Source organism: Streptomyces sp. NPDC034670 (genome assembly GCF_055574875.1).
In genome coordinates this window covers 1-43,707 of sequence record NZ_JBVITR010000040.1, presented here as the reverse complement: position 1 = coordinate 43,707, position 43,707 = coordinate 1, and the positions used below count along the sequence as shown (strand labels likewise).

Annotated in this window: 38 protein-coding genes, 4 tRNA genes and 2 pseudogenes; 9 read left to right on the top strand and 35 right to left on the bottom strand. The window is 71.0% G+C overall.

Annotated features, from left to right (window positions below; all coding sequences use genetic code 11):
• Positions 1–85: 85 nt before the first annotated feature.
• Entirely contained in the window at positions 86–421 is a 336-nt protein-coding gene (locus ACZ56B_RS23815; RefSeq protein ID WP_468794082.1) for a cupin domain-containing protein, read from the bottom strand.
• 115 nt (positions 422–536) lie between these two features.
• Here ACZ56B_RS23815 and ACZ56B_RS23810 point away from each other — a divergent pair, with 115 nt between their 5' ends.
• A complete protein-coding gene (locus tag ACZ56B_RS23810; protein WP_468794079.1) occupies positions 537–1,307 on the top strand; it encodes a YqjF family protein in 771 nt (256 codons plus the stop codon).
• A gap of 67 nt (positions 1,308–1,374) precedes the next feature.
• On the opposite strand, the gene gdhA is transcribed toward ACZ56B_RS23810, so the two are convergent.
• Together gdhA and ACZ56B_RS23800 are read right to left on the bottom strand one after the other, a co-directional pair.
• On the bottom strand, positions 1,375–2,733 hold the full coding sequence (gene gdhA, locus ACZ56B_RS23805) for an NADP-specific glutamate dehydrogenase (RefSeq protein WP_468794076.1): 1,359 nt from the start codon (positions 2,731–2,733) through the stop codon (positions 1,375–1,377).
• A 434-nt stretch (positions 2,734–3,167) separates the two neighbouring features.
• Entirely contained in the window at positions 3,168–4,340 is a 1,173-nt protein-coding gene (locus tag ACZ56B_RS23800) for an endo-1,4-beta-xylanase (RefSeq protein ID WP_468794073.1), read from the bottom strand.
• Positions 4,341–4,505: 165 nt separating this feature from the next.
• On the opposite strand from ACZ56B_RS23800, the pseudogene ACZ56B_RS23795 reads away from it, so the two are divergent.
• Positions 4,506–4,616: pseudogene (locus ACZ56B_RS23795) on the top strand (SAM-dependent methyltransferase); the annotation flags it as partial.
• Positions 4,617–5,045: 429 nt separating this feature from the next.
• Here the strand turns inward: ACZ56B_RS23795 and ACZ56B_RS23790 are convergent.
• A pseudogene (locus tag ACZ56B_RS23790) lies at positions 5,046–5,321 on the bottom strand (aldo/keto reductase); the annotation flags it as partial.
• 373 nt (positions 5,322–5,694) lie between these two features.
• On the opposite strand from ACZ56B_RS23790, the gene ACZ56B_RS23785 reads away from it, so the two are divergent.
• Complete coding sequence (locus ACZ56B_RS23785; protein WP_468794070.1) at positions 5,695–6,654, top strand: IS481 family transposase; 960 nt, start codon at positions 5,695–5,697, stop codon at positions 6,652–6,654.
• Here the strand turns inward: ACZ56B_RS23785 and ACZ56B_RS23780 are convergent.
• From ACZ56B_RS23780 to ACZ56B_RS23710, 15 genes are all read right to left on the bottom strand, one after another.
• Entirely contained in the window at positions 6,651–7,523 is an 873-nt protein-coding gene (locus ACZ56B_RS23780) for a hypothetical protein (RefSeq protein WP_468794067.1), read from the bottom strand. The genes ACZ56B_RS23785 and ACZ56B_RS23780 overlap by 4 nt on opposite strands.
• Before the next feature lie 177 nt (positions 7,524–7,700).
• Positions 7,701–8,894, bottom strand: coding sequence for an elongation factor Tu (gene tuf, locus ACZ56B_RS23775; RefSeq protein WP_468794064.1), 1,194 nt, complete (start codon positions 8,892–8,894; stop codon positions 7,701–7,703).
• 169 nt (positions 8,895–9,063) lie between these two features.
• Positions 9,064–11,190 carry an elongation factor G gene (gene fusA / locus ACZ56B_RS23770; protein ID WP_468794061.1) on the bottom strand — a complete coding sequence of 709 codons (2,127 nt, stop codon included), beginning with the start codon at positions 11,188–11,190 and terminating at the stop codon, positions 9,064–9,066.
• Between the two features lie 39 nt (positions 11,191–11,229).
• Positions 11,230–11,700 carry a 30S ribosomal protein S7 gene (gene rpsG, locus ACZ56B_RS23765; protein ID WP_029386961.1) on the bottom strand — a complete coding sequence of 157 codons (471 nt, stop codon included), beginning with the start codon at positions 11,698–11,700 and terminating at the stop codon, positions 11,230–11,232.
• A 2-nt stretch (positions 11,701–11,702) separates the two neighbouring features.
• Positions 11,703–12,074 carry a 30S ribosomal protein S12 gene (gene rpsL / locus ACZ56B_RS23760; protein WP_003948652.1) on the bottom strand — a complete coding sequence of 124 codons (372 nt, stop codon included), beginning with the start codon at positions 12,072–12,074 and terminating at the stop codon, positions 11,703–11,705.
• A gap of 249 nt (positions 12,075–12,323) precedes the next feature.
• Entirely contained in the window at positions 12,324–12,887 is a 564-nt protein-coding gene (locus tag ACZ56B_RS23755) for a DUF1707 and DUF4190 domain-containing protein (protein ID WP_468794058.1), read from the bottom strand.
• A 159-nt stretch (positions 12,888–13,046) separates the two neighbouring features.
• Positions 13,047–16,946, bottom strand: coding sequence for a DNA-directed RNA polymerase subunit beta' (locus tag ACZ56B_RS23750; protein WP_468794055.1), 3,900 nt, complete (start codon positions 16,944–16,946; stop codon positions 13,047–13,049).
• Between the two features lie 97 nt (positions 16,947–17,043).
• On the bottom strand, positions 17,044–20,529 hold the full coding sequence (gene rpoB / locus ACZ56B_RS23745; RefSeq protein ID WP_468794052.1) for a DNA-directed RNA polymerase subunit beta: 3,486 nt from the start codon (positions 20,527–20,529) through the stop codon (positions 17,044–17,046).
• 579 nt (positions 20,530–21,108) lie between these two features.
• Positions 21,109–21,498: a 50S ribosomal protein L7/L12 gene (rplL, locus tag ACZ56B_RS23740; protein ID WP_354761998.1), complete on the bottom strand. Its 390-nt coding sequence runs from the start codon at positions 21,496–21,498 to the stop codon at positions 21,109–21,111.
• A gap of 115 nt (positions 21,499–21,613) precedes the next feature.
• Positions 21,614–22,144, bottom strand: coding sequence for a 50S ribosomal protein L10 (rplJ, locus tag ACZ56B_RS23735; protein WP_468794049.1), 531 nt, complete (start codon positions 22,142–22,144; stop codon positions 21,614–21,616).
• 931 nt (positions 22,145–23,075) lie between these two features.
• The gene (gene rplA, locus ACZ56B_RS23730) at positions 23,076–23,801 is read right to left on the bottom strand and encodes a 50S ribosomal protein L1 (protein ID WP_468794047.1); all 726 of its coding nucleotides are present in this window, start codon (positions 23,799–23,801) and stop codon (positions 23,076–23,078) included.
• 80 nt (positions 23,802–23,881) lie between these two features.
• Entirely contained in the window at positions 23,882–24,316 is a 435-nt protein-coding gene (rplK, locus tag ACZ56B_RS23725; protein WP_468794044.1) for a 50S ribosomal protein L11, read from the bottom strand.
• Between the two features lie 180 nt (positions 24,317–24,496).
• The gene (gene nusG / locus ACZ56B_RS23720) at positions 24,497–25,318 is read right to left on the bottom strand and encodes a transcription termination/antitermination protein NusG (RefSeq protein WP_468794041.1); all 822 of its coding nucleotides are present in this window, start codon (positions 25,316–25,318) and stop codon (positions 24,497–24,499) included.
• Between the two features lie 80 nt (positions 25,319–25,398).
• Positions 25,399–25,686 (bottom strand): preprotein translocase subunit SecE, encoded by a 288-nt coding sequence (gene secE / locus ACZ56B_RS23715; RefSeq protein WP_468794039.1) that lies wholly within the window; start codon positions 25,684–25,686, stop codon positions 25,399–25,401.
• A 108-nt stretch (positions 25,687–25,794) separates the two neighbouring features.
• Positions 25,795–25,867, bottom strand: a tRNA-Trp gene (locus ACZ56B_RS23710).
• A gap of 283 nt (positions 25,868–26,150) precedes the next feature.
• Here ACZ56B_RS23710 and ACZ56B_RS23705 point away from each other — a divergent pair.
• Positions 26,151–27,377: a pyridoxal phosphate-dependent aminotransferase gene (locus tag ACZ56B_RS23705; protein WP_468794036.1), complete on the top strand. Its 1,227-nt coding sequence runs from the start codon at positions 26,151–26,153 to the stop codon at positions 27,375–27,377.
• Positions 27,378–27,507: 130 nt separating this feature from the next.
• Complete coding sequence (locus ACZ56B_RS23700; protein WP_468794033.1) at positions 27,508–28,548, top strand: adenosine deaminase; 1,041 nt, start codon at positions 27,508–27,510, stop codon at positions 28,546–28,548.
• A gap of 6 nt (positions 28,549–28,554) precedes the next feature.
• On the opposite strand, the gene ACZ56B_RS23695 is transcribed toward ACZ56B_RS23700, so the two are convergent.
• From ACZ56B_RS23695 to ACZ56B_RS23655, 9 genes are all read right to left on the bottom strand, one after another.
• Positions 28,555–29,610: a UDP-N-acetylmuramate dehydrogenase gene (locus ACZ56B_RS23695; protein ID WP_468794030.1), complete on the bottom strand. Its 1,056-nt coding sequence runs from the start codon at positions 29,608–29,610 to the stop codon at positions 28,555–28,557.
• Positions 29,611–29,679: 69 nt separating this feature from the next.
• Positions 29,680–30,060: a DUF3291 domain-containing protein gene (locus ACZ56B_RS23690; protein WP_468794027.1), complete on the bottom strand. Its 381-nt coding sequence runs from the start codon at positions 30,058–30,060 to the stop codon at positions 29,680–29,682.
• Positions 30,061–30,107: 47 nt separating this feature from the next.
• Complete coding sequence (locus ACZ56B_RS23685) at positions 30,108–31,547, bottom strand: DHA2 family efflux MFS transporter permease subunit (RefSeq protein WP_468794024.1); 1,440 nt, start codon at positions 31,545–31,547, stop codon at positions 30,108–30,110.
• A 116-nt stretch (positions 31,548–31,663) separates the two neighbouring features.
• The gene (locus tag ACZ56B_RS23680; protein WP_468794021.1) at positions 31,664–32,233 is read right to left on the bottom strand and encodes a TetR/AcrR family transcriptional regulator; all 570 of its coding nucleotides are present in this window, start codon (positions 32,231–32,233) and stop codon (positions 31,664–31,666) included.
• Positions 32,234–32,360: 127 nt separating this feature from the next.
• Positions 32,361–32,789 (bottom strand): MaoC family dehydratase, encoded by a 429-nt coding sequence (locus ACZ56B_RS23675; protein WP_468794134.1) that lies wholly within the window; start codon positions 32,787–32,789, stop codon positions 32,361–32,363.
• 8 nt (positions 32,790–32,797) lie between these two features.
• The gene (locus ACZ56B_RS23670; RefSeq protein WP_468794017.1) at positions 32,798–33,250 is read right to left on the bottom strand and encodes an FAS1-like dehydratase domain-containing protein; all 453 of its coding nucleotides are present in this window, start codon (positions 33,248–33,250) and stop codon (positions 32,798–32,800) included.
• A 128-nt stretch (positions 33,251–33,378) separates the two neighbouring features.
• Positions 33,379–33,543, bottom strand: a complete 165-nt coding sequence (gene rpmG, locus ACZ56B_RS23665) for a 50S ribosomal protein L33 (protein WP_003948671.1) — start codon at positions 33,541–33,543, stop codon at positions 33,379–33,381.
• 87 nt (positions 33,544–33,630) lie between these two features.
• Positions 33,631–33,703: transfer RNA gene (locus ACZ56B_RS23660), tRNA-Met, on the bottom strand.
• A gap of 46 nt (positions 33,704–33,749) precedes the next feature.
• Positions 33,750–33,822 (bottom strand) — tRNA-Thr (locus tag ACZ56B_RS23655).
• 357 nt (positions 33,823–34,179) lie between these two features.
• Here ACZ56B_RS23655 and ACZ56B_RS23650 point away from each other — a divergent pair.
• Positions 34,180–35,442 (top strand): amidohydrolase family protein, encoded by a 1,263-nt coding sequence (locus tag ACZ56B_RS23650; RefSeq protein WP_468794015.1) that lies wholly within the window; start codon positions 34,180–34,182, stop codon positions 35,440–35,442.
• A 216-nt stretch (positions 35,443–35,658) separates the two neighbouring features.
• On the top strand, positions 35,659–36,315 hold the full coding sequence (locus ACZ56B_RS23645) for an NAD(P)H-binding protein (RefSeq protein ID WP_468794012.1): 657 nt from the start codon (positions 35,659–35,661) through the stop codon (positions 36,313–36,315).
• Positions 36,316–36,365: 50 nt separating this feature from the next.
• Here ACZ56B_RS23645 and ACZ56B_RS23640 read toward each other — a convergent pair whose 3' ends face one another.
• Both ACZ56B_RS23640 and ACZ56B_RS23635 read right to left on the bottom strand, forming a co-directional pair.
• The gene (locus tag ACZ56B_RS23640) at positions 36,366–36,578 is read right to left on the bottom strand and encodes a hypothetical protein (protein ID WP_468794008.1); all 213 of its coding nucleotides are present in this window, start codon (positions 36,576–36,578) and stop codon (positions 36,366–36,368) included.
• 118 nt (positions 36,579–36,696) lie between these two features.
• Positions 36,697–36,778 (bottom strand) — tRNA-Tyr (locus ACZ56B_RS23635).
• A gap of 236 nt (positions 36,779–37,014) precedes the next feature.
• Between ACZ56B_RS23635 and ACZ56B_RS23630 the strand changes: the two genes are divergently transcribed.
• A complete protein-coding gene (locus tag ACZ56B_RS23630; RefSeq protein ID WP_067282299.1) occupies positions 37,015–37,503 on the top strand; it encodes a YajQ family cyclic di-GMP-binding protein in 489 nt (162 codons plus the stop codon).
• A 108-nt stretch (positions 37,504–37,611) separates the two neighbouring features.
• On the opposite strand, the gene ACZ56B_RS23625 is transcribed toward ACZ56B_RS23630, so the two are convergent.
• Positions 37,612–37,878, bottom strand: a complete 267-nt coding sequence (locus ACZ56B_RS23625; protein WP_468794005.1) for a GlsB/YeaQ/YmgE family stress response membrane protein — start codon at positions 37,876–37,878, stop codon at positions 37,612–37,614.
• A 155-nt stretch (positions 37,879–38,033) separates the two neighbouring features.
• Between ACZ56B_RS23625 and ACZ56B_RS23620 the strand changes: the two genes are divergently transcribed.
• Positions 38,034–39,281 carry an APC family permease gene (locus ACZ56B_RS23620; protein WP_468794002.1) on the top strand — a complete coding sequence of 416 codons (1,248 nt, stop codon included), beginning with the start codon at positions 38,034–38,036 and terminating at the stop codon, positions 39,279–39,281.
• 267 nt (positions 39,282–39,548) lie between these two features.
• On the opposite strand, the gene ACZ56B_RS23615 is transcribed toward ACZ56B_RS23620, so the two are convergent.
• From ACZ56B_RS23615 to ACZ56B_RS23600, 4 genes are all read right to left on the bottom strand, one after another.
• The gene (locus ACZ56B_RS23615; protein WP_468793999.1) at positions 39,549–39,944 is read right to left on the bottom strand and encodes a YccF domain-containing protein; all 396 of its coding nucleotides are present in this window, start codon (positions 39,942–39,944) and stop codon (positions 39,549–39,551) included.
• Positions 39,941–40,804, bottom strand: a complete 864-nt coding sequence (htpX, locus tag ACZ56B_RS23610) for a zinc metalloprotease HtpX (protein WP_468793995.1) — start codon at positions 40,802–40,804, stop codon at positions 39,941–39,943. The genes ACZ56B_RS23615 and htpX overlap by 4 nt, the downstream gene beginning before the upstream one ends.
• Before the next feature lie 249 nt (positions 40,805–41,053).
• Complete coding sequence (locus tag ACZ56B_RS23605) at positions 41,054–42,553, bottom strand: NADH-quinone oxidoreductase subunit N (RefSeq protein WP_468793992.1); 1,500 nt, start codon at positions 42,551–42,553, stop codon at positions 41,054–41,056.
• The coding region (locus tag ACZ56B_RS23600) for a complex I subunit 4 family protein (protein WP_468793989.1) at positions 42,550–43,707 on the bottom strand (1,158 nt) is incomplete at its 5' end. The genes ACZ56B_RS23605 and ACZ56B_RS23600, both read right to left, overlap by 4 nt.

Genomic DNA, 43,707 nt, shown 5'->3' with positions numbered 1-43,707 from the left:
CCACCACGGACACCAGCATCAGTGGCGTAGGGGCGGGTCGCCAGCATACGAACCCCCCCCCCCCCCCCCCCCCCCCGCCCGTCTCTCAGTCCCGCTTGGCGACCGTGAGGAGCACCGCCGCGTCCTCCAGGGCCTCCAGGGCGTGGCGGGCCGGGGGGATCACGATCAGGTCGCCGGCGCGGCCCTCCCAGGAGGTCTCGCCGCTGGTGAGCCGGACGCGCCCGCGCAGCACCTGCAGGGTCGCCTCGCCGGGGTTGTCGTGCTCGGCGAGGACGGTGCCGGCGGTCAGCGCGAGGAGGGTCTGGCGCAGGGCGTGCTCGTGGCCGCCGTGGACCGTGGCGGCGCTGCGGCCGTTGGACGCGGCGGCGGCGGCGTGTTCGAGCTGTTCGCGGGCGAGGGCGTCGAGGGAGAGCTTCTGCATGCCGCCAGTCTTCCGCCGGCGCCGTGCGGTCGCCAGGGCCGTGCGGGGTACGCCGGGGCGCCCGCCACGTTCACCCGGAGGGGCGCACCGCGGCCGCCGCGGGGATACTGGCGCCGTGCCACCGACACCGCGGCCGCGGCCCCCGGACCCCGTCACCGCCGACGCGCCCGAGGCCATCGCGCGCCCGCTGCTCACCCAGTCCTGGCTCGACCTGACCTTCGTCCACTGGGCGGCGGACCCGGCCGACGTGGCCGGCCTGCTGCCGCCGGGCACCGTGCCCGACACGCTGGACGGCGTCACGTACGTCGGGCTCGTCGCGTTCCGGATGCACCGCGTGGGATGGCTCCGCCTGCCGGGCGTGCCCTACCTCGGCACCTTTCCCGAGACCAACGTCCGCCTCTACTCCGTGGACGCGCGCGGGAGGCGCGGCGTCGTCTTCCTGTCCCTCGACGCGTCCCGGCTGATTCCCGTCGCGGTCGGCCGCCTCGGGTTCCGGATGCCGTACCTGTGGTCCCGCATGGACATCCGCCACGACGGTGACACCGTGACGTACACCAGCTCCCGGCGCCGGCCCGGTCCGCGCGGCGCCCGGAGCCGCATCACCGTGCGCAGGGGCGAGCGGATCGGGGAGCCCACCGGGCTGGAGCACTTCCTGACCGCCCGCTGGGGCATGCACGGCACCTTCTTCGGCCGGCCGACGTACCTGTCCAACGCCCATCCGCGGTGGCCCCTGCACCGCGCCGAGCTGATCGAGTGCGAGGAGGACCTGGTGGCGGCGGCGGGGCTGCCCGGGCCCGCCGGGGATCCGGTGAGCGTGCTGTACTCGCCGGGCGTTCCGGCCCGCTTCGGCCTCCCGGCCCGACCGGGCGGCCTGCGCACCCCCTGACCGGCCGGGGGAGGCCGGGAGGGACCCCGCTCGGCGGGCCCTCCCGGCCTCCCCCGGCCGGTTTCCGTCAGATGATGCCCTGGGCCAGCATCGCGTCCGCCACCCGCTCGAAACCGGCGATGTTCGCGCCGGTCACGTAGTCGCCGGGGGCGCCGTAGCGCTCGGCGGTCTCGGCGCAGGTGGTGTGGATGTCGGTCATGATGCGGGCCAGCTCGCTCTCGACCTGCTCGGCCTTCCACGACGTGCGCGAGGCGTTCTGCGTCATCTCCAGGGCGCTGACCGCGACCCCGCCCGCGTTGGCCGCCTTGCCGGGACCGAAGGCGACGCCGGCCTGCTGGAGCAGTTGCACGGCCTCCGGCGTGGTCGGCATGTTCGCGCCCTCGGAGACCGCCTTCACGCCGTTGCGGATGAGGAGGGCGGCGTCGGCGGCGTTCAGCTCGTTCTGGGTCGCGGACGGCAGGGCGACGTCGGCCGGGACCTCCCAGACCCGCCCGCCGGGCACGAACCGGGCGGAGGCGCCCCGGCGCTCCGCGTAGTCGCTCACCCGGCCGCGCTCGACCTCCTTGACCTGGCGCAGCAGGTCCAGGTCGATGCCCTTCTCGTCGACGACGTAGCCGCTGGAGTCGGAGCAGGTCACCGGGTGGGCGCCGAGGGCCGCCAGCTTCTGGATGGTGTAGATCGCGACGTTCCCGGAGCCGGAGACGACCGCCGTCTGGCCCTCCAGGTCCTCGCCGCGCCCGCGCAGCATCGCCTCCGCGAACAGCACGTTGCCGTACCCGGTCGCCTCCGGACGGATCAGCGAGCCGCCCCAGCCGGCGCTCTTGCCGGTCAGCACGCCGCCCTCCCAGCGGTTGGTGATCCGCCGGTACTGGCCGAAGAGGTAGCCGATCTCGCGGGCGCCGACGCCGATGTCGCCGGCCGGGATGTCGGTGTACTCGCCGATGTGGCGGTACAGCTCGGTCATGAAGGACTGGCAGAAGCGCATGACCTCCGCGTCGCTGCGCCCCTGCGGGTCGAAGTCGCTGCCGCCCTTGCCGCCGCCGATGTTGAGACCGGTCAGCGCGTTCTTGAAGATCTGCTCGAAGCCCAGGAACTTGATGATCCCGAGGTTCACGGACGGGTGGAAGCGCAGGCCGCCCTTGTACGGGCCGAGGGCGCTGTTGAACTCGATCCGGAAGCCGCGGTTGACGTGCACACGGCCGTCGTCGTCCTGCCACGGCACGCGGAAGATGATCTGCCGCTCCGGCTCGACGAGCCGTTCCACGAGGCCGGGCTCGGCGTACTCGGGCCGGGTCGCGATCACCGGGGCGAGCGTGTCCAGCACCTCGCGGGCGGCCTGGTGGAACTCGGGCTCCGCCGGGTTGCGGCGCTCGATCTCGGCGCGCAGCTGGTCGAGCGAGGTCTTGGGGTCGGGTCGTGTGGCCACAGGGTCCCTTTCTGGCGCGGCTGACACCGGCAACGGGTCCGGTGATGGGCGCTCGGCGCCATTGCCTCGCGCAGGACGGCGGCCGCTCGGAGCGACTTCACGAAGGACGGCCGACTTTCCAGTGTTACCCCTGTGTAAACCGGAACGGCAAGAGCCCGCACGATGGTCCGCCATCTGAGACCTACTGTACGGAACACGGGACGGCGGACGGGTCCGCTCCTTCCCCGGCCTCACCGGCCCGTCCCGTCCCTCCTGCCCCTCAGGCCTCCGCGAAGGGACCCCACGCCTTCGCGGTCCCCCGGGAACGAGCTGCCCGGCGCGTTCGGGACGCCGGGCGCCGCGCGCTTCCCGCGGGTCGAGGCGCCGGACGGCCGCCTCGACCCGCGCCCGGCGGATTTACCCCGGCGAGGTCGGCCTTCCGGACGGTGCGTGCCTCAGACCGAGGGCGAGCGCCGGCCGGGGTGCCCGCGGTCCTTGCGCGCCGCATCCTTCAGGGTGTCCCGCAGGGCGTGGAAGGCGGGCTTGGGGGCGAAGTCCTCGGTCATGACGGTGGCGAAGCCCTCGCCCTCGAAGAACACCGGGACCCACGAGTACTTGTCGGTGAAGCCCCAGATGGTGAACGAGTTGCAGCCGTCGACGGCCAGGCACGCCTGGAGCGCGCGCCGGTAGTAGTCGGCCTGCTGGCGCTGCTGCGCCTTGGTGGGCACCCCACTCTCCGGCAGGTCCATGCGGACGTCCAGCTCGGTGACGGCCGTCTCCAGGCCGAGCGCGTCGAACCGGCGCAGGTTGTCCTCCAGGTCGCCCGGGAAGCCGTAGCGCGTGCTCAGGTGGGCCTGGACGGAGAAGCCGTGCACGGGCACGCCCTGCGCGAGCAGGTCCTGGACGAGGGCGTGATAGGCGTCGCTCTTCGCGTTGACGCCCTCCACGTTGTAGTCGTTGAAGAACAGCTTCGCCCGGGGGTCGGCCTCGTGGGCCCAGCGGAAGGCGTCCGCGACGATGCCCGGCCCCAGTTCGCGGATCCAGATGTTGTCCTGGGTGCGCAGCCTGCCCTGGTCGTCGAAAATTTCGTTCGCGACGTCCCACTGCTGGATCCGGCCGGCGTAGCGGCCGACGACGGTGGTGATGTGCTCGCGCAGGAGGGCGCGCAGCTCCTCCTTGGAGAAGTCGCCCTGCTCCAGCCATTCGGGGTTCTGGCTGTGCCACAGCAGGGTGTGGCCGCGCACGACCTGGCGGTTGCGCTCGGCGAACCGGACGATGGCGTCGGCCTGCCCGAAGTCGTAGCGGTCCCGTTCGGGGTGGATGAAGTCCCACTTCATCTGGTTCTCGGGGGAGACCGAGCTGAACTGGCGGGCCAGGATCCTCCGGTACTCCTTGTCGTGCGTGAACGGGTCCGGGTAGTCCTGCTCCAGGTGGTGGCCGCCGCCCGCCACGGCGGTGCCCACGAAGAAGCCCTCGGGAGCGGCCGAGCGCAGCCGGTCGGGCTTGGCGTGGGAGTGCGGCGCGGCCTGCCGGTCGGCCGGTGGGGCGGCCGTGGCCGCGCCCGTCAGGAGCGGCAGGGACAGGGCGGCGGTGGCGAGGGTCGCGGTGGCGAGGCGAAGGATTCTCATGCGGGGAGTCTCACTCCATCCGTTCTCGAATGTTTCGAAGTGATAGGCGAAACATTAGGGATGGGCGGACGCTAAGGGCTGGCCGAGCGGCACGTCAATACCCGTGCGGAGATCCGCGCGCCGGCACGCCCCGCCGACCCGGGGGCCGGCTGTCGCGACGACCGCGTGCGGGCGGACGTCCGCGGCACCGCCACCGTCCTCGAACGCGCCCGCGGGACACCGGACTCCGACCGGCCCGTCGCGCTCTTCCTGATCGCGCTGCTGCGCTTCGTCGGCGACGAGCACGGGGCGTACGACCTGGTGGAGCGCCTCCAGCAGGCGCCGACGCCCGGCGGTCGCCCGATCGTGCCCCGCCTCGCCCCCGGGCCCCCACCCGGAGGAGGCCTCGCGGAAGGCCGCCGACCCGTACCGGGCGGGCTCACCACGGAGATGCGCGGCCGGAGACCGGTTCGCCCGCTTCCTCGACGGCCCGGGGCCCGCCGCCCCCGGCATCGTGGCGGCCGGGGACCGGCACCCGGGACTCGGGGCCCCGGTCCCCGGCCAGGGGGGCGCCCCGGCGGGGCCCGCGCGGCCGGTGGCGCGCCCGGGGTGACCCCGGGGCCCCGGGACGGGTCCGGTGCGCTCCAGGGGGAGCACAGGCCCCGCCCCGGACGTCCGGACCGGGGCGCCGAGTCGTGGGAGAAGGGGCGCTTCCCCCGGCGGCCGGCGGCGCCGCAGCGACGGATCGAGCAACGCGGGCGGGGCGTCGTCCTTCTCGTGCGGGGCCAGGTCGGTGCCGGGGGCGACGATCGCGTCGATCGCGCCCAGGACGTCGGCGGGGAGCACGGTGTCCGCGGCGGCGAGCTGCGCGTGCAGGTGGTCCAGGGCGCGGGGGCCGATGAGCGCGCCGGTCACGGCGGGACGCGCGGTCACGAGCCCGAGCGCCGGCTGGATCATGGTCAGCCCGGCCTCGTCGGCGACCGCGGCCAGCCGCTCGACGGCGCGGCCGCCGGCGAGGTCCGCGCCGACATCGACGCCCTCGCGCTCATGCGCGGCGTGGGCGGCCTCTGCATCGGCGCGGAGAGCGACCCCGGCCACGACGCACGCCGGCCGGCCGGCGTCCTGGTCGACGGCCTGCGCCGACCGGACTGACCGGACCGGCCGCCCCGCCCTCGGCCCGCGTCCGCGGGACCGGCGTGCTGGTCCCCGCCCCCGTTGTCACCAGCCTCCGGACGGCGCCCTCCGGGAGCCCTTCCAGGGCCTAGGTGTGTTGTCCCGGGACGTTGGTGACACGCGTGCTGGGTGCTTGAACGGGTGAGGGCCTTCCGGGTTCGGTGTGGATCGCGACATCTGCACCGAAGCTCAGGAGGCCCTCGTGTCCCACCGTAATGCCCTGCTGACACCGACCGGGAGGCTGCGTCTGGCCCGGTGTGTCGTGGACGACGGCTGGCCGCTGCGGCGGGCCGCGGAACGCTTCCAGGTCAGCCACACCACCGCCGCCCGCTGGGCGCGCCGCTACCGGCAACTGGGCGCGGCCGGGATGCACGACCGCTCCAGCCGCCCGCACCACAGCCCGCGCCGGACGCCCGCCCGGGTCGAACAGCAGGTCCTGCGGCTGCGGCGCGAGCACCGGATCGGGCCGGTGCGGCTGGCCGCCCGGGCCGGTGTCGCCGCCTCCACCGCCCACCGCATCCTCGTCCGCCACGGTCTGCCCGCCCTGGCCGCCACCGACCGGGCCACCGGCGAGCCCGTGCGCCGCTACGAACGAGCCCGGCCCGGGGAACTGGTCCACATCGACGTCAAGAAGCTCGGCCGCATCCCCGACGGCGGCGGCCACAAGGTCCTCGGCCGGGAAGCCGGCCGCAGGAACCAGGCCCGGACCGGCCGCGGCTACCTTTACCTGCACACCGCCCTGGACGACCACACCCGCCTGGCCTACACCGAGGCCCTGCCCGACGAGAGGGCCGCCACCTGCGCCGGCTTCCTCACCCGGGCCGCCGCCTGGTTCGCCGCACGCGGCATCACGATCGAACGGATCCTCACCGACAACGCCTGGGCCTACACCAAGATCACCTGGCGTCAGACCTGCCGCGACCTGGGCATCAGCCCTCGCTGGACCAGGCCCTGGCGGCCCCAGACCAACGGCAAGGTCGAACGCTTCCACCGCACCCTGCTCGAGGAATGGGCCTACCAGCGGCCCTACACCTCCGACGCCGAACGACAGGCCGCGTTTCCCGACTGGCTGGACTGGTACAACCATCACCGACCCCACACCGGCATCGGCGGCCACCCACCAGCCAGCCGCGTCACCAACCTGTCCGAACAACACACCTAGGCGAAGAGCTCCGCCGCCGACGTGGCCGTGATGGCCCGCGTGAACCAGGTGTCCAGCGTGTCGAGGTCCCCGCAGCCGACGATGCGCTCCCGCTGCTCCTCGGACACCTCGACGCCCCGGCGGTCGAGCAGACGCAGGATGTCCTCGGCCCGACCCTCGGCCCGGCCCTCGGCCCGGAGCCTCTGAGCGGTCTCCGACTGGAAGAAGGAGAGGTCGACGGCCATGAGGTGCCTCCAGAGGTCTGCGGCCGGCGTCTTGCCGAGGCCTTGTTCCGTGAGCTCGATGAAGAAGACAGCGGTGTTCTCGTCGTCGGCGGACAAGCTCTTGAGTGCCTTTGCCAGCGCAGCCAGTATGGCACCGGCCTCCGGGTCACGGCTGTGCAGCGCAGCCGACAGGACCGTGAGCGGGATGTCGCGGGACGCTTCGTCGGGGCTGTCGATCACCGGCACGTCGTCGGGCCCCAGGACGAGGGGGCGCAAGCTGAGCGAGGGCCACTGCCGGGGGCCGATGTCGAACTGCCGGGCCGCCCAGGCGGCCGTTCCCCGGTCCGCGCAGACGACCAGGAGCACCGGCGGGACGCGGTACTTGGCGTACGCGTACGAGAGGTAGTACGCCCAGCTCGCGGGCTTGCGCGGGTCCGGCTCGCCCTGTGACTCGACCGCGAGGAGGAAGCTGCCGTCCTCGGTGTCCATCCGCAGCAGCGTGTCCACCCGGCGCTCCAGGGGCCGGGTCTCCGTGAGGTCCGTGGAGAGCTCGACCGAGGAGACGGGTGAGGGGAAGGCGGCGCCGAGGTTCCTGGCGACGCGGGCGAAGAGGCCCGGGACCTCCTGGAAGATCCGGTGCAGGGCCTCATGGGATGAGCTGACCATGCGGCGAACCTATGGACGGGTCGGCATGTGCCGCTCACATATGCCGCTCCTTTCCCCTCATCGAGCGACGCCCCGGCCCCGGGGTTGACGCCCACACGGCGAAGGGGCCCGCACGACCGAAGTCGTGCGGGCCCCTTCCGGTGCTCGCGGTGGAGCTACCAGGTCAGATCAGCAAGCTCACTTGATGATCTTGGTGACCTGGCCGGCGCCCACGGTCCGGCCACCCTCACGGATGGCGAACTTCAGGCCCTCCTCCATGGCGACGGGCTGGATGAGCTCCACCTTCATCTCGGTGTTGTCACCCGGCATGACCATCTCGGTGCCCTCGGGGAGGGACACCACGCCGGTCACGTCCGTCGTGCGGAAGTAGAACTGCGGGCGGTAGTTGTTGAAGAACGGCGTGTGGCGGCCACCCTCGTCCTTGGAGAGGATGTAGGCCTGCGCCTCGAACTCGGTGTGCGGGGTGACCGAGCCCGGCTTGATGATGACCTGGCCGCGCTCGACGTCCTCGCGCTTGATGCCGCGGAGCAGCAGACCGACGTTCTCACCGGCCTGGCCCTCGTCGAGCAGCTTGCGGAACATCTCGATGCCGGTGACCGTGGTGGTGGTCTTCTCCGGCTTGATGCCGACGATGTCGACGGTCTCGTTGACCTTGAGGACACCACGCTCGATGCGGCCGGTGACGACCGTACCGCGACCGGTGATGGTGAAGACGTCCTCGATCGGCATCAGGAACGGCTTGTCGACGTCACGCTCGGGCGACGGGATGGCCTCGTCCACGGCCTTCATCAGGTTGAGGACGGACTCACCCCACTCCTTGTCGCCCTCGAGGGCCTTCAGAGCCGAGACCTTGACGACCGGAACCTCGTCGCCCGGGAACTCGTACTCGGAGAGGAGCTCGCGCACCTCGAGCTCGACGAGCTCCAGGATCTCCTCGTCGTCCACCATGTCGGCCTTGTTCAGGGCGACGACGATGTACGGGACGCCGACCTGGCGGGCCAGGAGCACGTGCTCCTTGGTCTGCGGCATCGGGCCGTCCGTGGCGGCGACCACCAGGATCGCGCCGTCCATCTGGGCGGCACCGGTGATCATGTTCTTGATGTAGTCCGCGTGACCGGGGCAGTCGACGTGGGCGTAGTGACGCGACTCGGTCTGGTACTCGACGTGGGAGATCGAGATGGTGATACCGCGCTGGCGCTCTTCGGGAGCCTTGTCGATCTGGTCGAACGCCGAGGCCTCGTTCAGGTCCGGGTACGCGTCGTGCAGCACCTTGGTAATGGCGGCCGTGAGGGTCGTCTTACCGTGGTCGATGTGACCGATGGTGCCGATGTTGACGTGCGGCTTAGTCCGCTCGAACTTCGCCTTCGCCACTGGGGTCCTCCTGTGGAGTGGTTCTGTACGCCTTACTTCATCGGCGCCAGGTGATCTTTGCTGGGAAACCCGGGCCCGGGGCATTCCGCCGCGGTGGCGACGGAATGCCCGTTGCAGGCTCCGGGGTCAAGCCTAAAGCGTGTGCGGGGGGTCCGTTAAACGGAGCCCGTCACTCGCCCTTGGCCTTCGCGATGATCTCCTCGGCGACGTTCCGCGGAACCTCGGCGTAGGAGTCGAACTGCATCGAGTAGCTTGCGCGACCCGACGTCTTGCTGCGGAGGTCTCCGACGTAGCCGAACATCTCCGACAGGGGCACGAGGCCCTTCACGACGCGGGCACTCGCCCGCTCCTCCATGGCCTGGATCTGGCCACGGCGGGAGTTGATGTCGCCGATGACCTCGCCCATGTACTCCTCGGGCATGGTGACCTCGACGGCCATCATCGGCTCGAGGAGCACCGGCGAAGCCTTGCGCGCGGCCTCCTTGAAGGCCTGCGAGCCGGCGATCTTGAAGGCGAGCTCGGAGGAGTCCACCTCGTGGTAGGCGCCGTCGAGCAGCGTCACGCGGACACCGGTCATCTCGTAACCGGCGAGGATGCCGAACTGCATGGCCTCCTGCGCACCGGCGTCGACCGAAGGGATGTACTCCTTCGGCACGCGGCCACCGGTCACCTTGTTGACGAACTCGTAGGAGGCGTCGCCGCCCTCGATCGGCTCGATCGCGATGATGACGCGGGCGAACTGGCCGGTACCACCCGTCTGCTTCTTGTGGGTGAACTCGACCTTCTCGACCGACTTGCGGATGGTCTCGCGGTACGCGACCTGCGGCTTGCCGACGTTGGCCTCGACCTTGAACTCACGGCGCATGCGGTCGACCAGCACCTCGAGGTGCAGCTCGCCCATGCCGCCGATGATGGTCTGGCCGGTCTCCTCGTCCGAGTGGACCTGGAAGGACGGGTCCTCCTCGGCCAGGCGCTGGATCGCGACGCCCAGCTTCTCCTGGTCGCCCTTCGACTTGGGCTCGATGGCGACCTGGATGACCGGCGCCGGGAAGTCCATGGACTCCAGGATGACCGGGCTCTTGTCGTCGGACAGCGTCTCACCGGTGGTGGTCTGCTTCAGGCCCATGACGGCGACGATGTCGCCGGCGCCCACCGACTCGATCTCCTCACGCTTGTTGGCGTGCATGCGGTAGATCTTGCCGATGCGCTCCTTCTTGCCCTTCACGGAGTTCAGCACCTGGGTGCCGGACTCCAGACGGCCGGAGTACACGCGGACGAAGGTGAGCTTGCCGAGGTGCGGGTCGCTCATGATCTTGAACGCGAGCGCGGCGAGGGGCTCCTCCTCCGACGGCTTGCGCGCGATGACCTTCTCCGCGTCCTTGGGGTCGTGGCCCTCGATGGCCTCGACGTCCAGCGGGGAGGGCAGGTAGCGCACGACGGCGTCGAGCAGGGGCTGCACGCCCTTGTTCTTGAACGCGGTGCCGCAGAACACGGGGGTGACGGTGGTGCCGCCGCCCTTGCCGGAGGCGATGGTGATGCGGCGGATGGCCGCGTACAGCTGCTCCACGGAGGGCTCGGTGCCCTCGAGGTACAGCTCCATCAGCTCCTCGTCGTTCTCCGCGACGGCCTCGAGCAGCTTGCCGCGGTACTCCTCGGCGAGCTCGGCGAGGTCCTCGGGGATGTCGACGGTGTCGTACATCTCGCCCTTGGTCGCCTCGGCGGACCAGACGTAGGCCTTCATCGTCACGAGGTCGATGACGCCCTTGAAGTCGGCCTCGGCGCCGATCGGCAGCTGCATGACCAGCGGCTGCGCGCCCAGGCGGTCGGAGATCATGCCGACGCAACGGAGGAAGTCCGCACCGGTGCGGTCGAGCTTGTTCACGAAGCAGATGCGCGGAACGCCGTAGCGGTCCGCCTGACGCCACACCGTCTCGGACTGCGGCTCGACACCGGCGACGCCGTCGAACACCGTCACGGCACCGTCGAGTACGCGCAGCGAGCGCTCCACCTCGACGGTGAAGTCGACGTGCCCCGGGGTGTCGATGATGTTGATGGTGTGGTCGATGTTCTCGAGCGGCCAGTGACAGGTGGTCGCAGCGGAGGTGATCGTGATGCCACGCTCCTGCTCCTGCTCCATCCAGTCCATGGTCGCGGAGCCCTCGTGCGTCTCACCGATCTTGTAGGAGACGCCCGTGTAGAACAGAATCCGCTCGGTGGTGGTCGTCTTGCCCGCGTCGATGTGGGCCATGATCCCGATGTTGCGGACCCTGGCCAGGTCAAGCGAAGTGGTAGCCATAAGGCTTCAGTCTTCTCTCGGTCTCGATGGGGTCTGCGACTACCAGCGGTAGTGCGCGAAGGCCTTGTTGGACTCGGCCATCTTGTGCGTGTCCTCGCGCTTCTTCACAGCGGCGCCGAGGCCGTTGCTGGCGTCGAGGAGCTCGTTGAGCAGACGCTCGGTCATGGTCTTCTCGCGACGGGCACGCGAGTAACCGACCAGCCAGCGCAGCGCCAGCGTGTTGGCACGGCCGGGCTTGACCTCGACCGGGACCTGGTAGGTGGCGCCACCGACACGGCGGGACTTGACCTCGAGGGTCGGCTTGATGTTCTCGAGGGCGCGCTTGAGCGTGATGACCGGGTCGTTGCCCGTCTTCTCGCGCAGACCCTCCATGGCGCCGTAGACGATGCGCTCGGCGGTGGAGCGCTTGCCGTTCAGCAGCACCTTGTTGATCAGGGAGGTCACCAGGGGGGAGCCGTAAACCGGGTCGACGATGACCGGGCGCTTCGGGGCGGGGCCCTTACGAGGCATTCTTACTTCTCCTTCTTGGCGCCGTAACGGCTGCGAGCCTGCTTGCGGTTCTTGACACCCTGGGTGTCGAGCGAACCACGGATGATCTTGTAACGAACACCCGGCAGGTCCTTCACACGGCCGCCTCGCACGAGCACGATGGAGTGCTCCTGCAGGTTGTGTCCCTCACCCGGGATGTAAGCGGTGACCTCGATACCACTGGTCAGACGCACACGCGCGACCTTACGCAGGGCCGAGTTCGGCTTCTTCGGGGTGGTCGTGAACACACGCGTGCAGACACCGCGGCGCTGAGGGGAGCCCTCGAGTGCGGGCGTCTTGTTCTTTTCGACCTTGTCCTGCCGGCCCTTGCGGACCAGCTGCTGGATCGTAGGCACTACTTCTCCGGTTTCTGTGTGCCGATGGGTACAGCTAACCTGGAACGTCGCCGACCCACGCGGTCGGGTGTGTCGAATCACGCGGACTCCCGCCGCAAGGCAGAAAGAAGCGCAGATTGCGGTGGCCGTTATCGGCCCCCAGTGCGGTGGAAAAGGCACGCACGAAGGCCAGGGCACACCCCAGGCACAAGGTCTGAGCGTACCTACCGCATTCGCTGCGGTCAAAACAAATGGGCCCCGTTCCGGCCGTCAACCGTACGCGGCCGCCAGGACGAACGACAGCATCAGCAGAACCGCCCATCCGGCGACCGACAGCCAGCCGAGCACCAGTCCGACCATCGCCAGCCCGTCCCCGTCCTCGCCCGTGCGCGCGATCTCGGCGCGCGCCGCATGGCCGAGGACGACCGCGGGGATGCCGGTGAGGCCGGCGCTGAACAGGCAGAGACCGCCGCAGACGGCGGCGCCCACCGCCTTCCCGTTCGTCCGCGGCCGGGGCGCCGCCAGGAACACCGGCGGTACGGCCGCCACGGGCGCGGGGTGCGGCGCGGGACCCTGGGGCAGGTCCGCCACGAGCAGCGACAGCTCCCCCACCGTGCGCGCCGCGTACGCCCGCGCGACCCGCCGGTCGAACTCGGACTTCTCCAGCCGTCCCTCGCCGTAGCCGGCCCTGAGGACATCCACGGCCCGCTCCCGGTCGGCGTGCGAGGCCAGCATCGAGGGAGGAGCGGCCTGCCCGCCCCACGGCTGCGGCACGCCCCGTCCCTGCTGCCAGGGCGGCCAGGGCTGCCACTGCGGATACGGCGCCTGCGACACCGGACACCACCTCCCCGTCACACCGGGTCCCTCCATGATGCGCTGGAGCGGACGTTCCGGCACCGGTGGAGACGAGAAAGGTCCTCCCGCCGGTTCCCGGGAACGCCGGGGGGCGGCCACCCCGTACGGAGTGACCGCCCCTCGGATCAAGCGGCTCGCTTACTGGTTGTACGGACCGTAGTCGTAGTCCTCCAGCGGAACGGCCTGGCCGGAGCCGGTGCCGAACGGCGAGTAGTCGATGTCGTCGTAGCCGACGGCCGAGTACATCGCGGCCTTGGCCTCCTCGGTCGGCTCGACCCGGATGTTGCGGTAGCGGGACAGGCCCGTACCGGCCGGGATGAGCTTACCGATGATGACGTTCTCCTTGAGGCCGATCAGGGAGTCGGACTTGGCGTTGATCGCCGCGTCCGTGAGGACCCTGGTCGTCTCCTGGAAGGACGCCGCCGACAGCCAGGACTCGGTCGCCAGCGAGGCCTTGGTGATGCCCATGAGCTGCGGACGGCCGGAGGCCGGGTGACCGCCCTCCTGGACCACGCGGCGGTTCTCCTGCTCGAACTTCGAGCGCTCGACCAGCTCACCGGGCAGCAGCTCGGCGTCACCGGACTCGATGATCGTCACGCGGCGGAGCATCTGCCGGATGATGATCTCGATGTGCTTGTCGTGGATCGACACGCCCTGCGAGTTGTAGACCTTCTGCACCTCGCCGACCAGGTGGACCTGCACGGCCCGCTGGCCCAGGATGCGCAGCACGTCGTGCGGGTTGGTGGCACCCACGGTGAGCTTCTGGCCCACCTCGACGTGGTCGCCCTCGCCCACCAGCAGACGGGCGCGCTTCGAGATCGGGTAGGCCGTCTCGTCGCTGCCGTCGTCCGGGGTGATGACGATCTTCTTGGTCTTCTCGGTCTCCTCGATCCGCACGCGGCCGGCGGCCTCGGAGATCGGGGCGACACCCTTCGGGGTACGGGCCTCGAAGAGCTCGACGACACGCGGCAGACCCTGGGTGATGTCGTCACCGGCCACACCACCGGTGTGGAAGGTGCGCATCGTCAGCTGGGTGCCGGGCTCACCGATGGACTGGGCGGCGATGATGCCGACCGCCTCACCGATGTCGACCAGCTTGCCGGTGGCCAGCGAGCGGCCGTAGCACATCGCGCAGGTGCCGACGGCGGACTCGCAGGTCAGGACCGAGCGGGTCTTGACCTCCTCGACGCCGCGGGACACGAGCTCCTCGATGAGCACGTCGCCCAGGTCGGTGCCGGCCGGGGCCAGCACCTGGCCGTCGACCACGATGTCCTCGGCGAGGCAGCGCGCGTACACGGACGTCTCGACGTCGTCCGCCTTGCGCAGCACGCCGTCGGCGCCGCGGCCGGCGATCTTCAGGCGCAGACCGCGGTCGGTGCCGCAGTCCTCCTCGCGGATGATGACGTCCTGGGAGACGTCGACCAGACGACGGGTGAGGTAACCCGAGTCGGCGGTCCGCAGGGCGGTGTCCGCCAGACCCTTGCGGGCACCGTGCGTGGAGATGAAGTACTCCAGCACGGACAGACCCTCACGGAACGAGGCCTTGATGGGCCGCGGGATCGTCTCGTTCTTCGCGTTCGACACCAGACCGCGCATACCGGCAATCTGACGCATCTGCATCATGTTGCCTCGTGCACCCGAGTTCACCATCATGAAGATCGGGTTGGTCTTCGGGAAGTTGTCGTTCATCGCCTCGGCGACCTCGTTGGTCGCCTTGGTCCAGATCGCGATGAGCTCCTGCGTGCGCTCGTCCTTGGTGATCAGACCGCGCTCGTACTGCTTCTGGACCTTCTCGTCCTGCGCCTCGTAGCCGTGGACGATCTCCTTCTTCGCCTCGGGGACGACGACGTCGGAGATGGCGACGGTGACGCCGGAACGGGTGGCCCAGTAGAAGCCGGACGCCTTCAGGTTGTCGAGCGTCGCCGCCACGATGACCTTCGGGTAGCGCTCGGCGAGGTCGTTGACGATCTCGGAGAGCTGCTTCTTGCCGACCTCGTAGTCGACGAAGGGGTAGTCCTCGGGCAGCAGCTCGTTGAAGAGCGCGCGGCCCAGGGTGGTGTTCAGCCGGAAGCTGTCACCCTGCTGCCACTCGGGCTCGCCCTCCTCGCGCGCCGGCGGGGTCCAGCCGCGCGGCGGGATGGTGCCGACCGGGAAGCGGACGTCGATCTTCGACTGGAGCGACAGCTCGCCCGCGTCGAAGGCCATGATCGCCTCGGCGACCGAGGAGAAGGAACGCCCCTCGCCCTTGAGGTCGCGCATCTCGCCGTCGGTGGTGAGGAAGAACAGACCGAGGACCATGTCCTGGGTCGGCATCGTCACCGGACGGCCGTCGGCCGGCTTGAGGATGTTGTTCGAGGACAGCATCAGGATGCGGGCCTCGGCCTGCGCCTCCGCGGACAGCGGCAGGTGCACGGCCATCTGGTCACCGTCGAAGTCCGCGTTGAACGCGGTGCAGACGAGCGGGTGGATCTGGATGGCCTTGCCCTCGACCAGCTGCGGCTCGAAGGCCTGGATGCCGAGGCGGTGCAGCGTGGGCGCACGGTTCAGCAGGACCGGGTGCTCCGCGATGACCTCTTCCAGCACGTCGTACACGACCGTGCGGCCGCGCTCGACCATGCGCTTGGCCGACTTGATGTTCTGCGCGTGGTTCAGGTCGACCAGGCGCTTCATCACGAACGGCTTGAACAGCTCCAGCGCCATCGCCTTCGGCAGACCGCACTGGTGCAGCTTCAGCTGCGGACCGACGACGATCACGGAACGCGCCGAGTAGTCGACGCGCTTGCCGAGCAGGTTCTGGCGGAAGCGACCCTGCTTGCCCTTCAGCATGTCGCTGAGGGACTTCAGCGGGCGGTTGCCGGGACCGGTGACCGGACGGCCGCGACGACCGTTGTCGAAGAGGGCGTCAACGGCCTCCTGAAGCATGCGCTTCTCGTTGTTGACGATGATCTCGGGCGCGCCGAGGTCGAGCAGCCTCTTCAGGCGGTTGTTGCGGTTGATGACGCGGCGGTACAGGTCGTTCAGGTCGGAGGTCGCGAAGCGGCCACCGTCCAGCTGCACCATCGGACGCAGGTCCGGCGGGATGACCGGCACGCAGTCGAGCACCATGCCCTTGGGGCTGTTGGACGTCTGCAGGAAGGCGGAGACGACCTTCAGGCGCTTGAGCGCACGGGTCTTCTTCTGGCCCTTGCCGGTACGGATGATCTCGCGGAGCTTCTCGGCCTCCTCCTCGAGGTCGAAGGACTCCAGGCGCTTCTGCAGCGCCGCGGCGCCCATAGAGCCGTCGAAGTACGTGCCGAAGCGGTCCCGCAGCTCGCGGTAGAGCAGCTCGTCGCCCTCGAGGTCCTGGACCTTGAGGTTCTTGAACCGGTTCCACACCTCGTCGAGGCGGTCGATCTCGCGCTGCGCGCGGTCGCGCAGCTGCTTCATCTCGCGCTCGGCGCCCTCGCGCACCTTGCGGCGCACGTCGGCCTTGGCGCCCTCGGCCTCCAGCTCGGCCAGGTCGGTCTCGAGCTTCTTGGCGCGGGCCTCGAGGTCGGCGTCGCGGCGGTTCTCGATCTGCTGGCGCTCGACGGAGACGTGGGCCTCCAGCGAGGGCAGGTCGCGGGTGCGGCGCTCCTCGTCGACGTACGTGATCATGTACGCCGCGAAGTAGATGACCTTCTCCAGGTCCTTCGGGGCCAGGTCGAGCAGGTAGCCGAGGCGCGACGGGACGCCCTTGAAGTACCAGATGTGCGTGACGGGCGCGGCGAGCTCGATGTGGCCCATCCGCTCACGGCGCACCTTGGCGCGCGTGACCTCGACGCCACAGCGCTCGCAGATGATGCCCTTGAAGCGGACGCGCTTGTACTTGCCGCAGTAGCACTCCCAGTCCCGGGTCGGACCGAAGATCTTCTCGCAGAAGAGTCCGTCCTTCTCGGGCTTGAGGGTGCGGTAGTTGATGGTTTCGGGCTTCTTGACCTCGCCGTGGCTCCACTGACGGATGTCGTCAGCGGTGGCCAGGCCGATCCGGAGCTCGTCGAAGAAGTTGACGTCGAGCACTATGCGTCAATCCCTCTCAGGGTCGTGAGTCTTGGGGTCTGAAACGGGGGTCCTGGGGCCGGCGGACCTTGGTGGCCAAGGTCCGCCGGAACTCCCGTCAGACCTCTTCGACGCTGCTCGGCTCGCGCCGGGACAGGTCGATGCCGAGCTCCTCCGCAGCGCGGAAGACGTCCTCGTCGGTGTCACGCATCTCGATGGACATACCGTCGCTGGACAGCACCTCCACGTTCAGGCACAGGGACTGCATCTCCTTGATGAGCACCTTGAAGGACTCGGGGATGCCGGGCTCGGGGATGTTCTCGCCCTTGACGATGGCCTCGTAGACCTTCACGCGGCCGGTGACGTCGTCGGACTTGATGGTCAGCAGCTCCTGGAGGGCGTAGGCGGCGCCGTACGCCTCGAGTGCCCACACCTCCATCTCGCCGAACCGCTGGCCACCGAACTGGGCCTTACCACCCAGCGGCTGCTGGGTGATCATGGAGTACGGACCGGTCGAGCGGGCGTGCAGCTTGTCGTCGACCAGGTGGTGCAGCTTCAGGATGTACATGTAGCCGACCGAGATCGGGTCCGGGAACGGCTCACCCGAACGGCCGTCGTACAGCCGCGCCTTGCCGGACGGGAGGACCATGCGGTCGCCGTCGCGGTTCGGGATGGTGTGCTCCAGCAGACCGGTGAGCTCGTCCTCGCGGGCGCCGTCGAAGACGGGGGTCGCCACGTTCGTCCGGGGCTCGACCCGGTCGGCGCCGATCGCCTGGAGGCGCTCGGCCCACTCGTCCGCGAGGCCGGAGACGTCCCAGCCCTGGCTGGCGAGCCAGCCGAGGTGGATCTCCAGGACCTGTCCCGGGTTCATCCGGGACGGCACGCCCAGCGGGTTGAGGATGATGTCGACCGGGGTCCCGTCCTCGAGGAACGGCATGTCCTCGATGGGCAGGATCTTGGAGATGACGCCCTTGTTGCCGTGCCGGCCGGCGAGCTTGTCACCGTCGGTGATCTTGCGCTTCTGCGCGACGTAGACGCGCACCAGCTGGTTCACACCGGGGGGAAGCTCGTCGCCCTCCTCGCGGTCGAAGACGCGGACGCCGATGACCTTGCCGGTCTCACCGTGCGGCACCTTCAGCGAGGTGTCACGGACCTCACGGGCCTTCTCGCCGAAGATCGCGCGCAGCAGGCGCTCCTCGGGCGTCAGCTCGGTCTCACCCTTCGGGGTGACCTTGCCGACGAGGATGTCACCGGCGATGACCTCGGCGCCGATGCGGATGATGCCGCGCTCGTCGAGGTCGGCGAGAACCTCCTCGGAGACGTTCGGGATGTCCCGGGTGATCTCCTCGGGGCCGAGCTTGGTGTCACGGGCGTCGACCTCGTGCTCCTCGATGTGGATCGAGGAGAGGACGTCGTCCTGCACGAGGCGCTGCGACAGGATGATCGCGTCCTCGTAGTTGTGACCCTCCCACGGCATGAACGCGACCAGCAGGTTCTTGCCGAGCGCCATCTCGCCGTTCTCGGTGGCCGGGCCGTCGGCCAGGACCTGGCCCTCGACGATCCGGTCGCCCTCGTTGACGATGACCTTCTGGTTGACCGAGGTGCCCTGGTTGGAGCGGGCGAACTTGTGCAGGCGGTACGTGATGTACGTGCCGTCGTCGTTGGCGGTGGTGATGTAGTCCGCGGAGACCTCCTGGACCACACCGGCCTTCTCGGCCTTGACGACGTCGCCGGCGTCGACGGCGGAGCGGTACTCCATGCCGGTGCCGACGAGCGGGGCCTCCGCCTGGATCAGCGGCACGGCCTGGCGCATCATGTTCGCGCCCATGAGGGCGCGGTTGGCGTCGTCGTGCTCGAGGAAGGGGATCATGGCGGTCGCGACCGACACCATCTGGCGCGGCGAGACGTCCATGTAGTCCACGTCCTCGGGGCCGACGTAGTCGACCTCGCCGCCCTTGCGGCGGACCAGCACACGGGCCTCGGCGAACCGCAGGTCGTCGGTGAGCGGCGCGTTGGCCTGCGCGATGACGAAGCGGTCCTCCTCGTCGGCGGTCAGGTAGTCCACCTGGTCGGTGACCTGGCCCTCGAAGACCTTGCGGTACGGGGTCTCGACGAAACCGAACGCGTTGACCCGGCCGTAGGTGGCGAGCGAGCCGATCAGACCGATGTTCGGGCCTTCCGGCGTCTCGATCGGGCACATGCGGCCGTAGTGCGAGGGGTGCACGTCGCGGACCTCGAAGCCGGCCCGCTCACGGGAGAGACCACCCGGGCCGAGCGCGGACAGACGACGCTTGTGCGTCAGCCCGGACAGCGGGTTGTTCTGGTCCATGAACTGGGACAGCTGGCTGGTGCCGAAGAACTCCTTGATGGAGGCGACGACCGGCCGGATGTTGATCAGGGTCTGCGGCGTGATCGCCTCGACGTCCTGGGTGGTCATGCGCTCGCGCACGACGCGCTCCATGCGCGCCAGGCCCGTGCGGACCTGGTTCTGGATGAGCTCGCCGACGCTGCGCAGGCGGCGGTTGCCGAAGTGGTCGATGTCGTCGGTCTCGACGACGACCGTCTCGCCGTTGTCGCCGACCGTCTCGGTCTCGCCCGCGTGCAGCTTCACCAGGTACTTGATCGTCGAGATGATGTCCTCGACGGTCAGGATGCCCGCGTCCAGCGGGGCGTCCGCACCCAGCTTCTTGTTGACCTTGTAGCGGCCGACCTTGGCCAGGTCGTAGCGCTTGGGGTTGAAGTAGAGGTTCTCGAGCAGCGTCTGCGCGGCCTCACGCGTGGGGGGCTCGCCCGGGCGCAGCTTGCGGTAGATGTCGAGCAGCGCGTCGTCCTGGCCCTGGGTGTGGTCCTTCTCCAGGGTGGCGCGCATGGACTCGTACTCGCCGAACTCCTCGAGGATCTGCTCGGTGGTCCAGCCGAGCGCCTTCAGGAGGACGGTGACGGACTGCTTGCGCTTGCGGTCGATGCGGACACCGACCATGTCGCGCTTGTCGATCTCCATCTCCAGCCAGGCACCCCGGGACGGGATGATCTTGGCGGAGAAGATGTCCTTGTCGGACGTCTTGTCGATGCTGGAGTCGAAGTACACGCCCGGCGAACGGACCAGCTGCGACACCACGACACGCTCGGTGCCGTTGATGACGAAGGTGCCCTTGTTCGTCATGAGCGGGAAGTCGCCCATGAAGACGGTCTGGGACTTGATCTCGCCGGTCTCGTTGTTGGTGAACTCGGCGGTGACGAAGAGCGGGGCCGCGTACGTGAAGTCGCGCTCCTTGCACTCGTCGATGGAGTTCTTCGGCGGCTCGAAGCGGTGGTCGCGGAAGGTCAGCGACATCGACCCGGAGAAGTCCTCGATCGGGGAGATCTCCTCGAAGATCTCCTCCAGACCGGACTTGGTGGGGACGTCCTGACCGTTCTCGAGAGCCTGCTCGACGCGAGCCTTCCACGCGTCGTTGCCGAGCAGCCAGTCGAAGCTCTCGGTTTGCAGCGCGAGAAGGTTCGGAACCTCGAGGGGCTCCTTGATCTTTGCAAAGGAGATGCGCAGCGGGGCGGTGCTGGCGCCGTTGTTCGTATTCGCGGTCGAGGCGTTGCGCGAGGCGGCCAAGAGGGGGTCCTTCCGAGGGCTCGGACTCACTACGCGCGTACCGGCCCCCCACCGTGCGCAGAGACGGATATCCCAGGTCGGAGATGATCTAGTCGTCTGTGCTCGAGCGAGGGCATGCCCCTGGTGACGGGCAGGGGACAGCTAACAGGCAGCGCAAAGGGTCAGTGTAGCCACTTGGCACACTGATGTCCAGTGCGGTTTTACGAGACCGGTGTAGGCCCTCGTTGCTCTCAACTCCTGCGACAAGGCGCTGCCCTCAACGCACGGTGATACTGCCCTCTTTGCCGTCGATCCATGCCTCGGATTCGGATCCTTGTGACGACGCGTCCCGAGAATCGCGCGCCGCGTGCGGTTCGTCAAGGCCCCCTTGCCCGAGCCGCCTGCCATCAGGCGGATCCTCGCGGCCCGCGGAGGCACAACGAAGATCACCATACCTCCCGCCGCCCCGGGCGCAAGGCAGCCGCCGCCGGGCCCCGGACGCACCGAGGAGCGACCACCCGGATGGATGATCGCTCCTCGGCGCTTGCGCGTTACACGCCCCAGGGGGACGCGTGAGGATCCTGGCGGACCCGGAAGGTCTTACTTGACCTCGACGGAGGCGCCGGCGCCCTCGAGGGCCTCCTTGGCCTTGTCCGCGGCCTCCTTGTTGACCTTCTCGAGGACCGGCTTCGGGGCACCGTCGACCAGGTCCTTGGCCTCCTTGAGGCCCAGGGAGGTGAGCTCGCGCACGACCTTGATGACCTGGATCTTCTTGTCGCCGGCACCGGTGAGGACGACGTCGAACTCGTCCTTCTCCGGCTCGGCCTCGGCGGCGGCGCCACCGGCGGCACCACCGGCGACGACGACCGGGGCGGCCGCGGCGGCGGTGACGTCGAACTTCTCCTCGAAGGCCTTCACGAACTCGGAGAGCTCGATGAGGGTCATCTCCTCGAACTGGGCCAGCAGCTCGTCCTGGGTGAGCTTCGCCATGATGGCGGTCCTTCCACTAAATCGGCAGGTGCCGGATGTACTGGGTGAGGCGGGCGTACGTCGGGCCCGCTGCGACCCTCGCCGCTAGGCGGCCCGGGTCAGAAAGCGAGCCGAATTACTCGGCACCGCCCTGCTCGTCCTGCTTGGCGCGGAGCGCGTCCACGGTGCGGACGAGCTTCGACGGCAGCGCCTGGAAGACGGAGGCAGCCTGGGACTGCTTCGCCTTGAAGGCACCGGCCAGCTTGGACAGCAGAACCTCGCGGGACTCGAGGTCCGCGAGCTTCTTGAACTCGTCGGCGGAGAGCGCCTTGCCGTCAAGGACACCGCCCTTGATGACGAGATTCGGGTTCTCCTTGGCGAAGTCACGAAGACCCTTCGCCGACTCCACCGGGTCACCGGTGACGAAGGCGACCGCCGTCGGACCAGCGAAGAGCTGGTCGTCCAGCGTGATCCCGGCCTCGTTGGCCGCAATCTTGGTCAGCGTGTTCTTCACCACGGCGTAGTGGGCGTTCTCACCGAGCGAACGGCGCAGCGTCTTGAGCTGCGCCACGGTGAGACCGCGGTACTCGGTCAGCACGGCGGCGTTGGAGCTGCGGAACTTGTCCGTCAGCTCGGCAACCGCGGCAGCCTTGTCGGGCCTCGCCATAGAGCCTCGGCCTCCTTCCGGGTGATTCGGACCGCGCGGACCCGAAGGAGGACTGGGAAATACGAAACGCCCCGGGCGCAGGCGCACGGGGCGAGGCTCGACCGGTCCTCCGCGCGCGCTCGGCGGCGGGTTCCGGGAGCTCTTCCACTGTCACCTGCGCGGGTCGTCCGCAGTTCAGCGGATCCTTCGGCCACCGGGCCCTCTTGCGAGCGCACGGCAACGACCAGCGGTCTTTGGCTTCCGTGGAAGAGTACGGGAACGGATCGGCGTCAGGCAAATCGGCCGGGCGGGGCAGCGGGGACGCCGGGTCTCCCGGCGGCGTCAGGAGCCGGAGCGGCCCCGGAGCCCGCTGCCGGGCCCTGCGGCGTCCCGGCGATGCCGGCGGTGTCCCCGGGCCTCGGCGCCGTGGCCGGGGCGGCCGCTCGCCGGGCCGGCCGCTCCCGCGGCTCTTCGCGCCGAGGACCGTCCCGGCCGGGTGGCCGTCCCCGTCGGCCCGGAGCGGGTGTCGTGCCCCTTCGCGCCCGGCTGCCGGCGCCGGCGGACACCTCCCCGCGCTCCTGCTCGGCCCGCGGGCCGAAGGACCCGCCGGTCCCGGTCGTCGCCCTCGAAGCTCGGCGTGTCCTCGCAGGTGCCGCGTCCGCCGTCCGTTCCGGCGGCCCGCCCCGCGCCCGAGGCCCCCTTCCCGCTCCCGTCGCCACCCCGGCCGCCCGGCGCCCCCTCGAGGACGGCCACGGCCGCCCGGGAGACGCCCACGCGCTTCCGTGCGGCCGTGCCGTGGGCCCCGCCCCCGGCTGCTTCACCGCCGGCACACCGGTGGACCACGCGAACCGCGACGCCCCCCGGGACCGGCGCACGAAAAACCCGTTCCCGCGTCTCGGGAGACGCGGGAACGGGTTCACGTTCACGGACCGGCCGGGCCGGCCCGGCCGGCTCAGACCGCGGCCGGGTCCTCCTCGGCGAGGAGGTTGCGGGTGCGGTTCGGGTCGACCGGGATGCCGGGGCCCATCGTGGTGGTGATGGCGGCCTTCTTGATGTACCGGCCCTTGGCGGCGGACGGCTTCAGCCGGAGGATCTCCTCCAGCGCGGCGCTGTAGTTCTCCACCAGCTTGGTGTCGTCGAACGACGTCTTGCCGATGATGAAGTGCAGGTTCGAGTGCTTGTCGACGCGGAACTCGATCTTGCCGCCCTTGATGTCGTTGACGGCCTTGGTGACGTCCGGGGTCACGGTGCCGGTCTTGGGGTTCGGCATCAGACCACGGGGACCGAGCACGCGGCCGAGGCGGCCGACCTTGCCCATGAGGTCCGGGGTGGCGACGACGGCGTCGAAGTCCAGACGGCCCTTCGACACCTCGTCGATCAGCTCGTCGGCGCCGACGATGTCGGCGCCCGCGGCACGCGCGGCCTCGGCACGGTCACCGGTCGCGAAGACCAGGACCCGGGCGGTCTTGCCGGTGCCGTGCGGGAGGTTCACGGTGCCACGGACCATCTGGTCGGCCTTGCGCGGGTCGACACCCAGGCGGAAGGCGACCTCGACGGTGCCGTCGAACTTGGTCGTGGAGGTCTCCTTGGCCAGGCGGACGGCCTCGAGCGGGGCGTACAGCTTCTCCCGGTCGATCTTGGCGTCCGCAGCGCGGAGAGACTTGCTGCGCTTGCTCACTAAAAGCTCCTGTGGATTGTCGAGGAGTCGTGGTCCGGGCCGAGCAGGCCCTTCCACACTTCTGCGGGGCTTGCGGGTGGTCAGCCCTCGATCGTGACGCCCATGGAACGGGCGGTGCCGGCGATGACCTTCTCGGCGGCGTCCAGGTCGTTGACGTTGAGGTCGGGCATCTTGGTGCTGGCGATCTCGCGGACCTGGTCACGGGTGATCTTCGCGACCTTGGTCTTGTGCGGCTCGCCGGAGCCCTTCTCCACGCCCGCGGCCTTGAGGATCATCTTGGCGGCCGGCGGGGTCTTGGTGACGAAGGTGAAGGAACGGTCCTCGTAGACCGTGATCTCCACCGGGATGACCCAACCGCGCTGCGACTCGGTCGCGGCGTTGTAGGCCTTGCAGAACTCCATGATGTTGACGCCGTGCTGGCCCAGCGCGGGACCGACCGGCGGGGCCGGGTTGGCGGCACCGGCCTGGATCTGGAGCTTGATGAGCCCCGTGACCTTCTTCTTCTTGGGAGGCATGGCTCTCCGGGTCCTTTCATTCGGGTCCTGCCCGCGCCATGGGGACAACCCGGACGCAGGCATACCGCACAACGATAGCGGGTATGCATGTGCGGCCAAAAACCGGGCAGGTCAGGCGCACGCGTGAGCGTTCGCCCGACCTGCCCGGAAGCGTGGGTCCAGAGGAGGAGCCCCGAGGGGTCAGTTCTTCTGGATCTGGTCGAAGGAGAGCTCGACCGGCGTCTCGCGGCCGAAGATCTCCACCAGGCCCTTGACCTTCTTGGAGTCGGGGTTGATCTCGTTGATGGTCGCCTGGAGCGTGGCGAACGGGCCGTCGGTGACGGTGACCGAGTCGCCGACCTCGAAGTCCAGCACCTGGACCTCGACCTTGCGCTGCGGGGCCGGCTTGCCCTCGGCCTCGGCGGCCTCGCGGGCGGCCTTCTCCTCGGCCTCCGGGGCGAGCATCTTGACGATCTCGTCCAGCGTCAGCGGGTACGGGTTGAAGGCGTCGCCGACGAAGCCCGTGACGCCCGGCGTGTGCCGCACCGCGCCCCAGGACTGGTCGGTGAGGTCCATGCGGACCAGGACGTAGCCGGGCAGCTTGTTCTGCCGGACGGTCTTGCGCTCGCCGTTCTTGATCTGGACGATCTCTTCCTCGGGCACCTCGGCCTGGTAGATGAGGTCCTCGACGTTGAGCGAGACGGCGCGCTGCTCCAGGTTGGCCTTCACGCGCTTCTCGTAGCCCGCGTACGTGTGGATGACGTACCACTCGCCGGGCAGCGTCCGCAGTTCCTCGCGGAGCTTCTCGACCGGGTCGCGACCGTCCTCCTCGGACGCTTCCTCGTCCTCGGCGGCGTCCCCGGCCTCGCCGGCCTCGTCCGCGGGGGTGTCGGCAGCCTCTGCCTCCGCGGAGGCCTCGGTGTCCTCGGTGTCCGGGCCCGCGACGGCGTCGAGCGCGTCCTCGGCGGACTCGGCCCCCTCGTCGCGAGGCTCAACGGCGTCGTTCACGTTCGGGTCAGACACGGTGGCTGCTTCTTCCTGGATACATAGGGGTGGAACATGCGAAAGGAGCGCCGGGTACCTCGGCGCTCTTCGCTCCCGGCTCAGCCGAAGACGTACTTGGCGGCGTGACCGAGACCATAGTCGAACAGGGTGACCAGGCCGATCATGATGACGACGAAGATGATCACGGCCGTCGTGTACGACGTCAGCTGGTTGCGGGTCGGCCAGACAACCTTGCGGAGCTCCGCCACGATCTGGCGGTAGAAGAGCGCCAGGCGCTTCAGCGGGCCCTTCTTGGCCCGCTTGCCGCCCTTGCGGTTCTTCCTCTTGGAGTCCGGCGCCTCATCCTGGGCATCAGGCATGTCGATGGAGCCCACGGCGTCCGTCACTCGTCCTCACCTGATTCCGGGTCGTGGCCGTGCCGCGCCCGGTCTGAGCCGCACGGCGGTGCATTGCTGTACGTACATGCGCACACATCCTGGCGAAGGTGTGTGTAGCAGGGCCGGAGGGACTCGAACCCCCAACCGCTGGTTTTGGAGACCAGTGCTCTACCAATTGAGCTACGACCCTTTGTGCGTCCCCAACGTACCGCATCCCGCCGAGTGCTCGGTGTGCACCGGACGAACGCGGGCCGTCGAGGGCCAACGAGGTGAGAGTGTACGTGGTCCTGGCCCGGGCGTCGAACAGAAAGGGGCCGCGGGGAGGCACGCCGCCGGAGGACCGGCGGCGGACCGCCCTGACCAGTGGCCCTCCCGGCGGGTCGATCCGGACGGGTGTTCAGGGGGCTGCCCGATCCCGTTCAGTCGGTGAAACCCCCGTGCCGCCTGGGTTTCCGGTCTGGAACGATGGGTTCATGAGCGCTGCAATCCCTCCCACCGAGCGCCGGGTCTCCACCCGCATCGGCGCGATCTCCGAGTCGGCCACCCTCGCCGTGGACGCCAAGGCCAAGGCCCTCAAGGCCGCCGGGCGGCCGGTGATCGGCTTCGGGGCCGGCGAGCCCGACTTCCCGACGCCGGACTACATCGTCGAAGCCGCGATCGAGGCCTGCAAGAACCCCAAGTTCCACCGCTACACGCCGGCCGGCGGCCTGCCCGAGCTGAAGGCCGCGATCGCCGCGAAGACGCTGCGCGACTCCGGCTACGAGGTGGACCCCGCCCAGATCCTGGTCACCAACGGCGGCAAGCAGGCCATCTACGAGGCCTTCGCCGCGATCCTCGACCCGGGCGACGAGGTCATCGTGCCCGCGCCGTACTGGACGACGTACCCGGAGTCGATCCGGCTGGCCGGCGGTGTCCCGGTCGAGGTCGTCGCCGACGAGACGACCGGCTACCGCGTGAGCGTGGAGCAGCTCGAGGCCGCCCGCACGGAGCGGACGAAGGTGGTCCTGTTCGTCTCCCCCTCCAACCCGACCGGCGCGGTCTACAGCGCCGAGGACGCCGAGGCGATCGGCCGCTGGGCCGTCGAGCACGGGCTGTGGGTGCTGACCGACGAGATCTACGAGCACCTGGTCTACGGCGACGCGACGTTCACCTCGCTGCCCGCGCTCCTGCCCGAGCTGCGCGACAAGTGCATCGTGGTCAACGGGGTGGCGAAGACGTACGCGATGACCGGCTGGCGCGTGGGGTGGCTCATCGGTCCGAAGGACGTGGTCAAGGCCGCGACCAACCTCCAGTCGCACGCCACGTCCAACGTGTCGAACGTCGCCCAGGCGGCGGCGCTGGCCGCGGTCTCCGGCGACCTGGACGCGGTGGCGGCCATGCGGGAGGCCTTCGACCGGCGCCGGAAGACCATCGTGCGGATGCTGAACGAGATCGACGGCGTGCTCTGCCCGGAGCCCGAGGGCGCGTTCTACGCCTACCCGTCGGTGAAGGCGCTGATCGGCAAGGAGATCCGGGGCAGGCGGCCGCAGGACTCGGTCGAGCTGGCTGCGCTCATCCTGGAGGAGGCCGAGGTCGCGGTGGTGCCCGGTGAGGCGTTCGGCACGCCGGGGTACCTGCGGCTGTCGTACGCGCTGGGCGACGAGGACCTGGTCGAGGGCGTGAGCCGGATCCAGAAGCTGCTGGCGGAGGCGCGGGACTGACGTTCCGCTCGTCCGTCCGCGACAGGGGTGCCCGGGGTTCTTCCCGGGCACCCCTGTTCCTATGTGCGAGCAAGACCACGAAAGGGGAAAGCGCTACCGGGGTGGCCGAGGCGTGCGGCAGGATCCAGGAATGGAACGTGTACGTGATGTCTCCGAGCTGCCGAAGGCCCATCTGCACCTGCACTTCACCGGGTCGATGCGGCCCGCCACCCTGCTGGAACTGGCCGACAAGTACGGGGTGCGCCTGCCCGAGGCGCTGACCGACGCGCTGACCGGCGGGGAGCCGCCGAGGCTGCGGGCCACGGACGAGCGGGGCTGGTTCCGCTTCCAGCGGCTGTACGACGCGGCGCGCTCGTGCCTGCGGGAGCCGGAGGACATCCGGCGGCTGGTGCGGGAGGCGGCGGAGGAGGAGGTGCGGGACGGCTCGGGCTGGCTGGAGATCCAGGTGGACCCGACGTCGTACGCGCCCCGGCTGGGCGGGCTGATCCCGGCGCTGGAGATCATCCTGGACGCGGTGGACGCGGCGACGCGGGACACCGGGATCGGGATGCGGGTGCTGGTGGCCGCCAACCGGATGAAGCACCCGCTGGACGCGCGCACGCTGGCCCGGCTGGCGGTGCGGTACGCGGACCGGGGGGTCATCGGGTTCGGGCTGTCCAACGACGAGCGGCGCGGGATGGCCCGTGACTTCGACCGGGCGTTCGCGATCGCGCGCGAGGGCGGTCTGCTGTCGGCGCCGCACGGCGGGGAGCTGGCGGGGCCGGCTTCGGTGCGGGACTGCCTGGACGACCTGGAGGCGGACCGGATCGGGCACGGGGTGCGGGCGGCGGAGGACCCGTGGCTGCTGCAGCGGCTCGCGGACCGGCAGGTGACATGCGAGGTCTGCCCGGCGTCGAACGTGGCGCTGGGGGTCTACGAGAAGCCGGAGGACGTGCCGCTGCGGACGCTGTTCGAGGCGGGCGTGCCGCTGGCGCTGGGCGCGGACGATCCGCTGCTGTTCGGCTCGCGGCTGGCGGCGCAGTACGAGATCGCGCGGCTCCACCACGGCTTCACGGACGCCGAGCTGGCGGAGCTGGCCCGGCAGTCGGTGCGGGGGTCGGCGGCGCCGCAGGACGTGAAGGAGCGGCTGCTGACGGGGGTGGACGAGTGGCTGGCGAAGCCGGCGGGGTGAGCCCGCTCAGAGGCTCACGCCCACCGTCACCGGCTCGTTGACCAGTGTGACGCCGAAGGCCTCGCGCACGCCGGCGACGACCTCGCGGGCGAGCGCCAGCAGGTCCTCGGTGGTCGCCCCGCCGCGGTTGGTGAGGGCGAGGGTGTGCTTGGTGGAGATGCGGGCCGGACCGTCGCCGTAGCCCTTGGTGAAGCCCGCCCGGTCGATCAGCCAGGCCGCGGAGGTCTTGGTGCGGCCCTCCCCCGCCGGGTACGCGGGGGGCTCGGCGTCGGCGCCCAGGCGCTGCCGCACGCGTGCGCGGAAGGCCGCGAACTCCTCGTCGTCGAGGATCGGGTTGGTGAAGAAGGAGCCGGCCGACCAGGTGTCGTGGTCCTCGGGGTCCAGGACCATGCCCTTTCCGGCGCGGAGCTTCAGGACCGTCTCGCGGGCCGCGGACAGGGGGACCCGGTCGCCCGGCTCGACGCCGAGGGCGCGGGCCGTCTCGGCGTAGCGGAGGGGGCCGGAGAGGCCGCCGGCGTCCTCCAGTGCGAAGCGGACGCGCAGGACGACGTAGCGCTCGGGGTCGGCCTTGAAGCGGCTGTGGCGGTAGGAGAAGGCGCACTCCTCGTTGGTGAGGGTGACCGTCTCGCGGGTCCGGCGGTCGTAGGCGACGACCTCGGTGAGGGTGGCGGAGACCTCCTGCCCGTAGGCGCCGACGTTCTGGATGGGGGTCGCCCCCGCCGAGCCGGGGATGCCGGCCAGGCACTCGATGCCGGCCAGTCCCGCCTCCACGGTGCGGGCGACGGCGTCGGTCCACACCTCCCCGGCCGCGAGTTCCAGCCGCGTGCCGTCCAGGGCGAACCCCCGGGTGGCGATGACGAGCGCGGTGCCGTCGAAGCCCTTGTCGCCGATGACCAGGTTCGAGCCGCCGCCGATGATCAGCAGGGGCGTGCCGCTGTCGTCGGCCTCGCGGACGACGGCGATCACCTCGTCGTCGGTCGTCGCGGTGACCAGCCGGGTGGCGGGGCCGCCCAGCCGGAAGGTGGTCAGCGGGGCGAGGGGGGCGTCGTGGAGTTCCTGCACGCGCTCAAGACTAAGGCCCCCGCCGGCTGCGTCCGGCGGGGGCGGTGGGGCCCGTACGCGCGCGTGCGCTCAGGTGAGGCGCCGTGCGACCTCGGACCAGTCGACGGGGAGGTCCTCGCTCCTCGCCGTCCAGCCGGCGAACTTCGCGTCCCGCATCCGCCGGGCGAGGCTCCGGGCGGTCGGCGCGTGCGGGCCGGAGCGGGCGAAGGCGCCGAGGGCCTGCGGGGACTCCCAGGCGGAGAGGGTCCAGAAGGTCCGCCGCAGCGGCTCTGCCCTCAGGGTCGCCCCGTACGCGCCGGGGGCCCTGCTCACCTGCCACCACACTCCGGGCGTCTTGAAGAAGAACCGCAGGGCTCCCCAGAGGGTGCGGGTCTCGAAGCGGGAGGCGAAGACGTGCACCTCGGTGTGGGGCGGCGGGGTGTTCGGGACGGTCCAGGGGAGGGTCGGCACGGGTGGGTTCCTTCCTTCCGGGCGGGCTGACCGGACGTTCGAGGTGCTCAGTGGGCGTTTTCCAGGACCGGCTCGGCCGTGCGGGCGGCCGCCGGCCCACCGCGGCGGACGGGCCGGCGGGCCGGCACGAACAGGACGGCGATTCCCGCGAGGGCGACCGCCGCGGCCCCGACGACCAGGGCCGGCCGCAGGCCGTCGACGAACGCCTGGGCGGACGCGTAGCCGCCCCGGGCGGAGAAGATCGACGCCATGACCGCGACGCCGAGGGCGCCGCCCACCTCGCGCAGGGCGTTGTTGGCGCCGGAGGCGATGCCCTGTTCCTCCGGCCGGACGCTGGACATCACCAGGTTGGCGGCCGGGGCGAAGAACAGGGCCATGCCGACGCCGCCGATGACCAGGGCGGGCAGCTGGACGGCGTAGGAGGCGTCGACGGTCGCCACCTGTGACAGCCAGCCGAGGCCGAGGGCCTGCAGGAAGAGCCCGGTGGCGACGACCGGTCGGCCGCCGATGCGGTCGGAGAGGAGGCCGGCGACCGGGGCGACGAGCATCGGCATGCCGGTCCAGGGCAGCATCCGCAGGCCGGCCTCGGTGGGCGAGTGGCCGAGCACGCCCTGCAGGTACTGGCTGAGCAGGAAGATCGAGCCGAACATGCCGAGGAACATCAGCAGGCTCGCCGCGTTGATGCCGGAGAAGGCCCGGGAGCGGAACAGCCGCATCGGCAGCATGGGGTTCCTGGCACGGCTGCTGTAGCGGACGAAGCCGACGAGCAGGGCCGCCCCGGCGAACAGGCCGGTGAGGACGACGGTGCCGGTCCAGCCGTCGACGGGGCCGCGGACCAGGCCGTAGACGATGCCGAACAGGCCGCCGCTGGCGAGCAGGGTGCCGGGCAGGTCGAGCGGGGCGCCGGCGCCGCGGGACTCGGCGAGGCGCAGGCGCGCGAGCGGGATGAGGACCAGGCCCAGCGGGACGTTCAGCCAGAAGATCCACTGCCAGGAGAAGTGCTCGGTGAGACTGCCGCCGACGAGCGGGCCGCAGGCCACGGCGAGCCCGTTGACGGCGCCCCAGACGCCGTACGCCGCCCCCCGGCGCGCCTCGGGCACGGCGGCCGTCAGCAGGGTGAGGGTGAGGGGCATCATGACCGCGGCCCCGGCGCCCTGGACCGCGCGGGCGGCGATGAGGGAGTCGATCCCGGGCGCCATGGCCGCGGCGGCGGACGCCCCGGTGAAGACGGCGAGACCGGCGACGAAGAGCCGCCGGCGGCCGAAGCGGTCGCCGAGGGCCGCGCCGGACATCAGCAGGACGGCGAAGGTGAGCGTGTAGGCGCTCACGGTCCATTCGAGGTCGTGCAGGGCCCCGCCCAGGTCCTCACGGATGGCGGGCAGGGCGGTGGTGACGACGAGGTTGTCGAGGGCCGCCATGAATCCGGCGACGCTGGTGACGACGAGCGCCCAGGCGGCCGATCCGCGGTCCGTGGTCTGCTGTGACATCGCTCCCCCAGGAGGTGGTCCCTTTGGTTAGTTATTGATGACTAACTTCTCTGTGCAGAAAAAAAGCGGTGCCGCCCGCTCCTTTCCCTCCGTCCGCCTCCGCCCGCCTGCGTCCGTCACCCCCCGGACGGGCGCTCGGGCGGCGCCGCCGCGTGGATCCCCTCCCAGATCCGGTGCTCGGGCGGGAACCCCATGGCTGCCATGCAGTTGATGAGCATGCCGTACGCCATGAAGGTCGTCGTCTCACCGATGTCGGCCCCCAGCGCGAGGTGGACGGTGTCCCACAGCCGCAGCCAGTCGGCGCGCACCGACTCGCCGAACTCGTGGTCGCCCTCCTGCTCCGCGGCCGCGACGGCGAGGTACATCTGCATCTGCATCTGCATCATCTCGGGCCGTTCCGCGATGCTCCTCCGGTAGGCGTCCCCCATGGCCTGCAGGGCCTCCTCGCCCTCCAGACCCTCGGCGGCCTCCGTGAACATGCGGAGGGCGTCCTGCGAGCAGCGTTCCGCCGCCGCCAGGAAGATGGCCCTCTTGCCCGGGAAGAGCCGGAAGAGGTACGGCTGCGAGACACCGACCCGCTTGGCGATCGCCTCGGTCGACGTGCCGTGGTACCCGCCGCGCGCGAACTCGGCGGTCGCCGCGCGGATGACGCTCTCGCGCCTCTCCTCTGCACTCATCCTGGCCACACAACGAAGTTAGTACTCAATCACTAACCGCGTCAAGAGGGTCGGGTCGCGTCCGGGACCCGCGCGGGAGCCGCGCGGGGGCGCCCCCTCGCGAGGAACGCCCCCTGCGCGGCTCTCCGGCTTCGCGTCAGGCCAGTCGTACGACCGCCCGCGACATCCCCAGCACCTTCCGCCCGGCACTGGTCGCCGTGAGGTCCACGCGGACCGTGTTGTCGTCGAGCTTGGCCGCGACCTTGCCGCTGACCTCGATGAGGGCGCCCCGGTCGTCGTTCGGCACGACGACCGGCTTGGTGAAGCGCACCCCGTACTCCACGACCGCGCCCGGGTCCCCGGTCCAGTCGGTCACCACGCGGATCGCCTCGGCCATGGTGAACATGCCGTGCGCGATGACGTCGGGCAGCCCGACCTCCTTGGCGAACTTCTCGTTCCAGTGGATGGGGTTGAAGTCGCCGGAGGCGCCCGCGTACCGGACGAGGGTCGCCCGGGTCACGGGGAACGTCCGCGCGGGCAGCTCGGTGCCGACCTCGACGTCGGCGTAGGAGATCTTCGCCGTCATGGTGTCGCTCACGCCTCCTCGGCCGCGCGGGCCACCAGCTTGGTCCAGGCGGTCACGACGTGCTCGCCGGCCTCGTCGTGCACCTCGCCGCGGATGTCCAGGACGTCGTTGCCGGCCATCGACTTGACCGACTCGATGGTCGAGGTGACCGTGAGCCGGTCGCCGGCCCGCACCGGGCGGACGTAGGCGAACTTCTGGTCGCCGTGCACCACCCGGTTGTAGTCCAGGCCGAGCCGGGGGTCGGCGACGACCCGTCCGGCCGCCTTGAAGGTGATCGCGAACACGAAGGTCGGCGGGGCGATCACATCGGGGTGACCGAGCGCCTTGGCGGCCTCCACGTCCGTGTACGCCGGATTGGCGTCCCCCACCGCCTCGGCGAATTCACGGATCTTCTCCCGGCCCACCTCGTAGGGCTCGGTGGGCGGGTAGGTCCGCCCCACGAAGGACTGGTCGAGCGCCATGCGCGCGGCACCTCCTGTGTACTGGTGTCATGACCCTACGGCGCGGACGAGGGCCGAGGACCGACCGGTGGGGAAACGACACGAGGCCGCCCCCCGACTGCGGGGACGGCCTCGCGCACGAGCCTGATTTATCGCGTTTCGCGGTGCGCGGTGTGCGCGTTGCAACGCGGGCAGTGCTTCTTCATTTCAAGACGATCCGGGTTGTTGCGCCGGTTCTTCTTGGTGATGTAGTTCCGCTCCTTGCACTCCACGCAGGCCAGCGTGATCTTCGGGCGGACGTCGGTGGCAGCCACGTGAGTGCTCCTTGACGAACGGATGGAATGTTTAACGCAAGAAGAGTAGCCGATCGAAGGACCGACCCCGCAATCGGCTACTGTCTGTAGCGGTGACCGGACTTGAACCGGTGACACAGCGATTATGAGCCGCTTGCTCTACCGACTGAGCTACACCGCTGCGATGCGATCGGGTCCCGCCTGACGACGGGTACCTCTCACACCAGAGCCCCAAAACGGAATCGAACCGTTGACCTTCTCCTTACCATGGAGACGCTCTGCCGACTGAGCTATTGGGGCGAGCGATGAAGACATTACACGGTCCTCGGCCGTTCGCCCAAATCCATTTCGGCCCTCCGCCACGCACCGCGTACCCGCCGTTCCCGGCCCTCCCCCGCCCTTCCCGGTCCCTCGCAGCCCTCACCCGGCCTTACCCCTCGGCGCTCCTCCGGCCTTCTCCCGGCACCCCCGCGGCCCTCCTGCCGGTGCGCGCGGTCCGGACCCGGCACGCACCGCACAACGGCGGACCACGCCGGTACGACTATTGCGCTCCTCCCGGCGGGGGACAGACCACCGTCCTAGGCTCGAATCACTCTGCGTGATCTTGTCTCAGCGTGATGTGCGCCCCCTGCGCGCAGTTCGAGCCCCAGGAGCGCGATGCCCGACAGCCGGCCGCAGCCACCGCCCCGCCCGCCCCTCCCGTCACCGTTCCCGGGTCCGGCCGACCCGCCCCCGCTCCTGCTGTGCGGCGCGCGGCTCACCGACGGGCGGACCGTGGACGTACGGCTGGGCGGCGGGCGCATCGAGGCGGTCGGTACGGCCGGCAGCCTGGCGGCGGACGGCGGCCGCGCGTGCGGCGCCCGGGTCGATCTCGCCGGTTACCTGCTCCTGCCGGCCCCGGCCGAGCCGCACGCGCACGCCGACACGGCCCTGTCCGCCGACACCGGCGGCCCCGTCTCGTACGACCCCGAGGACGTCCAGCGCCGGACGGCGGAGGCCGCGCTGCTCCAGCTCGCGCACGGGGCGACGGCGCTGCGGGCCCACGTGCGGGTGGGCGACGTGACCGGGCTCGGCGCGCTGACCGCCGTGCTGGAGGCGCAGCGTTCGCTGCGCGGACTGGCCGACCTGACGGCGGTGGCCATGCCCCGGGTGCTGACCGGGGTGGCCGGGGCGGACGGGCTGGCGATGCTGCGGGACGCGGTCAAGATGGGCGCCTGCGTGGTGGGCGGCTGTCCGGACCTCGACCCCGACCCCACGGGGTACGTGGAGGCGGTCCTGGAGGTCGCCTCCGAGCACGGCTGCCCCGTCGACCTGCACACGGACGCCGCCGACCCCGTCCGCCTGGCCCGGTTCGCGGCGATGGCCGGCGGGCTGCGGCCGGGAGTGGCCCTGGGCCCGTGCGGCGGCCTCGCCCGGTTCCCCGCCGAGGTCGCCGTACGGTCCGCGGACCGGCTCGCGGCGAACGGGGTGACGGTGGTGTGCCTTCCGCAGGGCGGCTGCGGCGTCGACCGCGGGGGCGTGCCTCCGGTGCGGCTGCTGCGCTCGGCGGGTGTGCGGGTGGCCGCCGGGAGCGGCGCCCTGCGGGACGTGTCGAACCCCGTGGGCCGCGGCGACCCGCTGGAGGCGGCGTACCTGCTGGCCTCGCGCCACGGGCTGCCCGTCGAGGACGCCTACGACACGGTGAGCGCGTCCGCGCGGGCCGCCCTGGGACTGCCCGAGGTACGCGTGGAGGCGGGTTTCCCGGCCGAACTGCTGGCCGTGCGCGGCGACCGGCTCCCCGCGGCGCTGTCGCTGGCGTACAGCCGCGTCGTGGTGCACCGGGGACGCGTGGTGGCGCGGACGAGCGCGGTGCGGGAGTACTGCGGTCCGGCGGCGGAGGAACTGGGATTGCCGCGGCAGGGACGGGGCGAGGCCTCCTGAGACGGCCGTTGCCCGCCGGCCGGGGCGGAAGCGCCGGAGTCCGAGGGCGCGTGGGACCGCCGGGGAAGGACCGCGGAGTCCGGGGGCCCGTGGACCGGGGGACACCGCACCGGACCGCCGGGGTCGCGGGGGCCGCGGGACCGCGGGGGCCGCGGGACCGCGGGGGCCGCGGGAGCCGTGCGGCGGATGCGGCCGTCCCGGCGTACGGTCGAAGACATGCGCATTGTCATCGCTGGTGGTCATGGTCAGATCGCGCTGCGCCTGGAGCGGCTGCTCGCGGCGCGCGGGGACGAGGTGGCGGGCATCATCCGCAAGCCCGAACAGGCCGACGATCTGCGGCAGGCGGGCGCCGAGCCGATCGTGCTCGACCTGGAGTCGGCGTCGGTGGAGGAGGTCGCGGAGCGGCTCGCGGGCGCGGACGCGGCGGTGTTCGCCGCGGGAGCGGGCCCGGGCAGCGGGGCGGAACGCAAGGAGACGGTGGACAAGGCGGCGGCGATCCTCTTCGCCGACGCGGCGGTCCGCGCGGGCGTGCGGCGCTTCGTGGTCGTGTCCTCCATGGGCGCGGACCCGGCGCACGAGGGGGACGAGGTCTTCGACGTGTACCTGCGCGCCAAGGGCGAGGCGGACGCGTACGTACGCGGCCTGGACGCGCTGGACTGGACGATCCTGCGCCCCGGCCAGCTCACCGACGACGCCGGGACCGGCCTGGTCCGCCTGGAGGCCCGCACGGGCCGCGGCCCGGTCCCGCGCGACGACGTGGCCGCCGTCCTGGCGGAACTGGTGGACACCCCCGCGACGGCCGGCCTGACCCTGGAGCTGATCAGCGGGCCCGCGCCGGTGTCGGTGGCGGTGAAGTCGGTGGCGGGCAACTGAGCGGGGCTCCGGCAGTCCCGGCGGGCCGGCCGGGACTGCCGGGGGAGGCCTCAGAAGAGGGGCATCTGTCCCGGGAACTCCGGTACCGCGTAGCCGTCCAGCGAGGGCTGCTCCGCACCCGGCAGGGCCCGTCTGCGCGATCCCGGACAGGAGGTCAGTTCTCCGCTCCCCCGCGCGCCGGGCGGGTCGTGGCGCGCGTACCGCCCGGCGACGACGGCGATCTCGCGGCGGCACTCGGGGCAGGCTCTGCGACGGGGCGACATGGAGCCAGTGTGCCCGGGGCCCTGCCCTCGGCCGCGCGGCGACCGCGCACGGAGGACGCACACGAAGAAGCCCCCTCCGTCCCGCGTTTCTGCGGGACGGAGGGGGCTTTCCCCAGTGTGGCGGCGCCAGGATTCGAACCTGGGAAGGCTGAGCCGGCAGATTTACAGTCTGCTCCCTTTGGCCGCTCGGGCACACCGCCGGGGTAGCTGCCCGGAACCGCCTTTTCGGCTGCGCTCCCTGGCAACGACGTAAACAATACCCGATGGACAGGGGTGCTTCGCCACCTGATTGATCTCCGCCCGGACTCCGGGGGGTGACTAGGCTGGTCCGGATGCGGCCCGGGACCGATGCCGGGCTCGGTGGCCGCCCCACGTACGCCGGTGCGCGTCCGGCTCGCAGCCCGACGCGTGCCCCCGATACAAGGAGCCACAGGACATGGCCGACTCCAGTTTCGACATCGTCTCGAAGGTCGAGCGGCAGGAGGTCGACAACGCCCTCAACCAGGCCGCCAAGGAGATCTCGCAGCGCTACGACTTCAAGGGCGTGGGCGCCTCGATCTCGTGGTCCGGGGAGAAGATCCTCATGGAGGCGAACTCCGAGGACCGGGTCAAGGCCGTCCTCGACGTCTTCCAGTCCAAGCTGATCAAGCGCGGTATCTCCCTGAAGGCCCTGGACGCGGGCGAGCCTCAGCTCTCGGGCAAGGAGTACAAGATCTTCGCGTCGATCCAGGAGGGCATCTCCCAGGAGAACGCGAAGAAGGTGGCGAAGATCATCCGGGACGAGGGCCCGAAGGGCGTGAAGGCCCAGGTGCAGGGCGACGAGCTGCGGGTCAGCTCCAAGAGCCGTGACGACCTGCAGGCCGTCATCGCCCTGCTGAAGGGCAAGGACTTCGACTTCGCCCTGCAGTTCGTGAACTACCGGTAGGACCCGCGGGGCCGCGGACCGGTGACGTCCGCGCGCCGCGCGGACACCAGGAGGGCGGGCACCGGGTGCCCGCCCTTCCTCTCCCGCCGGCCGCGGCCGCGGGCGCGGTCAGTCGCGCGAGTGGCCGAACAGGAGGCGGTAGGCGATCAGGAGGACCAGCGAGCCGCCGATCGCGGCGACCCAGGTGGTGCCGTCGTAGAAGTCCTCGGTGACCGGGTGGTCGAGCCAGCGGGCCGAGATCCAGCCCCCGACGAACGCGCCGGCGACACCGATCAGGGTCGTGCCGACGAGCCCTCCCGGGTCGCGGCCCGGCAGCAGGAACTTCGCGATCGCCCCGGCCAGCAGTCCCAGGATGATCCAACTGATGATCGTCATGCTGTGACCCTGCCCTCTCGTACCGCCCCCCGCACGTCCCCGGTGCGGTGATGTCCGCCTCGGCACCGGTCCCGGCACCGATCGTTCACCCCGTCCTGGGGTGGAGGACGCCCGGTGCACGGACGGCGGTTCCACCGCTCGGTAGGGTGCGGCTCGTGACAGCGCCCTCCGGTCCCGGACTCCGCCGCACGCTCGGTGTCGGCGACGCCGTGGTCATCGGTCTCGGCTCGATGGTGGGAGCCGGGGTCTTCGCCGCGCCGGCGCCCGCCGCGCGGGCAGCCGGCTCCGGGCTGCTCCTCGGGCTCGCGGTCGCCGCCGTGGTCGCCTACTGCAACGCCACCTCGTCGGCCCGTCTCGCCGCCCTGTATCCGGCCTCGGGCGGCACGTACGTCTACGGGCGCGAGCGGCTCGGTGAGTTCTGGGGGTACCTCGCGGGCTGGGCGTTCGTGGTCGGGAAGACGGCCTCCTGTGCGGCGATGGCCCTCACCGTGGGCGCGTACGTCTGGCCGGAGCGGGCGCACGCCGTGGCGGTCGCCGCCGTCGTGGCGCTGACCGCGGTGAACTACGGCGGGGTCCGCAAGTCCGCGCGGCTGACGCGGGTGATCGTGGCCGTGGTCCTGGCCGTCCTGGCCTCCGTGGTGGCCGTGTGCCTGGCCTCCGGGGAGGCCGACGCCGGGCGCCTGGGCGTCGAGGCGCCGGACGGGGCCGACGGGGTGCTCCAGGCGGCCGGCCTGCTGTTCTTCGCCTTCGCCGGGTACGCCCGGATCGCGACCCTCGGTGAGGAGGTCCGGGACCCGGCGCGCACCATCCCGCGCGCGATCCCGCTGGCCCTGGGCATCGCGCTGGTCGTGTACGCGGCCGTCGTCGCGGCCGTCCTCTCCGTGCTGGGGGCGCGGGGGCTGGGCGAGGCCACCGCGCCGCTCGCCGACGCGGTGCGGGCCGCCGGGGTCCCCGGACTGGCGCCCGTGGTGCGGGCGGGCGCGGCGGTCGCCGCGCTGGGTTCGCTGCTCGCCCTGATCCTGGGGGTCTCCCGGACCACGCTGGCCATGGCCAGGGACCGGCATCTTCCCGGTGGCCTGGCCGCCGTGCACCCGCGGTTCCGGGTGCCGCACCGGGCGGAGCTGGCCGTGGGCGTGGTGGTCGCCGTGCTGGCCGCCACGGTGGACGTGCGGGACGCGATCGGCTTCTCCTCCTTCGGGGTGCTGACGTACTACGCGGTGGCCAACGCGTCGGCCTGGACGCTCCGTCCGGGACCGGCGGCGCGGGTGGTGCCGGCGCTGGGGCTCACCGGGTGCCTGGTGCTGGCGTTCTCGCTGCCGGGGTCCTCGGTGGTGATGGGCGCGGGCGTGCTGGCGGCGGGTGTGCTGGCCCACGGGGTGCGGCGGCGGTGGGCCCGCCGGTAGCCGGGCCGGGCGCCCGGCGGCCCGCGTCCTGCGGTCCCGCGCCGACGGGCCCGGGCGGGGACGGCCGCCCTCCTGGGCGGAGGGTGCGGGCCCTGTCCGTCACCGGTGTCGGCACCCGCTCGTACTCGGTCACGGGTTCGACATGGGGGCCGTCACCGACCGGCGGGCCGGGCCTGTGGACGACTTGCGGACTGTGGACGACCTGCGGAGCTGTGGACGACGCGCCGGGGCGCGGCGCGTGCCCGCCGGGGCGGCCGGCCCCGGCCCTCACCAGCGGTTCGTGAACGGCTGGTCCGTCCGCACGATCTCGCGGCCCATCGGGAGCAGGGAGACCGGGATCAGCTTGAAGTTCGCGATGCCGAGCGGGATGCCGATGATCGTGACGCACAGGGCGAGGCCGGTGACGACGTGGCCGATCGCCAGCCACCAGCCCGCGAGGATCAGCCACAGCACGTTGCCGACGAAGGAGGCGGCACCCGCGTCGCGGCGCTCGACCGCGGTGTACCCGAAGGGCCACAGGGCGTAGACGCCGATGCGGAAGGCGGCGATGCCGAAGGGGATGCCGATGATCGTGACGCACAGCAGCACGCCCGCGAGCAGGTAGCCGAGGAACAGCCAGAAGCCGCTGAGGACGAGCCATATGACGTTCAGGATGGTCTTCACGGGAGGTGACCTGCCATCTTCTCGAGTCGGGCGATGCGTTCCGCCATCGGCGGGTGCGTGGAGAACATCTTCGAGAGCCCCTGTCCCGGCCGGAAGGGGTTCGCGATCATCATGTGGCTGGCCGTTTCGATGCGGGGCTCGGGAGGCAGCGGGAGCTGCCTGGTCCCCCGTTCCAGCTTGCGCAGGGCGCTCGCGAGGGCGATCGGGTCGCCGGTGAGCTGCGCTCCGGAGGCGTCCGCCTCGTACTCCCGGGAGCGGCTGACGGCCAGCTGGATGAGGGACGCGGCGATCGGACCGAGGAGCATGATCAGCAGCATGCCGAGGAGGCCGGGGCCGTCGTCGTCGTCGGAGCGGCCGACCGGGACCAGCCAGGCGAAGTTGACCAGGAACATGATCACGGAGGCGAGGGCGCCGGCGACCGAGGAGATCAGGATGTCGCGGTTGTAGACGTGGCTGAGCTCGTGGCCGATGACGCCGCGCAGCTCGCGCTCGTCCAGCAGGCGCAGGATGCCCTCGGTGCAGCACACGGCGGCGTTGCGCGGGTTGCGGCCGGTGGCGAAGGCGTTGGGCGCCTCCGTCGGGGAGATGTACAGGCGGGGCATGGGCTGGCGGGCCTGGGTGGAGAGCTCCCGGACCATGCGGTACAGCCCCGGGGCCTCGAATTCGCTCACCGGGCGGGCGCGCATCGCGCGCAGGGCCAGCTTGTCGCTGTTCCAGTAGGCGTACGCGTTGGTGCCGAGGGCGACCAGGACGGCGACGACGAGCCCCGTGCGGCCGAAGAAGCTGCCGACGAGGACGATGAGTGCGGACAGTCCCCCGAGGAGGACCGCGGTCCTGAGCCCGTTGTGCCGGCGGTGCACGGTACGCCCTCCAAATCGTGCGGCAGGGGAACCCTTGCTTGCTGATCTTCCTTCTGACCTGCGCTGCCACTGACGCCGCGGTGTCACGTCCCGTGGCCCCTCCCGTACCGGTCAACGCCGGACGGGAGGCGCCAGTTCCCTTGTGCGTGCGGTGGCACGTGTCAGCCGTCCGGGCGACGGCGGCCCCGGGCGGCACGCGTGCGCGGGGATCCGGGTGCCCGCGCACGCGCGCCGGATGCGCCCCGGCTCTCAGAACAGTCCGGTGCCGGTGAGGCGGAGGACCAGCTGCGGGGCTCCCGACAGGGCGATGCCCAGGACGCCGGTCAGGGCGATCGCGGCGGTGAGGGGGGCGGGGAGGCGGTGCTTCACCGGTGCGCCCTCGGGGGCGCGGAACAGCAGGGCCGTCCACTGGAGGTAGTAGACCAGCGCGATGACGACGTTGACGGCCATGACGACGGCGAGCCAGCCGAGTCCGGCGTCGACGGCCGCGGAGAAGACGGTGACCTTGGCGAAGAGGCCGATGACGCCCGGCGGGAGCCCGGCGAGGCAGAGCAGGAAGAAGCCGAGGAGGAGCGCGGTGAGGGGGCTGGAGGCGTACAGGCCGCGGTAGTCGGCGACGCGGTTGAGGCGGTGGGCGCGGCCCACGAGGGCGGCCACCGCGAACGCGCCGAGGTTCACGGCGCCGTACATGAGCGCGTAGGCGAGGGTGGAGCCGATCGCCTTCTCGGCGTCGTCGGAGTACGCGGCGGCGGCGATCGGGACGAGGAGGTAGCCGGCCTGGCCGACGGAGGACCAGGCGAGCAGGCGCACCGCGCTGTACGCGCGCCCGGCCTGCTGCCTGAGGGCGCCGGCGTTGCCGACGGTCATGGTGAGGGCGGCCAGCACGGCGAGCGCGGGACCCCAGACGTCGGCGTACGACGGGAGGGCGACGACCGTGACGAGGACCAGGCCGGAGAAGCCGACCGCCTTGCCGATGACGGACAGGTAGGCGGCGATCGGCAGGGGGGCGCCCACGTAGGTCTCGGGCACCCAGAAGTGGAAGGGGACGGCGGCCGTCTTGAAGGCGAAGCCGACGAGGGTGAGGACGACCCCGGTCTGGGCGAGGGTGTGGAGCTGCCCGTCGACGTCCTGGATGCGCTCGGCGACCCGGGTGAGGTGGAGGGTGCCGGTGGCGGCGTAGACGAAGCTGATGCCCAGCAGGCTGACCGCGGTGGCGGTGACCGAGGACAGGAAGAACTTCAGGGCCGCCTCGGAGGACCTGCGGTCGCCCCGGCGCAGGCCGACCAGGGCGAAGGCGGGCAGGGAGGCGACCTCCAGGGCGACGGCGAGGGTCGCGAGGTCGCGGGAGGCGGGCAGGAGGGCCGCGCCGGCCGTGGAGGAGAGGAACAGGAACCAGTACTCCCCCTCGGGCAGCCGCTTGCCGGCGTCCTTCAGCGCGGTGACGGACAGCAGGGCGGCCAGGAGGGCGCCGCCGAGCACCAGGAACTGGACGACGAGGGTGAAGCGGTCGGCGGTGTAGCTGCACACACCGGTGTCGCCGACCAGGCAGAAGGTGCTGCGGCCGGTGCCGAGCAGGGGCAGCAGCATGAGCGCGGCGGCGGCGAGTCCGGCCACCGAGACCCAGCCGAGCAGGGGTGTGCGGCGCTCACTGACGAACAGGTCGGCGACGAGGACGACGAGTCCGACGGCCGCCGCGATGGCGGGCGGCGCGATGGCCAGCCAGTCGACGGACTGGACGAGGGAGCTCATCGGGTGCCTCCTGCGAGGAGCTGCTGCACGGCCGGGTCGGTGAGCCCGAGGAGGGTCCTGGGCCACAGGCCGGCGACGACGGTGAGGACGACGAGCGGGACCCAGGCCGCGAACTCGTGGCCGCGCACGTCGGTGAGTGCCGGGGCTTCCTCCGGTGCGGCGCCCATGCAGACCCGGCGGACCACGACCAGCAGGTAGGCGGCGGTCAGCAGGGTGCCGAAGGCGCCGATCGCCATGAAGGTGAGGAAGGCGGGACGGCTGAGGCCCTCGGCGGGGTCGAAGGCGCCGAACAGCGCGAGCATCTCGCCCCAGAACCCGGCCAGGCCGGGCAGGCCCAGGGAGGCGACCGCGCCGAAGGCGAGCAGTCCGCCGAGGCGGGGGGCCCGGCCGTAGAGGGCGGCGCCGGTCCGTTCCGCGAGGGTGTCGAGGTCGGTGCTGCCGGTGCGCTCCTTCAGGGCTCCGACCAGGAAGAACAGCAGGCCGGTGATGAGGCCGTGGGCGATGTTGGCGAACAGGGCGCCGTTGACGCCGGTCGGGGTCATGGTCGCGACGCCGAGGAGGACGAAGCCCATGTGGCCGACGGAGGAGTAGGCGATGAGGCGCTTGAGGTCGCCCTTCGCGCCCCGCCGGGCGAGGGCCAGGCAGGCGAGGGATCCGTAGACGATGCCGACGACGGCGAAGGCGGCGAGGTAGGGAGCGAAGGTGCGCAAGCCCTCCGGGGCGGCGGGGAGCAGGATGCGGACGAACCCGTAGGTGCCCATCTTCAGCAGGACGCCGGCCAGCAGCACCGAGCCGACGGTCGGCGCGGCGGTGTGGGCGTCGGGCAGCCAGCTGTGCAGCGGCCACATCGGGGTCTTGACCGCGAGCCCGAGCCCGATCGCCAGAACGGCGACGACCTGCACGGACACGGTGAGTGACCGGCCGTTGTCAGTGGCGAGTGCCACCATGTCGAACGTGCCCGCCTCGATTCCGATCAGGAGCAGGCCGAGCAGCATGACCACGGAGCCGAGCAGGGTGTAGAGGATGAACTTCCAGGCGGCCCGGGCCCGGCCCGGGCCGCCCCAGCGGGCGATGAGGAAGTACATCGGGACGAGGACCGTCTCGAAGGCGAGGAAGAACAGGACCAGGTCGAGGACGGCGAAGGTCGCGAGGGT

Excerpts from the sequence above, each read along its gene's own strand:
- ACZ56B_RS23685 (WP_468794024.1), bottom strand. The coding sequence starts at position 31,547 with ATGTCACAGCAGACCACGGACCGCGGATCGGCCGCCTGGGCGCTCGTC.
- ACZ56B_RS23800 (WP_468794073.1), bottom strand. The coding sequence starts at position 4,340 with ATGAGAATCCTTCGCCTCGCCACCGCGACCCTCGCCACCGCCGCCCTG.
- ACZ56B_RS23650 (WP_468794015.1), top strand. The coding sequence starts at position 34,180 with ATGCCCGACAGCCGGCCGCAGCCACCGCCCCGCCCGCCCCTCCCGTCA.
- ACZ56B_RS23780 (WP_468794067.1), bottom strand. The coding sequence starts at position 7,523 with ATGGTCAGCTCATCCCATGAGGCCCTGCACCGGATCTTCCAGGAGGTC.
- ACZ56B_RS23700 (WP_468794033.1), top strand. The coding sequence starts at position 27,508 with ATGGAACGTGTACGTGATGTCTCCGAGCTGCCGAAGGCCCATCTGCAC.
- ACZ56B_RS23640 (WP_468794008.1), bottom strand. The coding sequence starts at position 36,578 with ATGTCGCCCCGTCGCAGAGCCTGCCCCGAGTGCCGCCGCGAGATCGCC.
- ACZ56B_RS23605 (WP_468793992.1), bottom strand. The coding sequence starts at position 42,553 with ATGAGCTCCCTCGTCCAGTCCGTCGACTGGCTGGCCATCGCGCCGCCC.
- ACZ56B_RS23675 (WP_468794134.1), bottom strand. The coding sequence starts at position 32,789 with ATGACGGCGAAGATCTCCTACGCCGACGTCGAGGTCGGCACCGAGCTG.
- ACZ56B_RS23625 (WP_468794005.1), bottom strand. The coding sequence starts at position 37,878 with ATGACGATCATCAGTTGGATCATCCTGGGACTGCTGGCCGGGGCGATC.
- rplL (WP_354761998.1), bottom strand. The coding sequence starts at position 21,498 with ATGGCGAAGCTCACCCAGGACGAGCTGCTGGCCCAGTTCGAGGAGATG.
- rplJ (WP_468794049.1), bottom strand. The coding sequence starts at position 22,144 with ATGGCGAGGCCCGACAAGGCTGCCGCGGTTGCCGAGCTGACGGACAAG.
- fusA (WP_468794061.1), bottom strand. The coding sequence starts at position 11,190 with ATGGCTACCACTTCGCTTGACCTGGCCAGGGTCCGCAACATCGGGATC.
- ACZ56B_RS23630 (WP_067282299.1), top strand. The coding sequence starts at position 37,015 with ATGGCCGACTCCAGTTTCGACATCGTCTCGAAGGTCGAGCGGCAGGAG.
- ACZ56B_RS23815 (WP_468794082.1), bottom strand. The coding sequence starts at position 421 with ATGCAGAAGCTCTCCCTCGACGCCCTCGCCCGCGAACAGCTCGAACAC.
- ACZ56B_RS23645 (WP_468794012.1), top strand. The coding sequence starts at position 35,659 with ATGCGCATTGTCATCGCTGGTGGTCATGGTCAGATCGCGCTGCGCCTG.
- rpsG (WP_029386961.1), bottom strand. The coding sequence starts at position 11,700 with ATGCCTCGTAAGGGCCCCGCCCCGAAGCGCCCGGTCATCGTCGACCCG.
- ACZ56B_RS23705 (WP_468794036.1), top strand. The coding sequence starts at position 26,151 with ATGAGCGCTGCAATCCCTCCCACCGAGCGCCGGGTCTCCACCCGCATC.
- rplK (WP_468794044.1), bottom strand. The coding sequence starts at position 24,316 with ATGCCTCCCAAGAAGAAGAAGGTCACGGGGCTCATCAAGCTCCAGATC.
- ACZ56B_RS23670 (WP_468794017.1), bottom strand. The coding sequence starts at position 33,250 with ATGGCGCTCGACCAGTCCTTCGTGGGGCGGACCTACCCGCCCACCGAG.